Annotated in this window: 54 protein-coding genes (2 of these 54 cut by a window edge); 18 read left to right on the top strand and 36 right to left on the bottom strand. The window is 53.2% G+C overall.

Annotated features, from left to right (window positions below):
* Positions 1–260 carry the 3' portion of a glycosyltransferase family 2 protein gene (locus ABD949_RS15535; protein ID WP_345244769.1) on the top strand. The gene continues 733 nt to the left of window position 1, outside the view, so only the last 260 of its 993 coding nucleotides appear in the window; its start codon lies beyond the left edge, outside the window; it ends in the stop codon at positions 258–260.
* 3 nt (positions 261–263) lie between these two features.
* Here the strand turns inward: ABD949_RS15535 and ABD949_RS15530 are convergent, their stop codons facing one another.
* Genes ABD949_RS15530 through ABD949_RS15510 form a run of 5 tightly spaced genes read right to left on the bottom strand, consistent with a single transcriptional unit; the run spans position 264 to position 5,100 of the window.
* A complete protein-coding gene (locus tag ABD949_RS15530; protein WP_345244911.1) occupies positions 264–1,238 on the bottom strand; it encodes an AAA family ATPase in 975 nt (324 codons plus the stop codon).
* A 25-nt stretch (positions 1,239–1,263) separates the two neighbouring features.
* The gene (locus ABD949_RS15525) at positions 1,264–2,451 is read right to left on the bottom strand and encodes a DUF4350 domain-containing protein (protein ID WP_345244768.1); all 1,188 of its coding nucleotides are present in this window, start codon (positions 2,449–2,451) and stop codon (positions 1,264–1,266) included.
* Between the two features lie 40 nt (positions 2,452–2,491).
* Complete coding sequence (locus ABD949_RS15520; RefSeq protein WP_345244767.1) at positions 2,492–3,250, bottom strand: DUF4129 domain-containing protein; 759 nt, start codon at positions 3,248–3,250, stop codon at positions 2,492–2,494.
* Entirely contained in the window at positions 3,234–4,118 is an 885-nt protein-coding gene (locus ABD949_RS15515; protein ID WP_345244766.1) for a hypothetical protein, read from the bottom strand. Before ABD949_RS15515 ends, ABD949_RS15520 begins: the two co-directional genes overlap by 17 nt.
* A 37-nt stretch (positions 4,119–4,155) precedes the next feature.
* Positions 4,156–5,100 carry a stage II sporulation protein M gene (locus ABD949_RS15510; RefSeq protein WP_345244765.1) on the bottom strand — a complete coding sequence of 315 codons (945 nt, stop codon included), beginning with the start codon at positions 5,098–5,100 and terminating at the stop codon, positions 4,156–4,158.
* Positions 5,101–5,227: 127 nt separating this feature from the next.
* Here ABD949_RS15510 and ABD949_RS15505 point away from each other — a divergent pair, with 127 nt between their 5' ends.
* On the top strand, positions 5,228–5,926 hold the full coding sequence (locus ABD949_RS15505) for an RDD family protein (protein ID WP_345244764.1): 699 nt from the start codon (positions 5,228–5,230) through the stop codon (positions 5,924–5,926).
* Positions 5,927–6,039: 113 nt separating this feature from the next.
* Positions 6,040–7,242, top strand: a complete 1,203-nt coding sequence (locus tag ABD949_RS15500) for a M20 metallopeptidase family protein (RefSeq protein ID WP_345244763.1) — start codon at positions 6,040–6,042, stop codon at positions 7,240–7,242.
* A gap of 60 nt (positions 7,243–7,302) precedes the next feature.
* Here the strand turns inward: ABD949_RS15500 and ABD949_RS15495 are convergent, their stop codons facing one another.
* The 6 genes from ABD949_RS15495 to ABD949_RS15470 all read right to left on the bottom strand — a co-directional run bounded on the left by ABD949_RS15495 (position 7,303) and on the right by ABD949_RS15470 (position 12,876).
* Positions 7,303–9,417 carry a peptidylprolyl isomerase gene (locus ABD949_RS15495; protein ID WP_345244762.1) on the bottom strand — a complete coding sequence of 705 codons (2,115 nt, stop codon included), beginning with the start codon at positions 9,415–9,417 and terminating at the stop codon, positions 7,303–7,305.
* A 130-nt stretch (positions 9,418–9,547) separates the two neighbouring features.
* The gene (locus tag ABD949_RS15490; RefSeq protein WP_345244761.1) at positions 9,548–10,312 is read right to left on the bottom strand and encodes a DUF3291 domain-containing protein; all 765 of its coding nucleotides are present in this window, start codon (positions 10,310–10,312) and stop codon (positions 9,548–9,550) included.
* A gap of 189 nt (positions 10,313–10,501) precedes the next feature.
* On the bottom strand, positions 10,502–11,050 hold the full coding sequence (locus ABD949_RS15485) for a sll1863 family stress response protein (protein ID WP_345244760.1): 549 nt from the start codon (positions 11,048–11,050) through the stop codon (positions 10,502–10,504).
* A 55-nt stretch (positions 11,051–11,105) separates the two neighbouring features.
* Positions 11,106–11,738, bottom strand: a complete 633-nt coding sequence (locus ABD949_RS15480; RefSeq protein WP_345244759.1) for a thioredoxin family protein — start codon at positions 11,736–11,738, stop codon at positions 11,106–11,108.
* A 49-nt stretch (positions 11,739–11,787) separates the two neighbouring features.
* Positions 11,788–12,270 carry a TlpA disulfide reductase family protein gene (locus ABD949_RS15475; RefSeq protein ID WP_345244758.1) on the bottom strand — a complete coding sequence of 161 codons (483 nt, stop codon included), beginning with the start codon at positions 12,268–12,270 and terminating at the stop codon, positions 11,788–11,790.
* 180 nt (positions 12,271–12,450) lie between these two features.
* On the bottom strand, positions 12,451–12,876 hold the full coding sequence (locus ABD949_RS15470) for a hypothetical protein (RefSeq protein WP_345244757.1): 426 nt from the start codon (positions 12,874–12,876) through the stop codon (positions 12,451–12,453).
* 401 nt (positions 12,877–13,277) lie between these two features.
* Here ABD949_RS15470 and ABD949_RS15465 point away from each other — a divergent pair, with 401 nt between their 5' ends.
* Genes ABD949_RS15465 through ABD949_RS15450 form a run of 4 tightly spaced genes read left to right on the top strand, consistent with a single transcriptional unit; the run spans position 13,278 to position 19,510 of the window.
* Positions 13,278–13,895, top strand: a complete 618-nt coding sequence (locus ABD949_RS15465) for a TetR/AcrR family transcriptional regulator (protein WP_345244756.1) — start codon at positions 13,278–13,280, stop codon at positions 13,893–13,895.
* Between the two features lie 47 nt (positions 13,896–13,942).
* The gene (locus tag ABD949_RS15460; protein WP_345244755.1) at positions 13,943–15,310 is read left to right on the top strand and encodes a TolC family protein; all 1,368 of its coding nucleotides are present in this window, start codon (positions 13,943–13,945) and stop codon (positions 15,308–15,310) included.
* Between the two features lie 30 nt (positions 15,311–15,340).
* The gene (locus tag ABD949_RS15455) at positions 15,341–16,420 is read left to right on the top strand and encodes an efflux RND transporter periplasmic adaptor subunit (RefSeq protein ID WP_345244754.1); all 1,080 of its coding nucleotides are present in this window, start codon (positions 15,341–15,343) and stop codon (positions 16,418–16,420) included.
* A 12-nt stretch (positions 16,421–16,432) separates the two neighbouring features.
* Complete coding sequence (locus tag ABD949_RS15450) at positions 16,433–19,510, top strand: efflux RND transporter permease subunit (protein WP_345244753.1); 3,078 nt, start codon at positions 16,433–16,435, stop codon at positions 19,508–19,510.
* A 72-nt stretch (positions 19,511–19,582) separates the two neighbouring features.
* Here the strand turns inward: ABD949_RS15450 and ABD949_RS15445 are convergent, their stop codons facing one another.
* From ABD949_RS15445 to ABD949_RS15425, 5 genes are all read right to left on the bottom strand, one after another.
* Positions 19,583–19,918, bottom strand: a complete 336-nt coding sequence (locus ABD949_RS15445) for a DUF5615 family PIN-like protein (RefSeq protein WP_345244752.1) — start codon at positions 19,916–19,918, stop codon at positions 19,583–19,585.
* Positions 19,918–20,145 (bottom strand): DUF433 domain-containing protein, encoded by a 228-nt coding sequence (locus tag ABD949_RS15440; RefSeq protein ID WP_345244751.1) that lies wholly within the window; start codon positions 20,143–20,145, stop codon positions 19,918–19,920. The genes ABD949_RS15445 and ABD949_RS15440 overlap by 1 nt, the downstream gene beginning before the upstream one ends.
* Positions 20,146–20,241: 96 nt before the next feature.
* Entirely contained in the window at positions 20,242–21,543 is a 1,302-nt protein-coding gene (locus ABD949_RS15435) for a hypothetical protein (RefSeq protein ID WP_345244750.1), read from the bottom strand.
* Positions 21,544–21,650: 107 nt separating this feature from the next.
* Positions 21,651–22,826 carry an AIR synthase related protein gene (locus ABD949_RS15430; RefSeq protein ID WP_345244749.1) on the bottom strand — a complete coding sequence of 392 codons (1,176 nt, stop codon included), beginning with the start codon at positions 22,824–22,826 and terminating at the stop codon, positions 21,651–21,653.
* Positions 22,827–22,910: 84 nt separating this feature from the next.
* Positions 22,911–23,909, bottom strand: a complete 999-nt coding sequence (locus ABD949_RS15425) for a Gfo/Idh/MocA family protein (protein WP_345244748.1) — start codon at positions 23,907–23,909, stop codon at positions 22,911–22,913.
* Positions 23,910–24,035: 126 nt separating this feature from the next.
* Between ABD949_RS15425 and ABD949_RS15420 the strand changes: the two genes are divergently transcribed.
* Positions 24,036–24,866: a DUF481 domain-containing protein gene (locus tag ABD949_RS15420; RefSeq protein ID WP_345244747.1), complete on the top strand. Its 831-nt coding sequence runs from the start codon at positions 24,036–24,038 to the stop codon at positions 24,864–24,866.
* 1 nt (position 24,867) lies between these two features.
* Here ABD949_RS15420 and ABD949_RS15415 read toward each other — a convergent pair whose 3' ends face one another.
* The 3 genes from ABD949_RS15415 to ABD949_RS15405 form a co-directional block, all read right to left on the bottom strand.
* Positions 24,868–25,608, bottom strand: coding sequence for a LysM peptidoglycan-binding domain-containing protein (locus ABD949_RS15415; protein ID WP_345244746.1), 741 nt, complete (start codon positions 25,606–25,608; stop codon positions 24,868–24,870).
* 87 nt (positions 25,609–25,695) lie between these two features.
* Complete coding sequence (gene purE / locus ABD949_RS15410; RefSeq protein ID WP_345244745.1) at positions 25,696–26,187, bottom strand: 5-(carboxyamino)imidazole ribonucleotide mutase; 492 nt, start codon at positions 26,185–26,187, stop codon at positions 25,696–25,698.
* Positions 26,188–26,306: 119 nt separating this feature from the next.
* Positions 26,307–27,455, bottom strand: coding sequence for a M12 family metallopeptidase (locus ABD949_RS15405; RefSeq protein WP_345244744.1), 1,149 nt, complete (start codon positions 27,453–27,455; stop codon positions 26,307–26,309).
* A gap of 169 nt (positions 27,456–27,624) precedes the next feature.
* On the opposite strand from ABD949_RS15405, the gene ABD949_RS15400 reads away from it, so the two are divergent.
* Genes ABD949_RS15400 through ABD949_RS15385 form a run of 4 tightly spaced genes read left to right on the top strand, consistent with a single transcriptional unit; the run spans position 27,625 to position 33,522 of the window.
* Positions 27,625–29,154: an aldehyde dehydrogenase (NADP(+)) gene (locus ABD949_RS15400; protein WP_345244743.1), complete on the top strand. Its 1,530-nt coding sequence runs from the start codon at positions 27,625–27,627 to the stop codon at positions 29,152–29,154.
* 7 nt (positions 29,155–29,161) lie between these two features.
* Positions 29,162–29,677 carry a SixA phosphatase family protein gene (locus ABD949_RS15395; RefSeq protein WP_345244742.1) on the top strand — a complete coding sequence of 172 codons (516 nt, stop codon included), beginning with the start codon at positions 29,162–29,164 and terminating at the stop codon, positions 29,675–29,677.
* A gap of 52 nt (positions 29,678–29,729) precedes the next feature.
* Entirely contained in the window at positions 29,730–30,212 is a 483-nt protein-coding gene (locus ABD949_RS15390) for an FAD-binding oxidoreductase (RefSeq protein WP_345244741.1), read from the top strand.
* Between the two features lie 58 nt (positions 30,213–30,270).
* The gene (locus ABD949_RS15385) at positions 30,271–33,522 is read left to right on the top strand and encodes a M4 family metallopeptidase (RefSeq protein ID WP_345244740.1); all 3,252 of its coding nucleotides are present in this window, start codon (positions 30,271–30,273) and stop codon (positions 33,520–33,522) included.
* Positions 33,523–33,543: 21 nt separating this feature from the next.
* Here ABD949_RS15385 and ABD949_RS15380 read toward each other — a convergent pair whose 3' ends face one another.
* The 4 genes from ABD949_RS15380 to ABD949_RS15365 all read right to left on the bottom strand — a co-directional run bounded on the left by ABD949_RS15380 (position 33,544) and on the right by ABD949_RS15365 (position 36,743).
* A complete protein-coding gene (locus tag ABD949_RS15380) occupies positions 33,544–34,164 on the bottom strand; it encodes an energy transducer TonB (RefSeq protein WP_345244739.1) in 621 nt (206 codons plus the stop codon).
* Positions 34,165–34,250: 86 nt separating this feature from the next.
* Positions 34,251–35,738: a M56 family metallopeptidase gene (locus ABD949_RS15375; protein WP_345244738.1), complete on the bottom strand. Its 1,488-nt coding sequence runs from the start codon at positions 35,736–35,738 to the stop codon at positions 34,251–34,253.
* Complete coding sequence (locus tag ABD949_RS15370) at positions 35,735–36,118, bottom strand: BlaI/MecI/CopY family transcriptional regulator (protein WP_345244737.1); 384 nt, start codon at positions 36,116–36,118, stop codon at positions 35,735–35,737. Before ABD949_RS15370 ends, ABD949_RS15375 begins: the two co-directional genes overlap by 4 nt.
* Positions 36,119–36,245: 127 nt before the next feature.
* Entirely contained in the window at positions 36,246–36,743 is a 498-nt protein-coding gene (locus ABD949_RS15365) for a hypothetical protein (RefSeq protein ID WP_345244736.1), read from the bottom strand.
* Positions 36,744–36,912: 169 nt separating this feature from the next.
* Here ABD949_RS15365 and ABD949_RS15360 point away from each other — a divergent pair, with 169 nt between their 5' ends.
* Both ABD949_RS15360 and ABD949_RS15355 read left to right on the top strand, forming a co-directional pair.
* Positions 36,913–37,209 (top strand): SCP2 sterol-binding domain-containing protein, encoded by a 297-nt coding sequence (locus ABD949_RS15360; protein ID WP_345244735.1) that lies wholly within the window; start codon positions 36,913–36,915, stop codon positions 37,207–37,209.
* Positions 37,210–37,327: 118 nt separating this feature from the next.
* Positions 37,328–38,773, top strand: a complete 1,446-nt coding sequence (locus ABD949_RS15355; protein WP_345244734.1) for a Gfo/Idh/MocA family oxidoreductase — start codon at positions 37,328–37,330, stop codon at positions 38,771–38,773.
* 29 nt (positions 38,774–38,802) lie between these two features.
* Here the strand turns inward: ABD949_RS15355 and ABD949_RS15350 are convergent, their stop codons facing one another.
* The 3 genes from ABD949_RS15350 to ABD949_RS15340 form a co-directional block, all read right to left on the bottom strand.
* A complete protein-coding gene (locus ABD949_RS15350; protein ID WP_345244733.1) occupies positions 38,803–40,338 on the bottom strand; it encodes a sulfatase family protein in 1,536 nt (511 codons plus the stop codon).
* 76 nt (positions 40,339–40,414) lie between these two features.
* A complete protein-coding gene (locus ABD949_RS15345) occupies positions 40,415–41,770 on the bottom strand; it encodes an NAD-dependent succinate-semialdehyde dehydrogenase (RefSeq protein ID WP_345244732.1) in 1,356 nt (451 codons plus the stop codon).
* 9 nt (positions 41,771–41,779) lie between these two features.
* On the bottom strand, positions 41,780–42,268 hold the full coding sequence (locus ABD949_RS15340) for a MarR family winged helix-turn-helix transcriptional regulator (RefSeq protein WP_345244731.1): 489 nt from the start codon (positions 42,266–42,268) through the stop codon (positions 41,780–41,782).
* 229 nt (positions 42,269–42,497) lie between these two features.
* Here ABD949_RS15340 and ABD949_RS15335 point away from each other — a divergent pair, with 229 nt between their 5' ends.
* Positions 42,498–42,749, top strand: a complete 252-nt coding sequence (locus tag ABD949_RS15335; RefSeq protein ID WP_425576758.1) for an acyl carrier protein — start codon at positions 42,498–42,500, stop codon at positions 42,747–42,749.
* 31 nt (positions 42,750–42,780) lie between these two features.
* On the opposite strand, the gene ABD949_RS15330 is transcribed toward ABD949_RS15335, so the two are convergent.
* From ABD949_RS15330 to nirB, 10 genes are all read right to left on the bottom strand, one after another.
* Positions 42,781–43,497: a 2-phosphosulfolactate phosphatase gene (locus ABD949_RS15330; protein ID WP_345244730.1), complete on the bottom strand. Its 717-nt coding sequence runs from the start codon at positions 43,495–43,497 to the stop codon at positions 42,781–42,783.
* On the bottom strand, positions 43,494–44,588 hold the full coding sequence (gene gcvT / locus ABD949_RS15325; protein ID WP_345244729.1) for a glycine cleavage system aminomethyltransferase GcvT: 1,095 nt from the start codon (positions 44,586–44,588) through the stop codon (positions 43,494–43,496). Before gcvT ends, ABD949_RS15330 begins: the two co-directional genes overlap by 4 nt.
* Before the next feature lie 43 nt (positions 44,589–44,631).
* On the bottom strand, positions 44,632–45,276 hold the full coding sequence (locus ABD949_RS15320) for a deoxyribose-phosphate aldolase (protein WP_345244728.1): 645 nt from the start codon (positions 45,274–45,276) through the stop codon (positions 44,632–44,634).
* 63 nt (positions 45,277–45,339) lie between these two features.
* Positions 45,340–45,516 carry a hypothetical protein gene (locus ABD949_RS15315; protein WP_345244727.1) on the bottom strand — a complete coding sequence of 59 codons (177 nt, stop codon included), beginning with the start codon at positions 45,514–45,516 and terminating at the stop codon, positions 45,340–45,342.
* A complete protein-coding gene (locus ABD949_RS15310) occupies positions 45,513–46,919 on the bottom strand; it encodes a purine-cytosine permease family protein (RefSeq protein WP_345244726.1) in 1,407 nt (468 codons plus the stop codon). The genes ABD949_RS15315 and ABD949_RS15310 overlap by 4 nt, the downstream gene beginning before the upstream one ends.
* 120 nt (positions 46,920–47,039) lie before the next feature.
* Complete coding sequence (locus ABD949_RS15305; protein WP_345244725.1) at positions 47,040–48,641, bottom strand: sensor histidine kinase; 1,602 nt, start codon at positions 48,639–48,641, stop codon at positions 47,040–47,042.
* A 163-nt stretch (positions 48,642–48,804) separates the two neighbouring features.
* Complete coding sequence (locus ABD949_RS15300; RefSeq protein WP_345244724.1) at positions 48,805–49,485, bottom strand: response regulator; 681 nt, start codon at positions 49,483–49,485, stop codon at positions 48,805–48,807.
* Positions 49,486–49,491: 6 nt separating this feature from the next.
* The gene (locus ABD949_RS15295; RefSeq protein WP_345244723.1) at positions 49,492–50,952 is read right to left on the bottom strand and encodes an ATP-binding protein; all 1,461 of its coding nucleotides are present in this window, start codon (positions 50,950–50,952) and stop codon (positions 49,492–49,494) included.
* A 4-nt stretch (positions 50,953–50,956) separates the two neighbouring features.
* On the bottom strand, positions 50,957–51,322 hold the full coding sequence (gene nirD, locus ABD949_RS15290) for a nitrite reductase small subunit NirD (RefSeq protein ID WP_345244722.1): 366 nt from the start codon (positions 51,320–51,322) through the stop codon (positions 50,957–50,959).
* Between the two features lie 75 nt (positions 51,323–51,397).
* Entirely contained in the window at positions 51,398–53,920 is a 2,523-nt protein-coding gene (gene nirB / locus ABD949_RS15285; protein ID WP_345244721.1) for a nitrite reductase large subunit NirB, read from the bottom strand.
* 280 nt (positions 53,921–54,200) lie between these two features.
* On the opposite strand from nirB, the gene cobA reads away from it, so the two are divergent.
* The 3 genes from cobA to ABD949_RS15270 form a co-directional block, all read left to right on the top strand.
* On the top strand, positions 54,201–54,959 hold the full coding sequence (cobA, locus tag ABD949_RS15280) for a uroporphyrinogen-III C-methyltransferase (RefSeq protein WP_345244720.1): 759 nt from the start codon (positions 54,201–54,203) through the stop codon (positions 54,957–54,959).
* A 274-nt stretch (positions 54,960–55,233) separates the two neighbouring features.
* A complete protein-coding gene (locus ABD949_RS15275) occupies positions 55,234–56,784 on the top strand; it encodes an alginate export family protein (RefSeq protein ID WP_345244719.1) in 1,551 nt (516 codons plus the stop codon).
* Between the two features lie 33 nt (positions 56,785–56,817).
* Positions 56,818–57,074, top strand: the start of a protein-coding gene (locus tag ABD949_RS15270) for a NarK family nitrate/nitrite MFS transporter (RefSeq protein WP_345244718.1). The gene runs 1,048 nt beyond the window's last position; only the first 257 of its 1,305 coding nucleotides appear in the window; its start codon is at positions 56,818–56,820; its stop codon lies beyond the right edge, outside the window.

The following is a 57,074-nucleotide window of genomic DNA, read 5'->3' as shown; positions in this document are numbered from 1 at the left end:
TTTACCTCATCGCTACCATTATCAAGCGCTTTGTATACGGACACGTGCCTGAAGGCTTCACGGCCCTGCTGTTCATCATTATCTGGTTCAGCGGGGTTCAGCTGGTAGCGCTGGGTATCATTGGCGAATACGTACTGCGGATATTCTTCCAGGTGAAGGGGCGTCCGCTGTTCGTCATCAAAGACGAGATTATAAATGGCCAGTATACCGCCAGTTCCAGAGATCCCTACCTGACAAAAAAAGCCCCCCAGGCTTTATAAGCGCTACCTGGGTACCTCCAGCCGGTGAACAAGCTGATTAATTACTTCATCGGCGGTGCCGCCCTCCATTTCGCGTTCCGGTGTGAGCAGCACCCGGTGCCGAAGCACAGGGGCGGCCAGTTCCTGCACATCTTCGGGTGTAATAAAGTCCCGGCCCCGTAAGGTGGCCAGCGCTTTGGCACTGTTGAGCAACGCCACCGACGCCCTGGGCGAAGCACCCAGATACAGCGCTTTGTTGGCGCGGGTGCTTCGGACAAGCTGCGCGATGTAGTCGAATAGCTTGTCTTCGACGTGAACCTGATGCACTTTGCCGCGCAACGCCTGTAACTGGTCAGCGGAAACTACTGCCTGAACGGCCTCAACTGCATCGCTCAGGTTCTGGCGGGCGTGGTGACCTTTCAGAATAGCCACTTCTTCGGTTTCTTCGGGATAGCCGATGAGGACCTTGAACAAAAAGCGGTCGAGCTGGGCTTCGGGCAGGCGGTAGGTACCTTCCTGCTCAATTGGGTTCTGCGTGGCCAGTACCAGAAACGGCTCGGTCATGGGGTAGGTGGTGCCGTCGTAGGTGATCTGCCGCTCTTCCATCACTTCAAACAGGGCCGCCTGCGTTTTGGCGGGAGCCCGGTTGATCTCGTCAATGAGCACGATATTGGCGAAAATGGGTCCCGGCTTAAATTCAAAATCAGAGTGTTTCGGGTTGAAGACCGACGTGCCCAGCACATCCGACGGCATCAGGTCGGGCGTAAACTGGATACGGCTGAAATCAACAGAAAGTGTTTTGGCCATCAGTTTGGCCGTCAAGGTTTTGGCAACACCGGGTACCCCTTCCAGCAGTACATGGCCGTCGGCGAGCAGCGCCGTCAGCAGCAGGTCAATAGTCTGGTGCTGACCAACAATCACTTTACCCACTTCGGCCCGAATTGCATCAATGGCGGTTTTCAGGTCATTCAGATCAAGGCGTGTTTCAAAAGGAGTCATCGTCGGATAAACGCTGGAGCAGCGTTCAGGCATTTACGTGTTGATAAAAAGCTTCTATGTCCTGATTCACATTCAGGAGTTCGTATTCCGACAGCAGCGTACTACGCCGGGCCGCATCGATCCGGCGGACGAGGACCGTTACGTCCTCGGCAGGTACGCCACTTTTTTGGGCCAGCGTTTCGGCAAAGTTCTTATCCAGCACAGTCGTATTCAGACCGAACTGCTCGCGCACATACGCCAGAAAATACTGAATTTTTTTACGAGCCAGGTTGTCGTGGTCATTCTGCTGAAAGTACAGCCGGCCGATGGTCTGCACAAACTCCAGTGAGGTATTGCGGGGCGGTTCGACCACCGGAATAATACGCTGGGTGCGTTTACCCGCAAAGATGGCGTATAATACCAAGCCGAACAACACCAGATAGTAGGCCCAGATAAGTGCCGGCTGCGTGAAAACATAGCGAAAAAGGGACTGCTGGCTTTCGTCAAAACGCCCCTGCTTGATGAACTCGTCCCAGTACGTAGGGCAGGGAGGCAGGTAGGAGAGGGCTTTAAAGGCGTAATCAGACGTGGCCGGGTCCAGCACATAATAATTCGTAAACGCCAGGGGCAGGTTATGAATATAAAAGCTACCCTGGCCGTGGCTGATCCGGATGAAAACTGGCTCCCGGCGGGCATTCCGGCCAAGTACCGTAATCCTTTCCGGTTTTATCAGCGTAAGGTAGTTGCGGCCGTCATCGTCGCGAAATCGATAACCGCCGGGTTTTCGAAGGTGAGCATTTGTGAAGTTGTTGACCAGTGTTGTGTCAATTAATTTTGGTGCTTTTTCGGCAGTTTTAAAGCCAAGCGTCTTCCCCAAAGAATCCGTAATCACATAGGCGGAGATGAAAACGTTGTTCCCCCGGCTTACGTACCGGAGTAGCAGCTGTATTTCGGATTTAGTAGGCAGAAAGCGACCACAGATAAAGACATAGTTACTTTGCTTCGGCAGTTTACCTTCCGTCAGGTGGTTGTAGATGGGCACACGCAGGCTCGGTACAGACGGTTGCTGCATCAGACCGGGCAAAAGCTCATACAACGCCCTTGCCCCAAACGGAATCCTGTCCTTATTCATGTAGGACTCCTTCCAGTCGATGGGCTTCGGTCGGTAATACTCGAAAAGGCTATAGCTAATTACTGTTACCAGCAGAATCAGCAGGTATTTGTTTGGTTTCACGTTTTGAATAGGTTCATGTCAGGACCGTTGCCCGGCGTTTTCAGCGGTGCAGTAGCTGCGTCTGCAACTGTTCGTTAAAGCCCCTGAATTCTGCCTGCACTTGCTGAAACATCCGCTGGTCAACGGGAAAATCACCGTACCAGGCATAGTCAAAAGCCGTGGTAAGTGCCTCAAAATTGTCCTTCAACGGGGTCGTACTTAATTCGTATACGTATTGCCGGTTGGTTTTATCCGGTTGCCAGTTGATCAATCCCTGGTCGGTCAGGGACTTTAGCGTTTGCAGATACAGAAGCCGGATAGCCAGCCGGTAATTTCCCCGGTTGACGACATCGTCCAATGCTTCAGCGAAGTTGATCTCATGAATATTTTCGCTGACCTGTTCATACGGTAATGGTGGCTGCCCGGCTTTCCTGGGAAAAAGGAAGCCCAGAACCTCGGCTTTGATAAGCAGATAGATGCTATACGCAACAATCACGGCCAGCAACACATATTGCCAGAAACTCCGGTAAGCCGTACTGCGCATGAATTCAGCTATTTGTTCCTGCAACCAGTACCAAAACTTCAGCAGCGGGTTTTCGGGCGGGCGGGTGTTCCGGCGGTATTGGTATTCACGGTCGTTCCGGTAATCCTGAAGCTTCTCCGCAGCCGGGTAGCGCATCCGTACCGGCTGCTGGTCATCCCGGCCGGGATAAGTTGCCTCTTTGGCTGTCTTGTCTGGTTGAGCCCTGACCGGACTGCCAACCCAGAGAATACCCACCAGCAGCCAGCCGGTCAGCCAACGCTTAGTAATCGCCTTCATCCTGAGCGGTGGGTCGGGTGGGAGATGTACCGATGGTGTCAATAGCCGCCAGCAAGCCGGTACCTTCGTGGCGTTCGACCAGATTGAAATACTGAAAGCCAATGGCCAGCGCTATCAGGCCCGACAAAAAGGTAACCCCGATTGTGCTGATGGCATTGGTTAAAACCATAACTACCGATGGCATTTCGGGCAGCAACTCCATCGCGGTAAACATTTGGATCAGTATCGTGGGTATTGTAAAGCCAAGTCCCAGGATGATGACAATAAGCGCCACAATTACGATCAGACCGAATGTGGACCACCACTTATTGGCGATGAGCTGAAAACAGCGGGTTATGACGTTTCCCGGACCGGCCTTCTCAAACACGGTTACCGGCAGAGCCAGAGACAGAACGACCCCAATGTATATGCCAGGAACAAGCATCAAAAAGATGCCGATTAACACTAGCCAGAACGAAAGAAAGGCAATCCACAGCGACCGGCCAAGCACCGAAAGAACCTCATGCCAGACAGCACCAGCGTTGATAAACGTGCTGCCGGACTGGCTGTAGAGTTTAAAATGGCTGTAGACAACCAGGCTGGCGATCAAATTGGCTGTAAGTTTAAGAATGTTCGTCAGAAGGATTACCAGAAGCGGCCCATTGTAGATAATCCCCATCTGATCGTTTCCGGACGGTATGCTCTGTCCTAATGGGTTTTGCTTTGTCAGCAGGTTCGACTGAAGAACCCCCTCTGCGATACCCGCCAGCAACGCTGCCGGACCCGCAATGTAGAGCAGCGCCAGTGTCAGGCTCCGGAAGTTTTGCGTCGCGTAAGCAAAAGTGGCGTTTATCTTTTCACCAAAGTCACGTTCTTGAAAGAGGAGCATACGGTAAACGGTTAAAAGAGGAGTAAGGTCGAAACAGTTACTGTGGGCGGATGGTGTGGAGCCGGATCGGATAAATGATAAAATACCAGACAATGAAAGCGGCCGATGTTAAAATAATAGTCAGACTAACCGCCGGATGAAGGGTCAGGCGGGTTACAAAACTCTCCAGAAAACCGGCCATGATAAAAATTGGGACCAGCCCCACACAGATTTTCAATCCCTGTCTGGTACCCCGTATAAACGACTCAAGCCGGGAGTAGGTACCGGGAAACAACAGGCTGTTGCCCAGCGTGAGGCCGGCACAGCCGGCAATGATAATGGCCGAAATTTCCAGCGTGCCATGAATCCAGATCTTCAGTACCGACTCCAGCAGCAGGCCGCGCTCGTAGAAAAAATACTGGAACGCCCCCAGCATGACGCCATTGGAAAATAACGCATAAATTGTTCCGAATGATGCCAGCAGTCCCATTACAAAGGTCTGAAAAGATACCTGAATGTTGTTCAGGGTAATACGGAGAAACATGGTTGCCTGATCACTACTGGCATATACGCCCAGCGGATCGCCTTTTTCGATGTTCTCCTGCGTCATGTTGACGTACGCATCACCCATGATCAGACGGACAAACGTAGTGTCATTGGCTGCTGATAGCCAGCCAAGCAGGCAGGCTGCCAGAAAAATAACAAACGAGACGGCCAGCAGCCGATGCGACTGCCTGAAGAGCAAGGGCAGTTCGTACCGCCAGAAGGTAATAAAGCGGCTGGCGTCTTCACGCTTACTCTGCATCAGGCCCCGGTGCATCTGCGCAGTCAGCCCGTTGAGGTAACGGGTTACACTGGACTCAGGATAAAAGGTGCGGGCGTATGACAGATCATCCGTTAGCTCAATAAACCGCTCCGTTAGTTCGTCCGGGTCTCTGGTCGGGTTCTCCTCAATCGCTTTCCACTTCGGGGTATTTCGTTTAATAAAGACCGGTTCACGCATAAAAGCTGCTCCAAAATTTATCGCCACGGAGAAACGCGCTATGTTATCAAATATAGCTAAGTTCGCTTTGCCAATTTTGATTTAAAACGGGTCTTTTCCCAATTTGCCATCAGATTTTTTGCGGGATATGTCAGTTGCCATTCATACCTCCCAGAACGTACTGCTCGAATACGAACCCGCCAGCGTTGGGGAGCGCATTATGGCTACGCTCATCGACTACCTGATATTTATCGGCTGGGTGTTAGTGGTCATTTTTTTGCCGGTAAGCATCTTCAACGTGAATATGAGCACATTTTATGTAGTCCTGGTTACGTTGCCCATCCTGTTTTACGACCTGATTTGCGAGTGGCAGCTCAACGGGCAGTCGCTGGGGAAAATTGCCATGGATATCCGGGTAGTGATGCTCGACGGTTCACAGCCGGGTCTGGGGGGGTACCTGATCCGCTGGCTGCTCCGCCTGATTGATACCCGGATGTTTGGCGGACTGGTAGCCATTATTGCCATTGCTGCCAATGGAAAAGGGCAGCGACTTGGGGATATGGCGGCCAGAACTACCGTTGTTAAAACAAAGCCTAAAGTAGCACTGGAGGATATCACCTACCAGGTGCTACCCGAAACCTATGCGGTACGGTTCCCCGAAGTGCGTTTTCTCACCGACCGGGATATTCAGATTGTGCGGGAGGCAGTGCGCCGGGGTAACAACGAGGTGGCCGAACGAACGGCCCAGCGTATTAAAGACGTAACCGGTATTCAGACCGACCTGTCTGCCCGCGATTTCCTGAAAAACGTCATTGATGATTACCAGGCATTGGCTGCCAGGGAGTAAGATCTCCGCCAGTCTCCAACTGGTTATTACCGTTTCTGCAAACGAAAAGGGCGACCGCAGAAAGAGTCCCGCGAAAAACCAGCTATTTTTGCCGGGTAAATAAATCAGCAGGGATGCTGGTACGAACTATGAGCCTACAGGAAACTATACAATCACTGGCCCGGCAGTACGCCCCGGATATAGTGGCGAACCGCCGGCACCTCCACGCCAATCCCGAATTGTCATTTCACGAACACAACACCGCCCGCTTTGTGGCCGATGAACTTAAGGCCATCGGTTTGCAGCCGCAGGAGGGCGTTGCCAATACTGGCGTCGTAGTGATCATCGAAGGGCGGAATCCGCAGAGCCGGGTAGTTGGTCTACGGGCTGATATGGACGCCCTGCCGATTCACGAAGCAAATGAGGTGCCTTATAAATCAAAGATAGCGGGCGTGATGCATGCCTGCGGACACGATGTACATACCTCGTCGCTGCTGGGTACCGCCCGCATCCTGAACGGGCTACGCGACCAGTTTGAAGGGACCGTAAAGCTGGTATTCCAGCCGGCCGAGGAGAAAGCGCCCGGTGGCGCTTCCCTGATGATTAAAGAGGGTGTACTGGAGAACCCGGCGCCGGCCAGTATGCTGGGCCAGCACGTAGCGCCGAATGTGCCGGTGGGTAAAATTGGTTTCCGGGAAGGGATGTACATGGCCAGTACTGATGAGCTATACCTGACCGTCAGAGGCAAAGGCGGGCACGGTGCTATGCCCGATCAGTTGATCGATCCGGTCCTCATAGCATCGCACATCATTGTCTCCCTGCAACAGATCATCAGCCGGAACCGGAAGCCGGCCAATCCGTCGGTATTGTCGTTCGGGCGGTTTATTGCGGATGGCGTAACCAATGTGATTCCCAATGAGGTTACGATTCAGGGTACCTTCCGCTGCATGGACGAAGAATGGCGCGAAGACGGACTCCGCCGAATGAAGAAAATGGCTGAGGGTATTGCCGACGCGATGGGGGGAAGTTGCGAATTTGAGGTGGTGCGGGGCTATCCGTTCCTGAAGAACCACCCTGAACTAACCCGCCGGATGCGGGACGCTACCGTAGCCTATATGGGGGCCGATAACGTCATTGATCTGGACCTCTGGATGGCCGGTGAAGATTTTGCCTTCTATTCGCAGGTGGTCGACTCGTGCTTCTACCGGCTTGGTACCCGCAACGAAGCGCGGGGTATTATTTCCGGTGTGCATACGCCTACGTTTGACATTGACGAATCGGCGCTGGAGACAGGGGCCGGGCTGATGGCCTGGCTGGCGGTTAACGAGCTGATGTAAACCTGGCAACAAAAAAGCTCCCGATTTGTCGGGAGCTTTTTTGTTGTATGATATGGGCTATTAATAAAATTTAGCCCGGCGATCTTCAATTTTGGCGGCCTCTTTAATGGCTTCGTTGATATAGAAACCAGTGCGTGAGGCTACATTTTGCTGAATCTGGTTTTTGTATTGTGCGTAGTCGGCAATTGGCGGAGCCGGCGTTATCTGCTGAGGTTCTACAACCAATACGCCACTCTCACCGGCAAACGGCTTTGACCGCTTACCCGCTTTCAGGCCAAAGGCACGGCCTAACGCGGTTGGGTCAACACCCGCGCTGCGCAGGAACCCAGTCGCCAGGTTCACATTTTCGGCTGTTTCAACAATGGCACCAGCACCGTATTTCTGAGCGATGCTTTCCAAGCTACCATTGGCGTTACCTAGTTTAGCCATGATCTGCTCGGCTTTCAGCTGATTACGAACCTTGGCTGTCAGTTCGGCGCGGTAATCGTCGACTGTTATGTCGTCCTTGTTTGTTTTGCCAATCATAACAGCCACAACGTACTGATCACCTACTTCAAACGGCTCGGATACGTCGCCAACAGACGTTTTGTCGTCAAACGCCCAGCGAATTACCTGACGGGCGTCGGTCAGGGCGTTGATGTTGTTGGCCGTTTCCGGAATCCGCTCGGCAGTAGCGGCAATCAGGTTACGGTCTTCTTTCACCTTCTTGTCGAAGTCGTCGCGGGTGCTGGTTTCGGCGGCAAACTGGTCGGCCCTGCGAAGTGCTTCATCCCGGGTGATCTGACTTGGCGTAATGGTTTTACCGATAGCCGCTACGCGGTACAGGGTGTTTGTTTTAGGTTCCGTTACTTTCAGGATGTGGTAACCAAACTGGGTCTCTACAATCCGGGGAATAACGCCCGTACCGTCGAAGTTAAACACGGCATCTTCAAACGGCTTCACCATCTGGCCATTGTTCTTGAAGTATCCCAGGTCACCGCCGTTCTGCGCTGATCCGTCGGCACTATTAGCTGCGGCCAGGGCTTCAAAGCTGGCACCACCAACAATTTGCGTTAGCAGAGCTTCTGCCTGGCGCCGGGCCTGGGCTTTAGCCGAGTCGGTCTGGGCCGCCGGACGAATCAGAATGTGGCTGGCCCGAACGGTGTAGTTGGTATCGCGTTTGGTGCCGCCATACTTATAAATGAAATACGTATTGCCTTCTTTGTAAGGCCCGTAGATACCACCCGGCGAGAAGGTCGGGATGGCGTTGCGGAGTTGCTCGGGCATTTCGCCAGCAGTCATGTACAGGGGCAGGGGAACATCGCTGTTCAGGCGGGCAAACGATGAGTCGTTCGGTGCAGCGCCCAGGCCGCGGGCCAGCGACTTGATCTGGTTGTACAGGGTTACGCTATCTTCTTTAGAAGGATTCACCGCGAACGTAACATACTGAATGCTCCGGGTATCGGCACCGGGATACTCGTCTTTGTGCTTGTTCAGGTACTCCTGCAGTTGCGCGTCGGTGACCTTCACCGTTGTGTCATTGATGGTATAGTAAGGAACGAAGAGGAATTTTACGTCGGCCTTAGTGTTCTGAGCCTCGTATTCCTTTTTAGCTTCGGCCGTGGTGGTAAATACCGACAAGCGCATCAGGTTTACATATTTTTCCTGCAAACGACCCGATGCCAGGTTCTTTTCAAAGTTGGCCCAGGCCAATCTCTGCTGGGGAGGCAGATTGTTGAGCCCTTTCAGGTAGTTAACCACGAGGTTCTTGTCGAAAACGCCTGTCTGTGGATTGGTAAACGCCTGACGAACTTCCGGGCTGATGTTGGTACCCTGTACCATATCCACGAGTTCTTCGCTGGTTACCGTCAGGCCCAGCTTTTCAAACTCCTCCCGGTAGGCAATGTCAAAGATGAACTGATTCCAGGCCTGCTCTCTGATCTGAGCCATATCCTGCTCAGCCGGAGCCCGGCCGGTTTGCTGCTCGTACTGAGCCCGCAGCTCGTCTACTTTAAGGTTAAAGTCCTGATAGTCGATAGATTGTCCATCAATTTCACCTACTTTCTGGCTATTGCCGCCGAATAAAGTATTTTGGCCGCCCAGCAAATCTCCTCCTACGATGAACAGAATCAAACTTACCGCGATAACAGCTACCGCTACACCCGATCGCTCTCTGATTTTGTTAATTAACGACATGTCGGTTTTACACGAAATTTAGCCCGCAAAATAACAATTTTTCCTGCTGGATTACAAGCGGTAACCAGAAGCTAAGCATTATTTAATATACCTGAAGCGGGCTGTAGGGCTCATGAAAGCAAGCCGGGAGCTATTTTGAGTCTGGTGCCGAAACGGCTGACTGTTCAGTCAGAGTGGTCCCGGTAGGGAAGGTAGCGGCCTTTACCAGCTGGTCAATGGTTGTAAAAATGGATCCTTCGGCGCTCCGCACGCTGAAGCGGGCAAACAACTCTTCAGTATACCACCGGCGCTGGCGGGTAGCCTTGACAATCTCTTTGTGACCGCTCTGGCGGTAAGCAAACTGGTCGATAGCGGCTGCATTGCGCCAGACGCTGACGGTACACTGCTGTACCAGGGGTTTTTCGCCAACGCCAATGGAGAATAGCAGGTTCGGCTGCTCGCCTAATCGGCTGCGGGCCTGTGGTACGTGTCGCCAGAAGTCAAGTAAGGCACCGGTTCGGATGGTAGCGCGGGTCAGTACCGCCACCGGCAGATTGGGGGTAATTACCTGGGCTTGCTCAGGTGCAAATGGGTTTTCACCGCTCCATTGACCATGTGATTTGATTGGCTCCATCCAGAGCGTACCGGTTTGTGCGGCCTTTCGGCTATACTGCTGCCACCGGTCAGCCTGAAAGAACGACCGGGCTGCCTGTTCGTTGTCCCAAACGGCCAGAAAGACATAGGTGGAAAAATCGGGGATCAGACCAAAGCCGCGCCCACTGCCCATCATCTTCTGAAACCGAAGCCCTCCGGCACTAAACGGTTTCATCATCCATCGCCCAATATTGGCAAACGCATGATACTGCTGGCCCGAATGATACCGAAGAATGGTAAATGTAACTACAGAAGCTTTCATTATGGTTATTTACAAGAGTAACCAGGCTGATGGTACCTTAGTTTTAGCTGATTCCTGTTATTTCCTCGTACCTATGCTGCCGTTACCGAATAATACCTTAGTGTGGAAAACCCGCTACAAAAACGGCACGAAAAAGCCCCACCATCATATGATAGTGAGGCTCTCTGCAAAATGGCTGTTTAAAATTCCTTAGCGATTGGGGTTGCCATCACCATCTAATTTTTCACCGGCGCGGTCCAGGGCATTACCAATGCTTTGACCGGCCCGCTTAAAACCACGTTTCACGTCCTGCCAAGCATCTGCCGTTGCATTCTTGGCTTTATTCAGATCATCTCTCAGTTCACGACGCTCATCCTCCAAACCAGCGAGTTTCTCTTTGGACTCTGCTTTAGCCTCGCGGCCTTCGCGCTTTATCTTAGCTTGTAATTCGTCAATTTCACGATCCAGTTCACCCATCCGACGGTTGATACCGTTGACGGCTTCGTCACGCTCCCGGCGGAAATCAGCAGCTGTGTTCTCAGCGCCTTGTTCCATCCGGTCACCAGCCCGGTCAGCTTCGGTGCGGGCCTCATCTGTGGCATCTTTAGCATCAGCTTCGATCGCATCACCTGTTTGCTCCAGCGCATCATCTGTACGGGCATCATTCTTATTATTATCGCAGGCTTGCATAAACGTCAGCGTACCTGCCAGAATGGCTATACCCATGAACTGCTTGAAAACAACTTGTACCTTTTTCATAACGTAGTAGTAAAACAATTGGTTTGTACCAGCTACTGTTCAAATTCTGTGCCAATTACATATTCTTCCATTTGATGGCACAGCCAATGGCTTTGGTGGTCGTAACCGCAACCGGTCTGCCCGCGAGCAAATTGTTCACGGCTTCTTCCACATACCGGCGCTGCACACCGGAGGCATCCTGGGGGTTGTCGTCAATGGCCCCGATATACTCCACCGTGAAGCGGTCGCCCGAGCGCTTCAGCACATAAACGTGTGGGGTCCGGGACGCCCCAAAGGCTTTGGCAACTGACTGACTTTCGTCCAGCAGGTAGGGATACGAAAAGTTTTTCTCGCTGGCGCGGGTTTTCATCTGCTCATAAGAGTCCTCCTCATAAGCCGACGGATCATTGGGCATTATGGCAACAACGGGAAACCCCTGCGATGAGTACCTACGGTTCAACTCCTGAACCCGATCCTCGTAGGCTTTTGAAAACGGACAATGGTTGCTGGAGAAGACCACGATGAGGCCCTTCTGCCCCTGGTAATTAGCCGGACCGATCATCCGGCCATCCACGTTTTTCAGGCTAAAGCTGGCAATCGCTTCACCTACGGAATAGCCTTTTGGTGACTGAGCGCGGGTCTGATGGCTCGTTGACGCAATCAATACCGCCAGTATAGCAATCAAACCCACTATATATGTATTTCTCATGAGTTTGCGTTTGTTCTTGGTTAATAAATGTAAGAAAAAAGATGGAACATTAATCGAATTCTGACACTTCGTCATATAAAGCTTCGTACGTGAACTCCTGCTCAAAGAATTTTTTCTTCCGGGTTAGCGGATTAATCATCAGCGTAGCGGGAATAGCGCCCGTCCAGCTGTCGTCGATACGATCGATCCAACTGTTGTAATTCGTATCGTCCAGCAGCCATACCGGAACGGTTATCTCTTTGCGGAGCAGAAACGGCTGCACCCGGTTTACCAGATCTTTAGCGAAATCCATACTCACCAGCAGCACCTTCACGTTTTGCAGTTGAACGTCTTGCGACAACTGCTCAAAATGCTGCAGCTCCGATACGCAGGGTTTACACCAGGTAGCCCAGAAATTGATGACATAGGTGGTATCGGTGGGACGGTTCAGTAATTGCTGCAAAGTGTCAAACTTGACTACCTGTACAGATTGGGCAGTGGTGGGGGTGGTTAGCCCGAAACCGAGCAATACAATGGCTACAGCCAGCTTCATAAGATTTTAACGGTCAGGGAGATCATATCTTGTTGAAACACAATCAGCCGAAACCCACGCAGGAGTTTCGGCTGATCCGGTAATTTTCCCCTGTTGTCAGTTAGACAACGCTAAACCCCTAAGGTTTAGGTGGCTTCAGGAGATATTTATGAGAGGAAGGTGGTTGGAAACAGTGCGGCCTTACGCAGCCTGTTCCAGAACCGCATAGTCGGTTTCGACGGTAATTTCCAGGTTGGTTAGTGTCTGGTTCAAAAAGGCTGTTACGCCGTTGGTCAGGCCGAAGCCGTTTTCGTCGACCAGAAGCAGGTCATACGGGTACAAAGCCAGGAATGATTTGATCAGCACCTCGGCACCGCCCAGAATTGACCGCGCATCAATAGTAGCCTTGCCGGCAATACCCGCGGCCTGCACCCATTGGCTGAGTCGCTGATCGGCCAGTTGTTTAGCTTCTTTAAACGAAGCTTTGGCTAGCGGAGCGTCCGGCATAATGTCATAAGGCTGGACAATCGTAACGTTTACAGGCTCCCCAATCTGACGCGACAACCACTCTTTCAGCGCACGGGCCGACTCTATAGAACAATCTGTTGGATATAATACCGTCTTCATATTCGCTTTCAATGATGGTGTGAAATTAGCGGGTCTGCTGCGACTGCCGCATGAGCGCCGTCAGGACGGAGGCTGATTCTGCTCATGAGGTACGTCTGGCAAGGCCTGATGCTGTAAAATTGAGCAGGAAAGAGCTGTTTTCCGAGCGGAATTTAATCTATTGAGCAAAACTTCCGGTTGAACTGCCAAATCAGCGCGATGAAGTGTAAAGGTTACCTCTGCCTGAATCATATCAGGACCTATTGACAAATAAAGCTTACTGATCAATAATTAGACTGGAAGTTATCAGTACAGTTTAACCTCTATTCTTACCGGCTAATCCTTTAAATAATACGTTTTGGTAAACAACGCTTGCTTTATAAACACTGTTTAGTAAGTTTGTGCTGTTGATCAACATTGCTATGGGAATTACAGAACGGAAAGAGCGGGAGAGAGCCGAAATGCGTAAAATGATTTTAGAGGCTGCGCGGCACCTGTTTCTGGCAAACGGGTACGAGAAGGTCAGTATACGCAACATTGCCGATGCTATTGAATACAGTCCGGCCACCATATACCTATATTATAAAGACAAGAACGATTTACTATATGCGCTGCATCAAGAGGCTTTTGGAAAACTGATAGAGAAGTTTAAACCCGTATTCACCGTTGATGACCCGTTTGAGCGGCTGGTCAGGATGGGGCAACAGTACATCCATTATGCATTTGAAAATCCGGAGATGTTCGACCTGATGTTTATCATGACCGCGCCATTGGAGACACTGGAATGTCGTGAAGATGTCTGGGACGAGGGCAGGATCGCATTCAATATGTTGGTGCAGGTAGTCCAGCAGTGTATTGATGCCGGGGTATTTAAGCACCAGGATGCAGAGCGGGCTTCTCTGATGATCTGGAGCATGGTACATGGATTGTCGGCGCTGTTTCTGCGCAAGCGTATGATGATCTTTAGCGAAGAACGGCGCGGAAAACTGATGCAGGAGGCTTTTGAGCTTTTTTCAGATACCATTCGAAAAGGTCTTTAAAAAATTTTGCTATCCACTAAACACTGTTCACTAAATTAACTTTGGTTATGAGTTTGAAAACAAATACCCTGCTATGGTTAATTACGGCGGTGCCTATTTTGAGCATCGCCCAACCGTCTCCAATCCTGAACACGTACATTCAGGAAGGACTGCAAAGCAATCTGGCGCTGAAGCAGGAATCCCTCGAACTGAGTCGGGTAACAGAGTCGCTGAATCAGGCGAAGGCGCTGTTTTATCCTAAAGTGGCATTTAACCCCACCTATTCGCTGGCGGCCGGTGGACGTCGGCTCCAGTTTCCGGTGGGCGATATGCTGAATCCTGTATATGCAACGCTGAATCAGATTACCGGGGCGGAGCGGTTCCCGACCAATATCCCGAACGTCAACGAACTGCTGGCCCCGAACAACTTCCACGACACAAAGCTGAGTGTACAGTACGCCGTCTTTAACACCGACATTCACTACAATTACCTGATTCAGAAAGACCTGATTTCCGGACAGGAAGCGCGAAAGCGGGTAGTTGAGAACGAACTCCGCTATACCATTGCATCGGCGTACTACCAATACCTGCAAACGCTGGACGCGATTCGGATTTACGAAAATTCGCGCAACGTGCTGCGGGAACTGACCCGGTTAAATGAGAAGCTGGTTACCAATAATGTCGCGACCAAAGATGTAGTGACCGCTGCCCGCTACGAAGTCAGTAAGCTCGACCAGCAGATGGCCGTGGCTGAAAAGAACCGTGAATCGGCCAAAGCTTATTTCAATTTCCTGCTCAACCGCGAACTAACCGCCGATATTCTCGTGGACACTACCCTGAGCCGTACCGCAGCGCTGGCCGACGGTTTTCCGGTGGCCGACCTGCAGCAAACGGCGGTACGGAACCGGCAGGAACTGGTTCAACTGAGCAGTTCGCTGCGGGCCGCTCAGAATGCGGTTAAGCTGAATACGGCTAGTGCCCGGATTCCCAATATATACATCGGTGGTAATACCGGCTTTCAGGGTTTTGGCTACACGTTTCGCAATCAGGCCTATGTGGTAGGGCAAATAGGCCTGCAGTGGGACTTGTTCCGGGGTTACGAAAAGCGTTCGAAAATCCAGCAGGCAAAGATTCAGACCGATCTGCTGCAAACCAAAATCTCCGAAGTCCAGAAGCAGATTCAGCTACAGGTGGTGCAGGCTTACTATGATCTGGATGCTGCTAAAGAGAGCCTGAGCGCTACCCAGAGCAGTGTTGTGAATGCCGAGCAGACCTTCCGGCTGATCGACAGCAAATACCGCAACGGCCAGGCCCTGCTAGTGGAGTACCTGAAAGCGCAGAACGACCGGCTGACCAGTCAACTCCAGCAATCGCTTTCGCGCTACGATGTGCTGGTGAAGAAGGCGGCACTGGACCGGGTAACGGCTATTCAATAATGAAAAATAGATAACGAAAACTGTACGATCATGAAAATTATACCCCTATTCACATCATTGTTGCTTGCCACAGCGCTATGGGCGTGTGGGACCAAGGCTGAGGAATCTGCCAACACGACAACCACTGCTATTCAATCGGAAGATGCGGGCCCCGTGGACGCGGCCGTGCCGGTGAAGCTGGCTCCTGTTTCGTCGGTAGTGCGGTCGGAGCCGGTTATAGTATCCGGCCTGGTCTCCTCTTCTGAGGAAGCGCGTTTGTCTTTCAAGATTGGCGGAATTATTAATAAAATATACGTCAGTGAAGGACAATTTGTGCGGAAGGGGCAGGTGCTGGCAACACTCGACCTAACGGAAATTAACGCGCAGGTAGGGCAGGCGCAGTTTGCTACCGAAAAGGCGGATCGCGACCTGGCCCGGGTAAAAGCTCTTTACGCCGATACAGCTGCTACCCTGGAGCAGTTGCAAAACGCCACTACTGGCAACAATGTAGCGAAGCAGAACCTGACCATTGCGCAGTTTAACCGCAGCTACGCGCAGATACACTCCACCGTCGACGGCACTGTTACCCGTAAGCTGATGAACGAAGGCGAACTGGCGTCAGCCGGCTCCCCGGTATTCATGATCTCGTCAAACCGGAAATCCGACTGGGTTGTTCGCGTGGGCGTATCCGACAAAGACTGGGCCCGGCTGAAGCCCGGTGACCGGGCCAGTGTCAACCTTGACGCCTACCCCGATCAAACGTTTAGTGGTATCGTCAGTAAATTGGCTCAGGCTGCTGATCCGATGAACAAGCTCTATGAGATAGAAGTCCGCATTAATCCGGGGGCCGCCCGGTTTGCGCCCGGCCTGTTCGCCAAAGTAAAGCTGCAACCCGCCCAAAGCCGCTCCTACACGGTAGTGCCTATTGAAGCTATTGTGGAGGGTAACGGCAAAGACGCCTTCGTGTACGTACTGGCCGATGACAAAAAGCACGTTCGCAAATTACCCATACAGATTGGCTTCATCGACGGGGCTACCGTCCTCGTCACCGGTGGTATAGATGGTAAGACGTCGGTTGTTACGGCCGGCTCCGCGTACCTCACCGAAAACTCAACTGTCGTTCTACACTAACCGGTACCTGTCATGAACTTATCCGAATTTTCCGTCAAGAACTGGCAGTTTATGCTGGTGATGTTCGTTGCGGTGGTAGCGCTGGGCGTGAATTCGCTGCTGAACATGCCCCGTGGCGAAGACCCTGAATTCACCGCGCCGTCGTTCGCCGTTGTCATCGTTTATCCGGGTACCGACGCTATGGATATGGAAGAGCTCGTAGTAGACCCGGCCGAGAAGAAGTTCAACGAACTGGACAACATCAAGCACGTCATCTCGAATGTAGACGACGGCCTGGCGGTGCTCCGCATTGAATACGATTATGACCAGGATCCGGACGAGAAATACCAGGAAATTGTGCGCGAAGTGAACGCGCTCCGAGCCGAACTGCCCCAGGATATTTTCGATATCAAGATCCAGAAATTCAGCCCGACCGATGTCAACATTGTGCAGGTAGCTTTGGTCTCTGAAGTGGCCTCGAACAAAGAGCTAGGCGATTATGCCGACGGCTTGAAGAAGCGGCTGGAGAAGATTACAAGCCTGAAAAACGCCCGGGACTGGGGCTACCCGGCTAGTGTTGTTCGAATTTCGCTGAATCTGGAGAAGATGGCGCACGAAGGAATCCCCGCCAATCGGGTGCTTGTGGCCTTACAGGCCGAAAACCTGAATATTCCGGGCGGTAGTATTCAGGCAGGTAACCGGAAATTCAACGTTAAAACCAGCGGTGATTACCAGTCACTGGACGAGATCCGGAATACCATCGTGTACACCAATGGCCAGAAGATTATTTACCTGCGCGACATTGCCGATGTGGATTACAATTACGAAGAAGAGACCTACATTACCCGGCTGAATGGGCACCGGGCCGTATTGGTGACGGCCGGGCAGAAGATGGGTGAGAATATTGACAAGGTAGGCCAGCAGCTTAATCCGGTGATTGAGGAGTTCAGCAAGACGCTGCCGCCCCACATTAAGCTGGTGAAAAATTTTGATCAGGCTGCCAGCGTGAGCAAGCGATTGGATCGATTTGCCAAAGACTTCGGTATTGCCATTCTGCTGGTATCGCTAACGCTGCTGCCGCTGGGTTTCCGGGCCGCGCTGGTGGTGATGATTTCTATACCGTTGTCGCTGGCGATAGGTCTGGGCCTGCTTGATGCGCTAGGTTTTAGCATCAATCAGTTGAGTATTGTGGGTCTGATTGTCGCACTGGGTATTCTGGTCGATGACTCGATTGTAGTGGTTGAGAATATTGAACGCTATCTGCGCGAGGGGTATTCGAAGCGCGAGGCCGCCATCCGGGCCACTAAGCAGATTACCCTGGCGGTAATTGGTTGTACGGTTACGCTGGTGCTGGCGTTTTTGCCCTTGATGTTCCTACCGGAAGCGTCCGGCGATTTCATCCGCTCCCTGCCGACGGCCGTGGTAACAACTATTCTGGCTTCGCTGCTGGTGTCGCTGACCATCGTACCGTTCCTATCGAGCCGTCTGCTGAAAGAATCACATAACCCGGAGGGGAATATTTTCCTGCGCGCTATGAAAAAGGTTATCAGCGGTTCCTACACCCGCCTGCTGCACTGGGCGCTGCGGCACCCGGCCCTTACGCTGGTTGTCGCCTTGGGTATCTTCGCCGGTGCCCTGTCGCTGATTCCGAAAGTGGGCTTCGCTCTGTTCCCGGCCTCGGAGAAACCGCAGTTCCTGATCAATATTGAAACCCCCGACGGGACCAGTTTGCAGGAGACCAACCGGGTAGCGCGGTACGTGGAGAGCGTATTGGGCCGCGAGCCAGAGATCCGGTATTTTACGACCAATGTGGGTAAGGGTAACCCTCGGATTTACTACAACGTGATCCAGCGCAGCGAATCGACCAACTTCTCTCAATTCTTTGTGCAGTTGGAAGATATGCCGCCAGCGCATAAGCGGGAGTTGATCGACAAGTTTCGCGACAAGTTCAAATCGTATCCGAACGCCAAAATCGAAGTAAAAGATTTTGAGCAGGGGCCCGACCAGGAAGCACCGGTTGCCATTCGGATATTTGGTGAGAACCTGGATACCTTACGGACGATGGCTGCTCGTGTGGAGACGGTATTAAAAAGTACGCCCGGTCTGATCTACGTTAATAACCCGCTGGCCAACCGCAAAACAGATCTGCGCATTAAAATCAATAAAGAAAAAGCCGGGCTGCTCGGTATGTCCGTGGCCGACATCAACCGGACCATTCGCCTGGCCATTGCGGGGTTGAATGTTGGTACGTTTAAGGATCAGAACGGCGATGATTACGCCATCAACGTGACCATACCCAAAGGCAAAGTTGCCGAACAGCAGGTTTTGAACAGCCTGTACATTAACACGCTTACCGGCGGAGCCGTGCCGCTCCGCCAGATTGCCGACTTGCAGTTTGAAACCAGTACTAACCAGATCCGGCATTACGACAAAGATCGCTATGTAACGGTAACCGGCTTTGTCAGGAGCGGGTATCTGGTCGACAACGTCTACAACGACGTACTGAAGAAACTGAGCGTGATGAAGTTTCCGCAGGGCTTCTCGTACAAGGCAGCCGGTGAACTGGAGAGTCGGGAGAAGTCGTTCGGCGGGCTGGGTACCATCATTTTGATCACGGCCTTCGGTTTTCTGGCGGTGCTGGTTCTGGAGTTTGGTACGTTCAAGAGCTCGCTGATTGTCCTGTCGGTGATTCCCTTGGGTATTATCGGGGCTATTGCCGCGCTGTTGCTGTCGGGCAATCCATTCTCGTTCGTCGCCATCATCGGCCTGATCGCCCTGATCGGTATAGAGGTGAAGAACTCGATTCTGCTGGTCGATTTCACCAACCAGCTCCGGGCCGAAGGGGTACCGCTGCTGGAAGCCATTCAGGAAGCCGGTGAGATTCGTTTTGTGCCCATTGTGCTGACCTCGCTGACGGCTATTGGGGGACTGATTCCGCTGGCAGTAGAAGGTAACCCGCTGTATTCTCCGCTCGCGCTGGTGCTCATTGGCGGTTTGATTAGCTCAACGCTGCTGTCGCGCATTGTGACACCGGTGTTGTATAAGCTGCTGCCGCCGAAGGTTGAGTTGAAGCCGGTAGCGGCTGGGGAAGAAGAGTTGGCGTTGGTGTAACGAAAAAATTATCAAAAGCCTCCTTCTTCTGGGCTCAAGTATGCTTTGAGAGGGAGGCTTTTGATAATAAAATTAAAAAATCTCGAGCAATCCGTACTCATTTGAATCATTAAGGCGATCGATCTCGGCAAGGTGCTTCATCAGAACTTCAGCGATAGCTCGTGTTGATTGGTTGCCCATACGTAGCAGCACAACCTTGGGTGGAAAGCTGTACTGAGCCGCAAAATGATAAAAATCTTCGTCGTTAGTAATAATCAGGTAATGGTTTGCGCGTGCCCAATCCCAAATCTGTTTGTCTTCTATGGGAATTGGTAATCCGGTGCGGGAGACGTGCAGGCAATCGGGAAACATTCCGCTCAACTTTTTCACTAAACGGTATGAGAGATTTGCGTCCAGCAAGATTCGCATCAGGCAGAAATAAGCTTGGTTCGTCGCTCTGTATCTGCGGCAAAAGCCAGGGCGGCCCGTATGGCTTCAACAGAAAGCTCAGGAAAGTCTTCAATGATTTCTTCGTAGGTCATTCCTGAAGCCAGCCAGTTGAGGATGTCCTGAACCGCAATACGCGTATTTTTGATACAAGGTTTACCAAAACGAATATTCGGATTTAACGTGATATATTCCTGATAGCCCGGCATATGGCTTTGCACTGAAATGTTTACTTACAACAAAAATACACTAATTCTGTTATTGTTGCCTTAGCTGTGAAGATGGCGGTTTAAATCAAGTAAGCCTCACTGTACCAGAAGCTTCTGCGAGAGTTGCGCATCTTCACCAATGACCTGAAGGGTATATACACCAGCAGGCAGAGAAAATAGTGGAGTGAGTTGAATCGTACCGTCGCCTTGAGGCAGTATCTGAAACGGAATGTCATTGCCGATTGGCGACAAAAGGCGGTACCTGGCTTCGGAAATGTGGCGTACCATAAATCGAACGACATTACCTTGAATCGGGTTGCCGAGAATGTCCAGCGAAGGGCTGCTGTAATCCATGGTTACCGAAACGGCTTTGGACTGTTCGGTTTTCTGGTCGACGTCAACTTGTTTTAGTCGATAATAGCTAATGCCGGCCAGCGGTCGCTGGTCAACAAACAAATAGGTGTTGCGCTGGTCTGTGTTGCCCTTCGCCTTTACTTCTCCGATTGGCACAAAGCTGCTGAGATTTTCATGACTACGTTCCACCACAAAGTGAGACGCATCTTTTTCCCAGGCCGTTGTCCACGAAAGGTTTACCTGTTCGCCCTGCTGTTTAGCCTGGAAGGTGAGCAGCTTAACGGGCAGTACGCCGGCAATATCCCGAATGAGGAAGTTGTCAAACCGTACTGTACCAACGCCATTGTCAAACACAATTCTGAAATCAGTTAGACGCTGAGAGGAAGTAATGATAGCTTGGTTATCAAACACTTTCGTATTACCCACCCAGAGGTCGTACGTGTTAATCGGTTGTTGCTCCAATTGGTCCAGAGGAGTGCGGTAATAGAGTGAACTACTGTTTTTATTTACGATAAACGTGATCCGATGTATACCAGAAAAAACGAGCGGGCTGACAGTTCCGCCACCGGAAGGATAGGGATTCATGGAAAAGTTACCCGGGGTTGTTGGTGAGAAGTTTATACCAAAACGGGCGTAGGTTTCACCATTCGTAGGATTTTGAACACCGTTGCTAAAGTCTGAACCTACGTAAAACTTGATAGCGTTGCCAGAACCTATACTTGGATTATGGGATACCAGATGGAAGTCGAATTGAACATACAGGGATGTTGGTTCAGGTGTAAAATCAAAAATTCTGGTAGCATATCCCCGGGCCGTGTTGTCGATAGGACGGTTAATTTCCAATGTGCCTTCATTAATACCAACAGTTAGGCTGCTTGATGTAGAACCGCCTATTGAGGTGAATTGGCCAATAGTTGGTGTTGCACTGGTATAACTGGCAGTGTTACTACTGGAAGAAAAATCCTGTTGAAAATAAGTGTTCTGCCCGTAAATGAGGTTGGTTAAACAGTAAAGATATGCAAGGAGGTAGAGCCGTATTGCCATATGATCAGCTTGTTTGCAGCCGTAAGTGATTGATAATCTTTTACCGTTGCAATTTCAAATGATAATATGTGCCTATCGTTAAAGGCTAGTTATAAAGCTTTTAAAACCTAATTAAATTTGAAACTTCCTTCATTTGAGCTGATTGTCACCTGCTTACCAATAAAAGTCTCCACACGGCCTATAATCCGGCCTTCAACCCCAAACTGACCGGCAATATCAATCACCCGCTGGGCCTGTTCTTCGGAAAGGTAGATTTCCAGCCGGTGCCCCATGTTAAAGACCTTGTACATTTCGGACCAACTGGTACCGCTCTCCTCCTGAATGAGCCGGAACAGGGGCGGAATCGGGAACAGATTGTCTTTGATGACGTGCAGGTTGTCAATAAAGTGCAGCACTTTGGTCTGGGCCCCACCGCTGCAATGAACCATGCCGTGGATGTGCGGACGCAGCTCTGCTAGCAGCGCTTTGGCAATAGGCGCGTAAGTACGGGTAGGGGAGAGAATGAGCTTACCGACATCCACAGATGTTCCCTCCGCCAACTCCGTCAGCTGTTTAGAGCCGCTGTAAATCAGGCTGCGGTCAACGGCGGGGTCGAAGCTTTCGGGATATTTTCCGGCAAGGTAGTGGGCCAGCACGTCGTGGCGTGCAGAAGTGAGACCATTACTGCCCATCCCCCCATTGTAACTCGTCTCATAGGTAGCCTGACCGAACGAAGCTAACCCGACAATTACGTCTCCGGCCTGAATACGGTCATTGCTGATGACATCGGCACGACGCATCCGGGCAATCACCGTACTATCCACAATTACAGTCCGGACCAGATCACCCACATCGGCAGTTTCGCCCCCGGTGCTGTAAATGTCAATGCCGTGCTGACGCAGCATGTCCAGCACCTCTTCCGTGCCGTTGATGATTTCGGCAATGACCTCGCCCGGTATCAGATTCTTGTTACGGCCAATGGTAGACGACAGCAGCATGGGACCGGTAGCGCCCACACAAATCAGATCATCGGTATTCATCACTACCGCATCCTGTGCAATGCCGCGCCAGACCGATAAGTCGCCTGTTTCGCGCCAGTAGAGATAGGCCAGCGAAGACTTAGTGCCAGCCCCGTCGGCGTGCATAATGGTACAGTACTCCGGATCACTGGCGAGAACATCGGGTACAATTTTGCAGAATGCTTTCGGAAAAAGGCCTTTATCAAGATTGGCAATTGCGTTGTGAACGTCTTCCTTAGAGGCAGAAACGCCCCGTTGGGCGTAGCGGTCAGTTGCTTGATTCATCAGTGGCAGTAGGCGGTTTGCAGTGGGCAAAGGTACAGCTTTTCGGGTTTCTGATGGTAGCAGTAGCGACTCCTGCGATACGGATCAGTGCTTCAAGGTATTATCCAGATCATCTTCGTTGTACCAGAGGCCAACCTCCTGCCGGACTGCATCCAGTAGTTCGATGAGGTTGAGGCTGTCGTCGAGGGTCCAGAGCGGACTTTCGGTGTGGCCTTCGCGCAGGCATTGCATCACGTGGTGTGCTTCATAATCGTACCCCCAGGTGGAGCGTTCGAAGGAAAATACCTGTTTGTCGCCCTCGTGCGGCTCCAGCGTTACAGCCTGACTCTCGTGCCAGCGGCCGTGGATGTAGATGTTGCCGGTCTCACCATAGATAAAGGCATGGGTGCGGGTTATGGTTACGAAGCTGCTGTTGAGCACTGCCATCTGGTTGCCGGCGTAGGTCAGCACCATGCCGCATTGCTCATCTACGCCCGTTGGGCTCATAGTAACAGAGGCCTTGATGGTTTGTGGTTTACCCAGGATCAGGTACGACAAAAAAAGCGGATAAATACCGATGTCGAGCAGGGAGCCCCCGCCGAGATCTTTGTTGAATCCCCGCTTATCGGGCAGAAAGGGTGCCTGGAAGCCGAAGTCGGCACGGACACCCAGCACCTTACCGATGGCACCGGCTTCGATCAACTCCAGGGCTTTCTGAACGCTGGGAATAAACCGGCTCCAGAGGGCTTCCATCAGGAATACGTTGTTAATCCGTGCCGTCTGTACCATTTCCTGTACCTGCCGGGCATTCATAGCGAAAGGTTTTTCGCAGAGTACGGGTAAGCCACTATTCAGGCAGAGAAGCGTATGAGCGTGATGGCCGACGTGGGGTGTTGCAATGTACACAACATCCAGCCCCTCGCAGGTGAGCAGGTCTTCATAGCGACCGAAATGATGCGGTACGTTGTACTGCGTGGCAAAATCGGCTGCCCGTTCGGCCGAGGCCGAGGCTACGGCGTACAGTTCGGCGTCTGGTAAGGTGAGCAGGTCGGTGGCAAATTTATGGGCGATACGGCCCAGGCCCAGAATACCCCAGCGGGTCATAAGCGAAAAGTGGTTTAGATAAGGAAAGGCTCAAATCTAGGAAGGAATAGGTGAGTTTGCCGTATTTTGCCATTTTAATGTTAGCCTTAGTGCGTAATCTGACCGCTATTTCCACCATCATACCTCATGCGATTTCAGCTTCTTTTCTTCATAGTCAGCTTCTTCTTCTCACAAAGTGCCTATGCTCAGGTAACCGAACAAACCGATCCGTTACGTCCCTCGCAGCCGGATACAACTAAAGCCGCCCGGGATACAACCGTAACCGCAGCCGACACCGCCAAGCAGGTAAAGCCGGAGGACACGCCAATATTCCGGTACAGGCTTACCGCCGACGGTACGGCTACCAGCGGCAACGTCAACCGAATTCTACTGCAAGTAGCGTCTGCCGTTGATTACGAACTAAGCCGCCAGTTTAAGCTTTCAACCACTCCGTCGTTTGTGTACGGGCGACAGAATGCCGTGCTGAATGAGCGGGAGTTCTTTGCTGATTTCCGGACTACGTTCCGGCACGAAGAGCGACTTTATTACCTGGCCTTCGGGTCTGCGGAGCGCAGTAACCTGCGCAAAATCCTGTTGCGATACACCATTGCCGGTGGCCTTGGGTACAAGCTCATCAACCGCAAGCGGGCCTACCTGTCGCTAACCAATGTGATCCTGTGGGAAAATACCGACTTTCAGGAACGAAGTGATGTGGATGTATGGCGCAACTCCGCCCGCTTGTTCGGGCAGTACACGTTTGGACAAGACCGATGGACGCTATCCCATACCATCTTCTACCAGCCGGCCCTGGGGCAGCCAAACCTGCGCTGGAACGGCAGTGTTACCTTACAGGTGAAAGTCACCAACGCCCTGAGCCTGCGAAGCACACTGTTTAATACCTACGAAAGCGTGGTGGCACCCGGCCGGCAGCGGAACGACCTGCGGTGGACGGCGGGTGTCGCGTACGAGAAGAAATAAGTTATTGTTTATCTGGGAAGGGAATAATGAGCTTCTCCCCCCGCTGGGCAAAATTCCGGTCTTTCTTGTTGGCTTTCATCAACTGATTGACCGTTACGCCGTACTTCTGGGCTACTACCCGGAGCACATCACCGGGGCCGACGGTATGAACCGCTTTCACCTTTACATTCAGCTTCGTGATGCCTGCCTTAACGTCGCTTTCCGAGACGCCCGGATTCATTGCCTTCAGCGTGTTGACTGACATACTGTAGCGGGTAGCCACACCGAACAGCGTTTCGCCGGCCGCCACCGTATGGGAGTAGGAGGTACCGCCGGCTTTTACCGTTACGGGTTTTACTACCGCTGGTTTCTCTTCTTCTTTAGGCTTTTCCCCCACCGGCTTCGCGGCCTCAGTGCTTGCCGTGGGGGCTGGTTTTACCTCCTTTTTTTCGTCCGTTGGAGTTACCGCTTCTGCGGGGGGAGTCTCCTGCGACAGATCAACCGGTGCGGGGTCAGCGGAGGCCGATGAGACTTCTTCCGGGGCCAGCAGCTCCGGTTCAGTCTGCATCGCTATCGGCTGCTGGCCGGTGGTATCAATCTGCACATTTGTCAGGGCTTCTGAGCCGCCGGTGTCATCCCGTATGTATTCGTACCCAATATACAACAAGGCCAGTATCATCAGCACCAGCACGGCGAGGGTGATTGCCGGCAGGTTCGATGTTCCGGTGGGGCGGCTGTTGCCTCTTGACTGTTCGGTATGCATAGGAAAGATGTTAACAGTATGCTGATTGATTGTAAAACGTTGAGAGTTGATTACTAAGTAAAAACTAACAAAATATTACGCAAAAAATTAGATTGCGGACGACTGATGCAGTTCCCGGCTCATTTCGTCCACCTTTACTTTAAGCGCTTCTTTGTAGCTGGTCAGTTTTCCCCCCACTATCGGATCGAATGCTCCGATGATCTGCGCGGCCAGGATACCAGCATTGCGGGCACCGTTGAGGGCTACCGTGGCCACGGGTACCCCGGAAGGCATTTGCAAAATCGAAAGAACAGAATCCCAGCCGTCGATGGAGTTAGAGGATTTGACGGGTACGCCGATTACCGGCAGCGTCGTCAGTGAGGCTACCATCCCTGGCAGGTGGGCGGCACCGCCGGCTCCGGCCACGATCACTTTCAGCCCCCGGTCGCGGGCGGTTTTGGCGTACTCCACCATTTTTTCGGGAGTCCGGTGGGCCGATACGATGTCCATCTCGTAGGCTACGCCCAGTTCAGTCAGCATGTCGGCGGCCTCCTGCATGACCTTGCGGTCGGAGAGGCTACCCATAATAATACCTACCATTCGCAGAAACAAAATCCTTGTTTTGCGAAATAACGGAGTTTCAGGCAGAGTTAAGCAGGAAACCGGTTAAATTTTATTGCTGTTGATTTTCCTGGCCGGGTCTATAGAAGGTTTAAAACTTACCACAACATAACGGCCGTCTGTCCGCTTTGAGCGTAGTAGAGCCGTATGCGCAGCACATATTTGCGACCTTTGAACAGCTTTATTTTAATGTAAGCATTGTAATCTTCACCGCTGTCGTCGTCGCCGGTTACGTAGGAGAGTTCACCGCCGATTTCCTCAAACAGGACCATAACCGTATCGGATTCGCCGAACGTTCGCATCTCATACCGGCGGGTGGCTGTGGGCTGAATCACAAAATTACGCTGTTCCTGAGGAGCCAGGTTTAACTCCACAGACTGGAAGGGTTTCAGTTCTGTGTAATCTGCCGGCGTCAGCACCGGGTAGAAGGTTTTCATCCAGACCGTATCCCGCTCCGATAACCCCCCGGCCGGCGTAAGACCATTGCGGTATTGGGCCGGTTCCTGAATCAGGCCGGGGCCAAACGGGTAATGCATAACCGAATCAGGATCCCAGTTAGAACCCTGGACCGTATCGGGACTGATTTTTCGGATGATGTTGTGAAAGGTTGTTTGCCTCGACCAGTTATTAGGGGGCTGAGCCAGCGCCGTATAGACCGCTTCTTCATTCCATACAATACCGGCGTAGGGGTTCTGGTGCTCGTGCGGAAAGCCGAGCGTGTGCCCGATCTCATGGATTGCCGTGTCGATCTCGGAAGGCCGGCGGGTCAAATCCCAGCCAAAGTTCATGGTTCGTTCATTAACGCCCTGGTCCAGAATATCTCGGCCGATATACGACCAGGCTCCGTCACCCCGCATAAATCCAATGCGGATTTCTGCCTCTTCGCGGGTAGCTACCTCGGTGAACTCCAGACCGGTGCCAACGTCTTTCCAAAGCTGGAACGCCCGGCGAACGACGTTTTTTTCGGCTTCGGTGGTGGTCCAGGTGCGCCAGGAGGTTGTTCCATTGGCCAGCCTGACAGTGGTGCCGTCTGTGGGTTTATCAAAAAAATAATAATGCAAAACGGTGCCATTTACCCACTTTTTCTCGGTAGCAACAATAAGTTCGGCGCGGTCCGGAATCACATCTGGTCCAAATACCCGTTCAGGGATTTCAGGCAGACTACAATAGCTGAACGATTGGTCCTCTAATTCCTGGGAGGAAGAGGATGCTTCCTCCGGGGAGGTAGCTTTTTTGCGCTTGGCCATGGTTGGGCATAGTGTTAAAGGTGAAGCAGCTAATGGATATATTGAAAGTTACTGAATAAACGAGAACGTAATCAAATCAAATTATTAATCGGCATGCGTAGTAATCCCGCTGGATTCATGACTTTAAAGGAATGAATAAATTGATTGGGCGTTACTTTTGTGCATGCATATGACCAACACACAACCTTTCCACGCCGTTAATCCGGCCACCGGCGAATCGTTGCCGGGCGACTTCTACGAAGCAACTGAAGATCAGGTAAATGAAGCCTGTGAACGAGCCGCAGAGGCCTTCCAGGTATATCGTAAACAATCCGGCCCCGAAAAGGCTTTTTTTCTGGAGCGCATCGCTACGGAGATCGAAGCCTTAGGCGATGAATTGCTGCAACGGGCCAACGCCGAAACTGGACTCCCGCTGGCCCGGCTGACCGGTGAGCGGGGCCGCACAACCGGGCAACTCCGGCTGTTTGCCGAATACCTCCGCGAGGGCTCCTGGGTAAACGCCCGCATTGACACCGCGCTGCCCGACCGGCAGCCGCAGCCCCGTCCGGACTTGCGGCAGATGCTGCGACCGCTGGGTCCCGTTGGTATCTTCGGGGCCAGTAACTTTCCGCTGGCATTTTCGGTAGCGGGGGGCGACACGGCTTCGGCGCTGGCGGCTGGGTGTACGGTTGTCGTTAAAGCGCATCCGGCGCATCCCGGCACATCCGATCTGGTCGGGCAGGCCATCCGGCGGGCGGTCGAAGCCTGCGGTCTGCCCGAAGGCGTTTTCTCTATAGTGCAAGGAAGAGGTACCGCCGTAGGTATGGCCATTGTGCAGCATCCCGACATCAAAGCCATTGGGTTTACCGGCTCCTTCCGGGGCGGTAAGGCCATCTACGATGCTGCTGCGCGACGCGAAGAGCCGATTCCGGTGTACGCCGAAATGGGTAGTACCAATCCGGTGTTCTTCCTGCCGGGGGCGCTGAAGAACAGCACTAAACTAGCCCAAGCGTATGTAGGATCAATAACGCTGGGCGTTGGTCAGTTCTGTACCAATCCCGGTGTCGCCATCATGGCTCCCTCTGACGACGCAGCTACGTTTACACAGGCTGCCCGTCAGGCGATCGGTGAGGTAGCGCCGGCTCCCATGCTGACCCAGGCCATTCACCAGACGTACGTCAAGGGTATTACCCAGTTGGCTGGTCTGCCCGGGGTAGAGGTTATCGGGCAACAGGGTGGGGAAACGTACGCCCACGGAACGGCCGCGCTGCTCACCGCCAAAGCTAGTACGCTCCTGCAATACCCCGAACTGGCCGAAGAAGTATTTGGCCCCGGCAGTGTGCTGGTTGAAGCCGACAGCCGCGAACAACTTTTGTCTATTGCCCGCAGCCTGAATGGGCACCTGACGGCTACAGTTCACGGCACCGACGAGGAACTGGTGGAGTACGCTGATTTGATCAACATACTGGAGCAGAAAGTAGGCCGGCTGCTCATCAATGGTTTTCCGACCGGTGTAGAAGTAAGCCATGCCATGCAACATGGTGGCCCTTATCCGGCTACAACCGATGGGCGTTCCACTTCGGTGGGGACCAATGCCATTCTGCGTTTTGCCCGGCCGGTTTGCTACCAGGGCTTTCCGCAGGCGTTGCTGCCCGACGAGCTGAAAGATAACAACCCGCAGAATATCTGGCGGCTGGTAAATGGTGAATGGACCAAATAATTCCCTTATGCTAAAACAAATGCTTTGGCTGGTCTGGCTCGGTGGTAGCCTGAGCCTGACCGGCTGCTCGACCACCACCGTCTACATCGTTCGCCATGCCGAGCGGGCCAACGACTCCGATACGACCAGCCTGTCAGCTGCCGGCCACCAACGCGCTCAAACGCTGGCCAACCGGTTGGCCAGCAGTGGTATTGATAGCATTTTTACCACGCCTTACCTTCGGACTCGCCAGACGGCCGCTCCACTGGCCCAGCGGCTCAGCATTGAGCCGGCAACATACCCTACTCAACCAACCCAGACGGTAGTAGACCGGCTTAAACGCATCCGATCAAAGGAGGTGCTGGTGGTCGGGCACAGCAATACCGTGCTGGAAATTGTTCGGGGCCTGGGGGCCCAGCCGGTCAAGACCAAAATCGAGCATAACGAATTCAGTAATCTGTTTGTCGTGACCCTTCACCGGCGACCGTTCGCTAACTCGGTTGACGTTTCAGAACTGACTTACGGCGGTTCAGTACCCCGATAGTTTGATTCGCCGGGAGGCCGGTATAGCTTCGTTGCATAAACGTAACCCGTCTATGCAACGAAGCTTTTTTACTTTACTGACTCTACTGCTGCTGGGCATCGGCCAGACCTTTGCTCAGGGACCGAAGACTGTATATTCTTCGCTAAAAGGAAAATTAAGTAATACGCCCCTACTCTACAAAGGGCGGCAGATTGTGGTGGGCTCCGGTGGTGGATTTACCGGCGAGTCAGTTTCCTATTACTTGCTCGACAACGGTACGCTCTTCGCTAAGCGCAGCACCGACTCTACTTTTCACGTTGTGAGCAAGCAGACGATTGCCAATACGCAACGGACCTTCCGGCTGCTGGAGAACGGCTGCAAAATTAAATCTGCCAAATTCGACCATCCGGGTAACCGCTACTACTTCGTCTCCTGGAAAAAAGGAAAACAGGAGCATGCGGTGAAATGGGGCGACCCCAAACATACCGTCCCAGCCAGCTACAATCAGTTTTATAAGTCTTTTATGGCCATGATTCCGGCTTCGGCGCGGCTGTAACAAGCCACGCCAGCACTACCTACAGGCTTTTGCCAAACCATACACCACACGCCACACCATGAAAAAAGTTTACCTCTTCGCCCTAACTTTGCTGGCTGTGCCGGCATTAGCCCAAACGCCCGACGGCTTCGCCCGGAAGCAAAAAACAGCACGCCCAACGCCCAGTCTGGCTCAACGGCTGGGTGCCGAAGAATCTCCTATACCTGTTCGCCGTGCGGGCCGTACGTCGCTGGCCGCTACGGGTACGTCCCGCATTTCGGTAGAGCCACTCCGCCTGCGCGTGGTTCGGGATACCGCTACGGGTCTGCCTGTCTACATCGAAAACCGTCAGCCTAAGGTAGCCCCGACAAATCCGCGTGGCCGGCAAAGTGCGGCCGCTGCCGCCTATCAGTTTCTAAGCCAGGTAAGCAGTCTTCTGAAACTGGACCATCCCGAAGATAATTTCCAGGTGACGCATACCGAAACCGACCAGGTAGGGCAGACCCACATCCGCATGAAGCAGACCTACGCGGGCGTGCCGGTCTACGGCGGTGAGATCATGCTCCACTTGACCAACGGTGCCGTAACGCTCCTCAACGGCCGCTATCATGCCGTACAGCGTATAGCCACCCGCCCCCGGCTGAAGGTAAGCGAAGCGGCCGAGTATGCCTTTCGTGATGTGCGAAAGCAGTCGGTAGTGCGGTCGTTTGGCGATAATATCCTGCAAATGAAACCATCGGAAGGTGAACTGTTTGTGTACCCGGTTAGCGACACCAAAACGACGCTGGCCTGGCAGGTAACTGTCCGGCCGAATCTGTTGGAGCGCTGGGAGTACATAATTGACGCACAGACGGGTGAGGTGCTGGATAAGTATAACCATACCTGTGGGGTCGAAGGAACCGTAAAGGCATCCGGTCGTGACCTCAACGGGGTGATGCAGTCATTCAGCACGTACCAGCAGGGTGGATCCTATTACCTGATTGACGCAACGCAGACCATGTTTAACAACAAAACATCGGTTATGCCGAATGAGCCTGTCGGGGCTATCTGGACCATCGATGCCGGTAATACCTACGGTGATAATGTAAAAATCCGGCAGGTGATGTCGACCAATAATACCACCTGGAATGCTACCGCCGTATCCGCACACGCTAACGCTGGATTGGCCTATGAGTATTACCTCAGGGCGTTTAACCGGAATTCGCTGAACGGCAAGGGCGGCAACGTTATCTCGGTGATCAATATGGCCGATGACGATGGAAAAGGAATGGATAACGCCTTCTGGAACGGTAAGTTCATGGCCTACGGGAACGGCCGCGTGGGATTTAAGCCACTGGCCGGCAGCCTTGACGTAGCCGGACACGAAATGACCCATGGCGTGGTAGAGAACACCGCTAATCTGGAATATAAGGGCCAGTCTGGTGCCATTAACGAATCAATGGCGGATGTTTTCGGGGTGTTGATCGACCGTGACGACTGGACCCTCGGCGAGGAGGTTGTGAAGACGAGCGTATTTCCGTCCGGTGCACTCCGCAGCCTGTCCAATCCAAACCAGGGGGGTAAAGGAACACGCGGCTACCAGCCCAAAACCATGTCGGAGTACGTCAGCACCACCGAGGATAACGGGGGTGTGCATACCAACAGCGGCATTCCCAACTATGCTTTTTACCTGTTTGCGTCTAAGGTAGGCAAAGACAAAGCCGAAAAAGTGTACTATCGGGCCTTAAGCACATACCTGACCCGTACCTCCAAATTTATTGATCTCCGGCTGGCGGTGATTCGGGCCGCCGGCGATCTGTACGGAACCAGCAGCGCCGAAGTCAACGCGGCTAAAAGTGCTTTTGATACGGTAGGAATTCTGGAAAGCTCCGGAACCCCTACCGAAAAAACGCCGGATGTGCCCGTTGCTCAGGGGCAGGATCTGTTGCTACTTTACGGCTCACAGGATAACAAGCTTTATTCCACCATCATCACCACCGGCACACCAAAGTTCGATCTGAAAACGGCATCAGGGTTACTGCACCGCCCGAGCGTAAGCGATGACGGGAAGTATGCCTACTATGTTACTCCTGACAAAAAAATCCGGGCGGTGAACCTGACAGGTAGTCCGGCTGAAACCACTATCTCCGATGAAACGATCTGGGATAACGTTGCCATCTCCAAAGACGGTACCAAACTGGGAGCGCTGACGGCCGAGAAAGACGGCTCTATCTGGGTATACAGTTACGCCAAAAAGAAGTGGAAGAAGTTTCAGCTTTACAATCCTACCTATACCGATGGGGTGGCTACCGGCGATGTGCAGTACGCCGATTCGTTTGAGTGGGATTTTTCGGGTGAGTACATCGTGTATGATGCCTATAACGAACTGGTCAATGCCGATGGGGAGGCTATTGGTTACTGGGATGTAGGCTTCATCCATGTCTGGGACGGCAGCAGGGATGATTTTGCCGAGGGAGAAATTGACAAGCTGTTTACCAACCTGGAAGAGGGCGAGAGTGTCGGTAACCCGTCTTTCTCGAAAAACTCACCCGATATTATCGCCTTTGACTATTATAATGCCAGCGAAGACAGCTATTACCTGCTGGCCGCCGACCTGAACAAAGGTAACGTAACAGTTGTATACGAAAATAATACCCTGGGCTTCCCGAGCTACTCCCGGCAGGACAATAGATTGGTATTTAGTACCGAAGACGGCAATGGCCGGGAAGATGTAGCCGCAATCAATCTGGCAGCGGATAAAATCAAACCCTCCGGCAATGCCACAACCCTTTATACCAATGCCAAATGGCCGGTCTGGTATACGCAGGGAACGCGCAGTCTGCCGACCAAAGAAAAGCAGACCATCACCTTCAGTAGCATTTCCGAAAAACCATCGGGAGCGGAGTTTACGCTAAGTGCGTCGGCTTCGTCGGGGCTGCCGGTTAGCTTTGCCGTGGTCTCCGGACCGGCTACCATTACCGGCAACAAGGTGAAAGTTACCGGGCAGGGCAGCGTTACCATCCGGGCGTATCAGGAGGGCAATACGAAGTACTATTCTGCTACGCCCATCGACCGCACGTTTGCCATTCTGACCGTAACGGGCACAGAACCAGTCTGGAGTGATGATGTAAAGGTATATCCAATACCGGCTACTACCGTAGTGAACGTGGAGGTACCTACCGGCGAAACCATTACCGAACTTACGCTGGTCAACCTAACGGGTGGAACAATCCAGCAGCAACGTCCCGGTAGCGGGAAGGCTTCGGTTGATGTCAGCGCTCTGCCTAAAGGAGTTTATATACTGAATATGCAGACACCGAAAGGTATGGTAAGCAGACGCGTCATGAAGTAGGGGCCAGCAGATGGCTTACCTCTACTTTTTCGTGGTAATTACTACAACGCCATCGCGTGCTTTTTCACCATAAACAGCCTTTGCGCTTTCACCTCTGAATATCTCCATTTTCTCGATCCGGTTTGGATTGAGAGTCTTCAGATCGAAGCCCTGAGTCATCTCTTTGCCGTCGACAATAACAAGGGATGGTGGCGTAGAGAGCTGTCCGGATGGTCTGTCGTGACCCAGGCTAAAAGCTATAGGCAGGTTGTACTTTACGTTTACCGGACGACCCCTCTGGGTACCAGGCTCCCATTTTGGCATGTTGCTAACTACCCGCACCGCTTCTTCGTCGGTACCATAGCCCAGCCCTTTTAGAACTGTCACGTCGCTGATACTACCATCCATGTTGACTACAAAACTGACAAAGACCTTGCCTTCAACACCATTCTGACGTGCTTCAGCGGGGTAGCGTATAGTTTGGCTTAAATACGGTACCAAATTCTGCATTCCTCCGGGAAACCTGGGCGTTTTTTCAACCACAGTAAATATCTCCCTTTCCTGTGCCAGGGTTTGTGAAGCAGTAAACAGCAACGCTACCACCTGGAGCATAAAGGTAATCCAGCGTAGGGCATGGTAATTTGGCATATACGTATTTGACATGGTTACGAGAGGTTGTTACCAACGCAACGCAGCCGCGTAAACGCGGCTGCGTATTCTCTTCTAAATTAGCAAAATAGCCTTTACTATTACTTCTTCGTGGTAATAATAATTACCCCATCCTGCCCCTTCTCGCCATATATAGCTTTAGCTTTATCGCCTTTCAGGACATCAATTGACTTAATGGTATTGGGGTCAAGCTTATCTTTTATGTCAGTTCCTTTGGGCAATTCTTTGCCATCAAGGATATACAGTGGCGGAACCGGAGGTGGTGGGGGAGCCAGCGGGGCTTCGGCCGGTGGGGGCGGGGGAGGTACGAGTTTTTCGCCGTTTGGACCGTCGCCGAGTTGAAACGAGATCGGCAGATTATAGCGCACATTAACCGCTTTGCCGTCCTGCCTGCCCGGTTGCCAACGAGGCATGTCATACACAACCCGCATAGCTTCGGCGTCAAGCTCTTTACTTACGCCCTTCAGCACGTTAACATCGTGAGTACTACCATCAGCCGCAATAACGAAGGAGACAAATACCTTCCCCTGGGTTCCGGCCTGAACGGCTGTTTCAGGGTAGCGAATGTTCTTTCCCAGGTACGCGCCTAATTCCGCCATTCCACCCGGGAATTGGGGCTGGTCCTCAACAACGGTAAAAACTTCACCTTTTAGCCCTATCCTGGACAGCGCTGACAGGCCCCCTGCTGTGGCCTTATCGTCTGACTTTCTTTCAACCAGCTTGGCCACATCGGCTTCTTTCTGCGTACACATGACCAGGAGCGCGGCTGCTGGTATGACCAGGGCATAGCGGATCAGCGCCCATCGGCTGGTGGTGCGGGATTTGAGCATAACAATACGTTGTTTAAGTTGCGATGAATTGAAAAAGCTGTTGGTAAGTCCGACAGGGTGTACCCCAAAGGCGTAGTCCACTAGGAACATTGCATACTGGTCTTTGTCTGCCGCCTGCTGATCCGCCAGATACTCATGTACCTGCTGAATGGCCTGCTTATAGAGCGTTACGACCGGATTGATCCAGAAAAAAGCCTGAACAATTTCGATCAGCAGCACGTCGGCACTGTGGCGCTGGCGGATGTGAACCAGTTCGTGCCGGCGAATCAGTTCCGAATGGGTATCAGCCGGGTTCAGCACCAGGTACCGGAAAAAAGAGAAGGTTGGGGCCTGAGCGACCTCGGGTGTCACCAGCGTGTAGTCTTCCTGCGGCTGCTGCGCCGAGCGCCTGATCAGGCGCAACAGCCTGATGACCTGAACACCCAGCCGGATTAGCAGCCCCATTGCTACTAGCCCATACAGAGCGAAAAGAATAGTCTGCCAGTCTGGTCCTGCCGCTTGTACCCGTTGGGTGACCGTAATGGACGGTAGCGAAACGGCAGTCACCGGCACACGGAGTGCTTCTACCGTCTGCGCCGGTACGGTTATCCACGGCAGCACCAGCGAAAGACCGATAGAGGCCAGCAGATACCAGCGGTTCAACTGGAAGAAGGTATGCCGGCGTAGTCCCAGCCAGTAGCAGGCATAAAACAGGAGCAGAAACAGATTGGCCCGGAGGAAATAGTCGATGATGGTCATGGCTTCTGAGGGTCGTGACCCTTCCGGTTAAGGAGATTGATAATCTCGTCGGTTTCGGTCAGACTCAGCTTGCGGTCCTTTACAAAGAAAGACACCAGTTTCTGGAGCGAATTGTCGAAATAGTTCGTCATCAGCTGGTCCATCTCGAAGCGCTTGTACTGTTCCTCCGTGATTAGGGGGTAGTATTCGTGCGTCTTTCCATACGCCGTATACCCGACCAGGCCCTTTTTCTCCAGAATCCGGATAATGGTCGAAACAGTGTTGTAGGCTGGTTTCGGTTCCGGCAGTTCGGCTAGCACATCTTTGACAAAGGCCTTTTCCAGTTGCCAGAGCACCCGCATGATTTCTTCTTCTGCTTTGGTTAATTCCCGTAGTTGCATAGGTAATAAGAGTGATCAGGTAAAGCTGAAATAAAGGTACTACTAATCGTTTAGTTTTACAACTAATGATTTAGGTATTTTGTTGAAATTTTTTTCTCACCTGGTCAGCAGGGGGCCAGCCAGCGTTTTATCGCATATATTTCAACTGCGTACCGTACAGAATGGTGAAGATGATGCTGAAGAAAACACCGGTCGAGGAAGCAAACCCTACCAGGCCGCCGATCAGGAGAATCGGTAACAGAAAGCCGGCAATAACCCCGCCCAGGTAGGCGTAATACCCAACCCGGCGCAGGTTAAACATCAGAATGGCTCCGAGCAGCGTCAGCAGGTTATAAACCAGCTTGGAAATTGCCGACTTCCGGAGGTTCTCAGGGCTCAGGCTACCCTGAACTGTGCCCATAATGCGTTCGACAAACTCAGCTCCCTCCCGGCCCTGCATCCGATCTGCGGCTTCGTCGAGTGCTTCCTGCGCGATGCTGGATGCCGTATCGGCGGTGGCATAGGTAACAATGCTGTCGTATATACCCCAGGCGCAACTGAGGAAGGTAAGCACGCAGAGGATGGTCAGAAACTGCGGACGAGCCGGGGCCGATTCGTAGATGGGCGGGGTAGGCGTTGGTTCCATGGGTGTTTGTTTTTGCCTGTAATCTAAGGGGTTCCATTGGCCAAAGCAACAAAGTATCCAACAGCGGTTCAGGATCGCCGTTGGGTCGTAAATGGATTGGCCGCCAATTTCTTGAAAACCTTACTTTTCCTCGATAGTTTTACCGGTTTACAAACTAAAACCACAGACAATGACTTTACAGGAACTGACTGAGCAGATCCGGTCCCGCGTAGGCAATGCCGACAACCTGAATGCTACCGCTAAACTGGCTACCGACCAGGGCGTCATCTATATCGACGGTAACCAGTCGCCGGCGGTCGTCACCAACGAAGATAAAGATGCCGACTGCCTGATCCAAGTTAGCATCGGTGACCTCATCAAAATGGGCTCCGGCGACCTCAACCCTATGATGGCTTTCATGTCCGGCAAACTCAAAGTAAAAGGCGACATGGGTGTGGCAATGAAGATGGCGCAGGTGATGTCGTGATATAAAGAGTGAAAGAGTGAATGAGGGAAAGAGTGGAATAAGAGCAGGAACATGTAAATTAGCATACATATCGCTCTTTCATTCTTTCGCTCATTCACTCTTTTACTCCTAAACTCTAATGAACCCGACCCCCAAAACCTCCCGTCGAAGCTTTATTCAGGCCAGCGCCCTGGCAGCTGCCGGTTCGTTCTTTATTGTGCCCCGGCATGTGCTGGGCAAAGGGTATATTGCCCCCAGTGATAAGCTCAATATGGCGGCTGTGGGCTGCGGGGGCAAAGCGGATGTCAACATCCGGCAGGCGTACAACGGGGGGACCGATAATATGGTGGCCCTCTGCGACGTCGATGATCGGCAGTCGAAGAAGTACCGCGAGCAGTTTTCGAATGCTCCTTATTTTAAAGACTATCGCCAGATGTTTGACCAGGCAGGTAAGACGTTCGATGCGGTCATTATCAGCACCCCCGACCATATGCACGCACCCATTGCCATGGCCGCTATGCAGCTGGGCAAGCACGTGTACGTGGAGAAACCGCTGACGCACGACATCTACGAAGCCCGGATGCTGACCGAAGCCGCCCGCAAGTACCGCGTGGTGACGCAGATGGGCAATCAGGGCAGCAGCGGTGACGCCACCCGCCAGATTGAAACCTGGATTCAGAAAGGGTTAATTGGCAAAGTGCATACCGTCAACTGCTGGACCGACCGTCCGGTATGGCCGCAGGGTGTTCGCTCGCCTAAAGACCGGGGCGAGTCGCAGCCGATACCACCGGAGGTAGACTGGAAACTGTGGCTGGGCACTGCTCCCTACCGCGACTACCACGAAGCCTACATGCCGTTCCGCTGGCGCGGGTACTGGGATTTCGGTACCGGGGCGCTGGGTGATATGGGCTGCCATTTTATGGACGTACCTTTCCGGGCGCTAAAATTGAAATATCCGACCTCCGTCGAGAGCAGTGTCGGTTCGGTGTACGCCGACTTTTTCAAGCAGGCTTTCTTTGACGATGTGTGTCCGCCCTCCTCGGCCATTCACCTGACGTTTCCCTCCGACGACCGGAAGATCAAAGAAATCAAGTTTTCGTGGTATGATGGTGGTATCCGACCCCAACTACCCGATGGTGTTGATTACAACCAGGTATTCACCGACCAGAACGGCGGAGTCATGTTCATTGGCACCAAGGGCTTGGTCGTGGGTGAGTTGTTCGGCAATAACCCCCGCTTGCTGCCTGCCGATAAGTTTGCCGGTAAAACCCTGCCTGCGCCCGAGAAGCCGCTGGTCGAGGGCAAAACCGATGGACACCAGCAGCAGTGGGTCAAAGCCTGCAAAGAGGGCTATGGCGCCTACACCAGTTCACCCTTCGATCAGGCCGGGCCGCTCACCGAAACCGTATTGATGGGTAACCTGGCTACCCGCAGCTATATGTACCGTGAGTCAAAAGCGGGTGGCGGCTTTACGTTCCCCGGTCGGAAAAAACTCTTGTGGGATGGCGAGAATATGCGCATTACTAACTTCGACTACGCCAATCAGTTTGTTAAACGCCAGTACAATGGCGGCTATCAGTTGTAAACTAGAAAAGAGCATACTACCGCAAACACCTATTGCCCTGTAACCTTCGTTTGACTTTGGCGGATTCGGGTGAGTAAGCCGGTGAGTTCGGCCACTTTTTCGGGGTGTTGCTGGTACAGATTGGTCGTTTCGGCGATGTCGGTAGCGAGGTTATAGAGTTGCCCGATTGGTCCGCCTGCCTCTGGTTTACCGGTTGCCGGCTGTGTAAAGCCACCTGAGCCCAGGCCCTGAATCAGTTTCCAGTCACCTTTACGGATGGCGTAATAGCCGGCGGAAGAGCTATGAACAACCGCCGGCTGATCGGCCACGTGGCTGGCCTTTCCCAACAATACGGGCAGAAGACTGTAGCTGTCTTCGGTGGTAAACCGATCGTCTTTGTTACCCAGCATCTCCTGGCAGGTGGCCATCAGATTGGTCAGTGTAGTGATAGCCGCGCTGACGGTACCCGCCTTTACCCGGCCTGGCCAACGGACGATAAACGGAATGCGGTGTCCGGCCTCGTATGCGTCGCCTTTCATGCCCCTGAAAGGGCCGGCCGCCCGGTGGTTGAATTGGTTGACCAGGTTTTTTGGCCAGTACGGACCGTTGTCACTCGCAAAGATGACGATGGTATTATTGGCCAGCCCCGATTGTTCTAGTGTTTGTAGTACTTCCCCAATGGCCGCATCAACCTGCTGGACAAAATCACCGTATTCACCGGCTCTGGATTTACCGGTGTATGCGTTGGTCGGCATCCAGGGGGTGTGCGGAGCCGCCAGGGGAAGGTACAGGAAGAAAGGCTTACGGCGGCTTTGTTTTTTCAGAAAAGCCTGCGCTTTGGCCACAAACGTGGGCAGTACGCCATGAAAATCGAAGGACGGTGCCATTTTGCCTTCCCGCCAGAACGGACCTGAATAATCCGCTGCCGGCTTTTGGCCTTTTGTATAGGCCATTGGCAGTTCAACCAGCTTATGATTTTCGAGGTAACAGTAGGGCGGCATATCGAGCGAGGCCGGCAGGATGTACGAATACGTAAACCCAATGCTATTTGGTCCCTGGGTAGGATTACGGGAAAAATCGATATGATCAGGGTTCAATTCTGATTGAATGCCGTAGCCGTCCGTCGTTACGAGCGATTCGTGTTCTTTTTGCAGAGTCCAGTCTAATCCTAAATGCCATTTGCCGATAACAGCTGTGTTATAGCCGCTACTGGCTAATAAAGACGCTATGCTCGGGCGATCCGCTTCAATCAGGGTCCGGCTATATCCCCGCAACACCCCAACGGGCAACCGGCTGCGCCAGGGATACCGGCCGGTCAGCAAGCCGTAGCGGGTAGGGGTACAGACAGACGACGGTGAATGAGCATCCGTAAAGCGCATGCCCTGCGACGCCAGCTTATCAATATTAGGGGTAGTAATGCCTCCTGCCGGGTTATAAACGGACACATCACCATAACCCAGATCATCAGCCAGAATATAGATGATATTTGGCGGGGTCGGGTTTTGACCGACAGTGTTGACAGGCTTCTCTGCCCATGTCATGCAGAGGCAGCCAAAGCCTACTAAACAGAGAATTAGGTTTCGCATAAGGTTAATGGTGCCCACTCGTCGATCATCTTTTTACTTTTAATTCTCTACTGCCGGGTATCCCGTCTTAGTGCCTTTACTCCATCCAAACCGTTTTGATATTCACAAATTCCTTAATACCCGCTTCGGAGAGTTCGCGGCCGAAGCCGGAGACTTTAATGCCGCCGAAGGGTACACGCGGATCGGAGCGCATGAGGGAGTTGACAAATACCGAACCGGCCTGAATCTGCCGGGCCAGCCGGTCGGCTTTCTCGGGGTCCTGCGTCCAGAGAGCCGAGCCTAAGCCGTAGTTGGACTGGTTGGCGAGCTTAATAGCGTCGGGTTCGTCTCTGGCTTCGATGATGACCGCCAGCGGGCCGAAGGTCTCTTCGTCAAAAGCCGTCATGCCGGGTTTTACCTTGTCGAGTAGCATGGGTTGAACGTTGCAGTTATCTCGCTCACCGCCATGTAATAGCCTGGCACCTTGCCGGACAGATTCGGCGCACTGGCGCTCGATTTCGTCGGCGAGGTCTGGGCGGGCCACAGGTCCCATGGTGGTGTTTTCCTGCATAGGATCCCCCTGGCGGATGTCGCGGATGTGCTGCAGTACGCGGTCGGTAAACTCTTTTTTGACGGATTTTTCTACGATAAAGCGCTTGGCGGCAATGCAACTTTGACCAGCATTCTGCATACGGGAGCGGGTAGCCGTTTCGGCAGCTTTGGCCAGATCGGCATCGGCCAGCACCACCAGCGCATCGCTGCCGCCCAGTTCCAGCACCGACTTTTTGATCTGGCTACCGGCGGTAGCCGCCACGGAGGCTCCGGCTTTTTCGCTGCCGGTGAGGGTAACGGCCTTGACACGCTTGTCCTTCAGAATACCCTCTACGTTTTTCGACTCCACCAGCAGCGACTGAAACACACCCTCCGGAAAACCGCAGTTCGTAAAGAGTTCTTCAATGGCCAGGGCGCAGCCGCTGACGTTGGCCGCGTGTTTCAGCAGACCGACGTTCCCGGCAATCAGCCCCGGAATGGCAAACCGGAATACCTGCCAGAACGGGAAATTCCAGGGCATAATGGCCAGCACCGGTCCCAGCGGCTGGTAGGCAATAAAGCTCCTGCGGGCTTCGGTCTTAATCGACTGGTCGGCCAGAAACGTCTCTGCATTATCAATATAGTAGTTGCATCCTGTTGCGCATTTCTCCACCTCCGACATGGCTTCTTTCAGGGTTTTGCCCATCTCGGCCGTCATCAGTTCGCCGTAGCGCTGCTTGTTATCGGTGAGGTGGGCGGCTACTTTCCGGAAGTACTCAATACGCTCCCGAACCGATAGCGCTGACCAGTCGGCAAAGGCTTTATCGGCCTGTTTCAGCTTGCGCTCAACGGCATTGGGGCTGTCGGTGCGGTAGGTTTTGATCGGCTTCTGCGTGTACGGATTAATGGAGTGGAGTGGCATGGCGGTATCTTATGAGCAGGTTTCTTTGTCCAGTTCATCGACCAGCAGGCTTAGCGTACCGAGCATCTGATCGATCTGGCGGGGACCGGCAATGGCGTCGAACTTCTCCTGCAGGTTCTGCATACAACTCACCACCGCCCGGAAGAGTTCGTGGCCCCGTTCGTTGATGAGGATGCGGCTGGAGCGGGAGTCCTTTTCGTTTCGGACCAGGTAGATATAGCCGTCGTCCTCCAGCAGCCGCACGATCTTACTCATGGCCTGCTTGGTGACGCCCGCCCGCCGGGCGAGTTCGTTGTTGGTCGTGCCGTTCTCGTCGATGTTGGCCAGAAAAACAAGGTAGCTGGTTTTAAAATCGCAGAAGCCCAGCATGTGCAGTTCGGCTTCGAGGTAACTATCCATATACCGCTTCAGTCGCCAGGTCAGCCGGCCAATGGCCAGTTCGCGGGCTGAGCAGAAATGAGTTATATCAATGATTTTATTGTCGGTTTCCGGGGTCATATCCCGAAAAGTACCAATTTTAGCGTAGATAAAGAAAATTTTGCTCCTGACAGGCCCTGTTTTGACCATTTAATCAAAAGAGCCTTAACGAATGTTAAAAATTTCGTTTATGATGATGATACCATACAACAAATTTGGTATATTGCTGTTAGTTTAGTAAGTGTGCCTGTTTCGCAGGCTTCCCCACTCGAATACCAATTCCCTGAGTTCAACCCATAAAGTTCAGTACATGATGAAAGAGAAAGTAGTCTCTATCTTAAAAGGCTTTGGTGTTGACGAAGCGGCCATTCACCACAGCAATGTTCATTTGACCCGCGACCTTGGGCTTGACAGCCTTGATACCGTTGATCTGATTGTGCAGTTGGAGCGGACATTCGGCATCCGTATTCCCGACGAAGATTATAAGAAATTAAGAACTCTGGAAGGTGTGTACACCTACCTCCGCGAAGAGCAGCATATCGACGTCGCCATGGCGGCATAACAGAAGAGCCGGCTGCAAGCCGGCTCTTCTGTTATGCTTCGATACACACCAGGGCATTCCCCCTCAGTACCGGCACCACATCAAATAGATCATGCTGCAGACAATAGGTGATGTCCTTATGGATACCCAGTCGCTGCAATCGCCGGATGTGCGACGAATTAGCCAAGAAGTGCGGTAAATTATTCTTCCCCTGGTTGTACATTCGCCACGCCATGATGGCGCTATCCTCCATCATTGAATACTCTTCTTTCAGCCGCTCAATCAACGCTCCGGCAAACAGGGTATCTTCCAGGTTCGGCCGGCCTTTCCAGCCCGCACACAGCACCAGCACATCGTACGACTGCGACCGCAGATACCGGGCAATGGCTTCTAGATTCAGAAACGACCCCACCATTACCTTCACTGCGTTACGCGAACGGGTAATGGCCAGCGTACCGTTGGTAGTGGTCATAGCAATTTTGGCTCCACGTAGCCGCTCGTCCATGTAGCTGAACGGCGAGTTGTTCAGCTCGAAACCTTCGACCATTTTAGCGTTGCGCTCGGCGGCTCCGTAATACCCGCGCTCCTGCCATTGCCGGCATTCTTCGATGGTAGCGACGGGAACAATGCAATCGACACCGTGGGCGAAGGCCGTAACCATACACGAGGTTGCTCGGAATACATCCGCTACGACGACAATCGAATTTTCAAGGGTATCCTTATGCAGGTGGAGTAAGTCTGGCGTTAAGCAGACATCAATATTTTTCATTTTTTAACAAACGGCAGTTTTACGATTTGGCCTTTGAGCAGCCGGTCGCGGACTTTGATGGTAATTTCAGTTCCGGGCTTGCTGTATTCGGTGGGAACGTACCCCATGCCGATGCCTTTGCTGAGGGTGGGCGACTGCGTGCCGGAGGTCACTTCACCAATGGTCTCACCTTCGGCGTTGCAGATTTCGTAGTGGCTGCGGGGAATACCGCGATCCAGGAGTTCAAAGGCTACCAGCTTGCGCTTCACGCCCTGCTCTTTCTGCTGTTTGAAGGTATCGGCACTGATGAAGTCCTTGGTAAACTTAGTGACCCAGCCTAAACCAGCTTCTATGGGTGAGGTTGTGTCGGTGATGTCGTTGCCGTAGAGGCAGTAGCCCATTTCGAGCCGGAGGGTATCGCGGGCACCAAGACCGATAGGTTTGATGCCATAGGGCGCACCGGCTTCCATGATAGCGTTCCAGACTCCTTCGGCCTGCTCATTGGCGACGTATATTTCAAAGCCCCCCGCGCCGGTATAACCGGTTGCCGAGACAATGGCGTTGGCGGCTCCGGCGAAGTTTGTTTTCTCGAAGGTATAGTACGACATGGAGTCCAGCTTGGCGTTGGTCAGGGGTTGCAGCGCCTGGGCGGCCAATGGTCCCTGAACGGCAAACAGACACATACCGTCGGAGATGTTGATCAGTTCTACATCGTCGTTCTCCCGCTTGTGCTGGTTGATCCAGTTCCAGTCTTTTTCGATGTTCGAGGCATTGACCACCAGCATAAACTCCACCGGGCTGATCTGATAAATCAGCAGGTCATCCACAACACCACCCTGCTCGTTAGGCAGGTAGCTATACTGCACTTTACCGTCGAAGAGGAGGGCTGCGTCATTAGCTGACACACGCTGGATGAGGCTACAGGCATCAGTACCTTTGACGATGAACTCGCCCATGTGCGACACATCGAAAATGCCGACAGCGTTGCGGACGGTCTGGTGTTCGTCGATATCGGAGGTATAGCGAACCGGCATCTCATAGCCGGCAAACGGCATGATCTTCGCACCCAGTTGCTGATGAATGTGATGAAGCGGGAGTCTTTTCAGCGACATGAAATCATAGTTTCGGCAAAAATAAGCAAAATGCCTGTTTTTCTCATGCCTGAATCGGGTGACTCAGCGCCAGCCGCTCTACACCGGCGGCTACCAGTTGGTCCATGTCGCTGACGGAGGCTCCATCGGCGACTATCTTTACGCCGACGGATGAGGGGGCTAACCGGCGGAACTGCAGCGCCTGGTCTAGGGAAAAATCGGCGGGGATGGCGCCGGTGGCGTTTTTGAGGAAATCGGCACCGGTATCGGCCGCCAGCTTAATCATCGTCGCCAACTGGTCAGTATCCAACAACGCCGATTCTAGCACGACGGTAAAAAAGGCTTCCTGCGCGTGGATGAGCGCAACCAGTTTGGCAAACTCAATTTTCAGCCAGACGGAAGCCGGAGAGAACAGAGCAGACGTATTTAGCACTACTTCAATGTCACGGGCCCCGTCTTGCAGCGCCCATTCAATTTCGGTCTGCTTGGCTTCTGTGCGCTGGTAGCCGTAGGGGTAGCCGATTACGGTAGCCAGCGCGGCCGGGTGGTCGGCACCCATCTCACGACGGAACTTCTTAACCCAGAAAGGAGACACCGTCAGGCCGGCTAGTCCGAGTTGCGTTACTTCGTCGAAAGCGTCGTATTGCTCATTGAGGGTTACGCCGGGGTGCAGTACCGTGCGTTCGATGTACGAGAATAAGTGGTTCAAGGAGACAGCTGTATACGGTTCTGTTTTACCAGAAAACCGTTGGGCAGCGTATAAGTTGAAAAACTAATCCACTTTCTTTTCCAGAATCCAGAACGGTGCCGTGACGAACCACAGCAGCATGCCAGCCAGCATCAGCAGCTTGTGGTCGGCCAGGGACAGGACACCATAGAATACCAGAAAAGCCGGTACTACCGTCAGCGCCAGACCAATATAGGAGAGCGGTTTCAGGATCGTTTTCATGCGATAACTTCGGGGGTTGGGGCTTTCTGGAACATTTTACTTAATCCCACGTACAGGATGGCACCGATGATCCAGCCGGGGGCAGCCATAAAGAAAAAGAAGTCGGCGTTGGTCATCAGGTACAATACGTAGCTGATCAGCACGGCGATCAGCCAGGCACCGGCGGCTACCCAGTTGAACGAAATGCCGGTCTGCTCGGCATAGTTGGTCATCAGCCCGAACCGGCGCAGTACGTAGACATCCATAATAATGATGGCTCCGACCGGGGCGGCTACCAGGGCGTAAAACGCCAGCATCTGGTCGAGTTTGGAGGCTACACCGGGGAAGCACGCCATAATGGTCGCCATGATACCGACCCAGAAGGTGATTTTCCAGCGCTTCAGGTGGGGCGCAATACCCTTCATGGCCAGGCCCGCCCGGTACAGCGTCGGGTTGGCGGTAGTCCAGCCGGCAATCACCACGCAGGCGGCACCGGCCAGACCGGCACTGGCGTAGGCGATTCCACCCGGCGAGGGGTTGTTGTTGCCCTGCTGAATGGCTAGGGCGCACAGCACACCCGAGGCCAGCCACGCCATCCCGTGACCAACAAACATACCCACCGCCGAGGCAATGCCGTAGGTCGGCTTTTTGGCGTAGCGGTAAATCGACATATCGGCTAGTCCGATGTGCATAGCAATATTGCAGAGCCAGGCAAAGAACATGACGTGCCAGACGGTATAGTGGGTCTGCCCCGGCTGCGGCACACCCGTCCAGATCTTATCATTGGCTACGGCCCAGAAATCGCCCCACGATGTTACACCCAGTTGGGGCAGCACGGCCACGGCGGCCGCCAGAAACACCAGTGGCATCCAGGGCGCACAGACCGCCGAAAAAGCCGCTACCCGGTCGTAACCATAGATGGTCACGACGGTAATTACCGCGCCAATGCCCAGCACGGCAATGATCCAGGCAAAACTGGTGGGGTACAGATCAGTAAGGCCGGGCATGGGAAGCCGGAAGGCCAAACCGATGGCCGTAGCCGATACGGCAATCATACTGGCGGCCAGTACCGTGTATTGAAGCCCATTAATGGCGTTGTAGATGCTGACCAGCCGGTAGCCGCAGATTTTTTCGAGCTGATAATAGATGGTCAGGCGGGTTTTTACGGCCACGGGCGCACACACCAGCGTCCAGCTCAGCGTAGCCAGGATATTACCCAGCAGCAGGCCGATCATGATGGCGGATGCCGACACGCCATGCAGCACAAACAGGGGGCCGATGACAAACTCGGTACCGGCGATGTGCTCGCCGGCCATCATGCTCACAAAGCTGCGGAAGTTTTTGGTTTTATTCTCCGGCACTGGTTCGCGCTCGTATTCGTCAATCGAATCGAGCTGCTCGGTCAGCGTACGTTGATCTTTCATAAATCAGGCGTAAGTATTGGGCTACAGGGGTTACGGGCCGCTTTTTGTATAAAGCAAGGGTAGGGTGATTTCTCCGCATCTGCGGGAAAAATAAAGGAAATTACGCCATTCCATCTGCGACTACGCGGGCAGGTAAATCCGGAAGGTAGTGCCTGCTCCCGGTTCGGTATCGACGCCAATGGCTCCGTTGTGGTTTTCGGCCACCCGGCGGCAGATAGCCAGCCCAACGCCGGTGCCGTCGTACTGGCCCCGGCTGTGCAATTGTTGAAAGACCTGAAAAATCCGCTCTTTATATTGAATCGGGAAACCGATTCCGTTGTCCTGAACGGAGATCTCCCACCAGATGGGAGGAGTAGCCGGGAGGTTCACGAGAGGAAAGGCTAAATCAGCCGGATAGACGCCGGCGGGTAATCGTTGGCAGGTCACCCGGATAACAGGTGTAACATCGGCCCGGCGGAATTTAAGCGCGTTGACCAGTAAGTTCTGCCAGAGCTGAGCTAACTGCATCGGGTCGCCGGGTAGTTGGGGTAACGAACCAATTTTTACCTGGGCTTTGGTTTCGTGAATCATTACGTCCAGATCGGTCAGCACGCCCTGAATGAGAACGTTCAGGTCGACCGGCTGAAAGGTAGTCTGGGCGTTGGTAGCCTGTGAATACGTGAGCAGATCCTGCACCAAATGGTTCATGCGGCTGGTAGAGATCCGCAGCCGGCGCAGCAGATCAAGGCCCTGTTCACCAAGGCCCTGGCTGTGTTGATTGGCCAGCAGATCACTCAGCGTAGTAATCTTCCGCAGTGGTTCTTTCAGATCGTGAGAGCTGATATAAGCGAATTGCTGCAGGTACTCGTTGGATCGCTTCAGTTCGTTGTTCACCTGCTGCAGGTGCCGGGTACGTTCCTGAACCAGTTGTTCCAGCTTTTGCGATTCGGCTTTCTGGTCGTGGATGTCGGTGCAGGTACCAAACCATTTCAGGATGTTGCCGGCCTCGTCACGCAACGGCATGGCACGGGCCAGAAACCAGCGGTACTCGCCATCGTACCGGCGCATCCGGTATTCAATCTGGTAGAGGGCACCGGTATCCAACGAATGTTTCCAAACCTGCCAGGCGCGTTCGGAATCGTCGGGGTGCAGCACCAGCGACCAGCCTTTGTCCTTGGTTTCTTCGTAGGTAAGACCGGTGAAGTCGTACCAGCGCTTGTTGTAAAAATCGTGGTAGCCGTCGGGTTGGGTAGCCCAGACCATCTGGGGCATGAAGTCGGTAACGAAGGTGAACTCCTTGAGCAGGTCGAGCAGTTCGCTGTTCTTTTGACCGGCGAGCTCTTCGGCTTCTTTCTGGGCGGTAATGTCCAGGGCGGTCCCGATAAAGCGTACGGGTTGCCGCTGCTCATCCACAAAGACTTTGCCGGTTACTTTCAGCCACCGGATTTCGCCGGCCGCGTTTTTGCAAAGCCGGAAAATGGCGTTGTAGTCGGTTTCTTTACGGGTGTTGAGCGCCGTTTCGGTCAGGGCCGCCACCTGGCTCCGGTCTTCCGGATGAACGCTTCGGAGGTACTGTTCTACCGTGATGGGCGTGCCGGCAGGTATATCAAAGATGTCGTAACATTTTCGGGACCAGACGCCTTCCCGCGTAACCGGATCAAAATCCCAGGTACCAATGTTACCGGCTTCCAGCGCAATCTCTAGTCGTTGACGTTCTTCATTCAGCACCCCCTGCGCAAACATGAACCTTCCTGCATGGTTTAGAAAAGGCGAATTTGGTAAAAGTCTCCGATAATTAAGGACCGTTTGATAACGTATAAGCTGGGGGTGGTTGATTAGTTGATTGGTTAATTAGTTCGTTAGTAGAGACGAGCAAACCAATGAACCAGTTTACTAATTAACCAAATCAACCCCTACTGTCCTTCAACGCCAGCCGGATCAGTTCCAGCGTATTCTTGACGCCGGCTTTGCGGATGATGCTGGCCCGCTGATTGGCTACGGTATTGGGGCTGATGTCGAAGCGCCTGGCGATTTCGGGACTGCTCAGGCCTTCAATGATGCAGTTTAGGATCTGCGCTTCGCGGGAGGTGATTTTTTGCCAGACCGAGCCCGGCTTTATTGTGTCGGTATGGGGGCCGGCTGCTTCGGCCTGGATTGCGGCTTTTGGGGCAACCAGGTGCTTAATGATAATGGAGGAGGCAGAGGGCGGGTAATATAACTCGCCGGTAACGACGGTGCGTACCGCCCGCAGAATTTCATCTTCGGTGGTGTCCTTCAGTAAATAGCCGGCGGCTCCGTTCTGAACGGCTTTCAGGACATAATCCGGATTGTGGTGCATGCTGAAGATCAGGATGCGAACCCTGGGGTACTCTTTGGCCACGACTTTGGTTACGTCGATACCCGACATGCGGGGCATGGTAATATCCAGCAGGAGGACATCTGGCCTGAGCGTTGGAATCAGCGCAATGGCCTCGTCGCCATCCGTCGCTTCGCCGACAATCTGAATGTCATTCTCATCTTCCAGCAAGGTTCGAATGCCCTTCCTGACCACCGAGTGGTCATCCGCAATAAGCAGTCGTATTGCCATAATAAACTAGGTCAGTGTGTCAGATAAAGCAAGTGTTACCGAAATCCGGGTACCTTTTCCGGGCTTCGATGTAATGGTAAACTCCCCGTTCATCAGTTGTGTCCGGGTGCGCATATTCTCCAGGCCGTTGACGTTGGCCGTCGGCTTTCCGTTGCGGTGTTTCCTGGCGGTGAACCCTTTGCCGTCGTCTTCTACCGTTAGTTGGATACGTTGAGGCTCCTGCTCCAGTTTTATCTGTATGATCTGAGCTTCGGCATACTTAACCGCATTGTTCAGGGCTTCCTGCGCAATGCGGTACAGGCCAATTTCAACCACCGGACTGAACCGCTTTTCGTCGCCATCTTTGGTAAACACAACCGCAGTTCCGGCTAGCTGCGTTGTCTGGTCCGCCAGCAGTTGTAGGGCCGCATCCAGCCCGAAGTCACTCAGAACCGAGGGCATCAGGTTGTGCGATACCTGCCGGGTCGCCTGAATTGTGTCCTGAATCAGGTCGCATAGTTCCTCAAACCGAACCTGTTGTTTCTCATCGGCAAACGGAGATCGCTTGATCTTGCCCGCGTGCAGTTTCAGGCCGGTCAGCATCTGGCCAATACCATCGTGCAGTTCGCGGGCAAACCGTTTTCGCTCTTCTTCCTGCCCTTCCAGCAGGGCTGCCGACCGCACCAGGTCTTCGGCACGTTGTAACTGATGCTTTTCTTGAGTCAGGCGCAAGACGCCCGCCTGCGTTTCAACCAACTGCTGATTGGCCACGGCCAGGCTGCGGTTGGTCGTCTCCAGTTGCTCGTTGGCCCGCCGGAGCGCTTCTTCCGATGCCGCCAGCCGCCGGATCACCTGCCTGGTGTGGCTGACTACCGGCCGGAAAATAAATAGACCTTCAATAAATACCGTCAGCAGCGTTGCCAAGCCTAGTATCCACTCGACCCGTTCGAGGTATTTGACCCGCGTAAAGCTTTCGGCTTCGAACCGGAATACAATGTCGTTCATCTGGCGCAGGTACAGGGGCTCATCCCGGAGAATGACGCCAAGTGTCGCCCGCTGCTGTTCCGGACTACTGGCCGGATTGTTAATGCGGTCGAGACTCGTGTACAGGGACTGGAACACCGGGTCAATACGGGCAAACATGCTGTCGATCTGAGTACTCTTCCGGACCGCATACGGCTGTTCCATGAACAAGGTGCCGTTGCGTAACTGCACATGGCTGTTGCTCCACGTCGTTAGCAACGACCGAAAGAACGGTGTATCCGCCGACACTATACCTTCACTCTTCAGCAGGGCCAGTTTGGTCAGGCGCTGGCTCAGCATCCGTTGCCGGCCGGCAACGTTGACCACCCGCGCATCGTCATAATGGTTGTTAATCGTATGCTTGATAAACAGGAGCCCACTAATGGTCAACAGCGCAATAATCGTGAGAGCAATCACGTAAAAGCGTGTTAATCGGCGGGCTACCTGCTGGTCGAGCTGCTGCATACGTTTATTCTTCCAAGCCTACATACACCAATCCCACGCGTACCTCGACCGGATAGGTGTTAATCTGGTATCCTTCGTCGCTGAGGCAGCGGCCGTCGGTCAAGGAAAACGTCTTTTTGTGAAACGGACAGGCCACTTTCGGCTCGTCGCCCTGGCTGCCGACAAGGCCCCGCGCCAGCGCCATCTGCTGTCGGTGCGGGCATTCGTTGTCGGTGGCGTACCACTCGCCCCGGCGGGTAAAGTTGAAAATAGCAATCTGCCGGCCTTCAATCAGCACACAGGCACCACCGTTGACTGGAATATCGTCTACGTGACAAGCCAGATACCAGGTCAGTTCTTCATCGGCATTTTTTATGGCTACAGCTTCCATGTTATACTGGTTCAATGTTTAAAGGTTAATCATACCTGTGAAATCAATCCGAAATCCACAATCCCAAATCAATGTTCACTTCCACTCTTTGGCGCGTTTCTGGAACCGCAACGACTCAAACTGCACCGTGGGGTCTTTGACCTCAGGAGCATTCACAAAGTGCGTAAACCGTCGGCGGAGCTCCGGATTCTCCACCACTTCTTTCCACTCACACTGATACGCATCCACCAGCCCCTGCATTTCACGTTCCAGCTCGGCGGCTATCCCCAGTACATCATCCACCACCACGGCTTTCAGGTAGGTAATACCGCCTTCCATTTTGTTGAGCCAGGTTGCCGTGCGAGTCAGTGGGTCGGCCGTTTTGATGTAGAACATCAGGAACCGGTCAATCAGCCTGATGCAGGTCTCCTTATCGACATCGCTGGCGAGCAGCAGCGCGTGTTGGGGTTTGGCCCCACCATTGCCGCAGACGTACAGGTTCCAGCCTTTTTCGGTAGCGATGATGCCGAAATCCTTGCTCTGCGCTTCGGCGCACTCGCGGACGCAACCCGATACCGCCGACTTCAGCTTGTGCGGAGCCCGCAGGCCTTTGTATCGCTCTTCTACCTCTACGGCAAACGATACCGAATCCTGAACCCCAAACCGGCACCAGGTAGAGCCTACGCAGCTTTTCACCGTGCGGAGGGCTTTGCCATAGGCATGACCGCTTTCAAATCCGGCGGCAACCAGCTCTTCCCAAATCTTAGGCAGGTCGTTGAGGTGGGCACCGAACAGGTCGATGCGCTGGCCACCGGTGATTTTGGTATACAGGCGGTATTTTTTTGCGACCTGACCGATGACAATCAGTTTTTCGGGTGTTATCTCACCGCCCGGTATACGCGGCACCACCGAATAGGTACCGCCTTTCTGGATATTGGCCAGGAAACGGTCGTTGGAGTCCTGAATGGTAGACCGGTCTTTTTCCAGTATATTCTCATTCCACAGACTCGCCAGCACCGAGGCTACTGCCGGCTTGCAGATTTCGCAGCCGTCACCTTTGCCGAAGTGGTCCAGCACGGCACCATAGGTTTTTAGCCCGTTCATTTTGACCAGATCGAGCAGTTCCTGGCGGGAGTAGTCGAAGTGTTCGCAAAGGACGTTGCGCACGTATTGCCCCTGTTGCTTCATCACCCCCTGAATCAGGTCTTTCACCATCGGCGTACAACCCCCGCAACCGGTACAGGCTTTGATGCTTTTCTTCACCTGGTCGACGGTCGTGTGGTTGTTATCCGTAATATCGGCGCAGAGCATGGCCTTGGTGATGGCCTCGCAGGAACAAATCAGCGCATCGTCGGGCAGGCTCATGACGCCGGCTGCACCCGATTCTTTACCTCCGCGAGAGCCCAGAATTAAATCTTCGGGGTCGGGCGGCAGCACGGTTTTGTTTTTGTAGGTCTGCAGCAGCATATTATACTGCTCGGCATCGCCCACCAGAATACCGCCTAACAGCTCTTTGCCATCGGGCGTTACGTTGATGCGCTTATATACACCTTTTGCTTTATTTTCGTAAACCACGGTGCGGCACTCCGACTCGTCGGCAAACGGATTACCAAAACTGGCCACATCGACGCCGATCAACTTCAGTTTGGTCGACATATCGTACGGCCGGAATTCCTTTTCTTCGCCTGTCAGCCGGGAGGCTACCACCTCGGCCATGTCGTAACCCGGAGCCACCAGCCCATAAATCATCTGGTGAGCCAGGGCACACTCGCCGATGGCGAAAATGGCCGGGTCGGAGGTTTGCAGGAAGTTGTTCACGACAATACCCCCGCGCGGGTGCGTTTCCAGACCGGCGCGTTTGGCAACTTCATCCCGCGGACGAATACCCGCCGATATAATCAGCATGTCGACGTCCAGGAACGAGCCATCGGCAAATTGCATCCCGCGTATGGTATCGTCGCCGACAATCTGCTGCGTACTTTTGGCCAGGTGAATAGTCAGACCCAGTGATTCGAGTTTCTGCTGCAGGATACCGGAGCCGGCATCGTCAATCTGCCGGGGCATAAGGCGCGGGGCAAACTCAATTACGTGGGCTTCCTGTAAGCCCAGGTCAAGCAGCGCTTTGGCCGCTTCCAGACCCAGCAGACCGCCACCGAGCACCGCACCCTTACGCGCATGTGGCGCGTACGATTGAATGAGCTCCAGGTCTTCGATGGTCCGGTACACAAACACGCCTTCTTTCTCGACCCCCGGAATCGTGGGCACAAACGCGCCGGAGCCGGTGGCCAGTACCAGATAGTCATACGGTACGATCAGGCCGTGGTGCGAGCGTACTTCTTTCCGCTCCCGGTCAATAGCTACCACCGGGTCGGAGAGATACAATTGGATGCCATTGTCGGCGTACCAATTCTCAGCTGCCATCGACAGGTCATCGGCCGATTTGCCGGCGAAAAATTCGCTTAAATGGACGCGGTCGTAGGCGGCTCGCGGCTCTTCGCCAAAGACGGTCAGCGAAAAGTGACGGCCATTTTTTTCTTTGGCTACTAACTTCTCGCAGAACTTGTAGCCCACCATGCCGTTGCCAATAACGACTACACGCTTGTTTGTGTCTGCTTTCATAGTCAATTGTAACTATTAAATTAGAAAAACCCTGTTCTTTTATTGAACTTTTCTAAGTCAGTACCCCCGTATGACTTATAAAGGAACAGGTCAAATTTAAAAGCTGTTTTTTTATAATCCTAGAGAATTATTTGCTTTTCGATAAAAATATAAACTTAATTTTTGGTAAAAGACTTGTTTTTCCAAATTACGACTTTAAATTTGAAGCAATAATCAGCATAGTTGTAAATAACTATGCGTAGTACAAAAGCAATATTCAACTATATAAAAGGAAAGAGCCATGCAGCCAAAGCTTACACTGGTGGGGGCCGGTCCCGGCGACGGCGAGTTGATCACCCTGAAAGGAATTAAGGCGCTCCGGCAGGCTAATGTGGTGCTGTACGACGAGCTGGCCAACGCCACGCTGCTGGAATACGCACCCGCCCAGGCCCTAAAAATCTATGTCGGGAAGAAAGCCGGTGAAGTCTATTTCACGCAGCACGAAATCAACCGGATGATTGTTCGCTTTGCCGTTAAGCACGGCCATGTCGTGCGACTCAAAGGCGGAGACTCCTTTGTGTTTGGGCGCGGTTACGAAGAAAGCGAGTACGCCCGGCAACACGATATTGCCTGCGAAGTAATACCCGGCGTGTCGAGCTGCATTGCGGTGCCGGCATCACAAAACATACCCGTTACGTGCCGGGGGGTTAGTGAAAGCTTCTGGGTCATTACCGGCACCACGCGTCACGGCGAACTGTCGGACGATCTGCAACTGGCAGCTCAGTCACAGTCGACGGTGGTGGTGCTGATGGGCATGAAAAAACTCGAAGAAATATGCGCGATGTACAACCGCTACGGTCGGGGACACCTGCCGATGGCGGTTATACAAAACGGAACCCGCGCCGATGAGAGGTGCGTGGTGGGGCAGGTCTGGGAAATGCCGGAACTGGTGACCGGACAGGGCGTGGGGGCGCCCGCCGTCATCATTATCGGCGAGGTAGTGGCCTTACATCCGGCGTATCTGTCGGAGTATGTGCGCAGTTTGCCGGTAGCCTGCTGACATAAAAAAGCCGATCCGGTGTGGGGGCACCTTATGGATCGGCTACAGGGTTTGTCTATGTTTAACACAAACGATTACAAAGAAAATGAAAAAAAGACGCTAAAGCAAGTTTGCTTCCTCACTCCGTCGGGTGATTAGTGGCCGTCGTCACCCCGTTCTCCACTCATAAAGCCTGTCTTATGCTGGCTTTTGCACTTCGTGTACCCGGACGGGTACACGAGCCTTCGTATTGCCTTTATCCATTCTTCACTTGTCTTAAACGGAACGTACGACCATGAAAATAGTCTACACGCGCCTTGCTGTTTCCAGCGTAATCCTGCTCGCTTTATCGGGGCCGCTCCGGGCCCAGCTATCACTGACCGGCCAGCTCCGTACCCGCACCGAACTGCGCGATGGTCTCGGCAATCTGGCTCCCAAAAGCAGTCCCGCTGCGGCCTTTACCTCGCAGCGTACCCGCCTGAACTTCGGCTATAAGTGGGACCGCGTTAACTTCAACGTAGCCATCCAGGATGTGCGCGTCTGGGGGCAGGATGCCTCTACCATTAACAGTGCCGACGGTAACCGGCTGATGGTTCACGAGGCCTGGGCTGAATTAGTCCTTGCCAACAGCGCCGATACTACCTTAAAATTCAAGCCTGTTCAGAACCTCTCCTTCAAAATAGGCCGCCAGGAGCTCGTATACGATGATGTCCGGCTGCTCGGTAACCTCGACTGGCTCCAGCAGGCCCGCCGGTTTGATGCCGCTTTGCTGAAAGCCCAACACCATGGCTGGGCACTCGACCTGGGCGTTGGCTTTAACCAGAATACCGATGCGTTTGGCACGGTAGGCACTTATTATACCCCGGCCAATACGCCCGCTTCGGCTTTATCCAGCATGAATGTAACGCTGGCGATTCCGGCCGGCTTTCTGCCCACCAATGGCAAAGGGGGAGCGCCGGTTGTCGCCAATGCCGTTGGCACCAACGGACAAAACCAGCAGTTCAAGGCGTTTCAGATGGCGTATCTGGCGCGTAAGTTTAATCAGACCAAATTTTCGGCCCTGGTCTTCAAAGACGACTTTCAACGGTATCGTATAGACAGCATTGGTAGCGCTACGGCTGGTTACGTATATGGCAGACGGTATGATGTGGCTGGGTTTAGTTCCCGCCTTACCTACGGGACCATGCTCATTGGGCAGTTCGGCAATGCGGCATCGGGCATCGGTAAAGTACAGTGGCAGGCGTTCGGCTATTTGCAGAGCGGCAGAGACCGCGATAGGCTGCGGATAAAGAATGCTTACCACTACGGGGCAAACGTCATGTTTCAGAAAGGACTGCTCAGCGCCGGACCCGGTTACGAGGTGCTTTCGGGCAATAATGAAGCCGGGCTGAAAGCCGGCGAAACCAGCCGTTTCGACCCGCTCTACGGTACGCCCCACAAGCATTGGGGGTACATGGATTACTTCTACGTCGGTACGGGTGCCCCAGCCGGTGGCCTGAAAGATGCTTTCCTGAAGTTTAAATACAGTGGCTCGCGACTGACGACCACCTTTGATGTACACTACTTTACCCTGGCGGCTACCACGTTCAACAAGATGCCGGATGCCCCCACCGGTGCTAAACTGGATGCGAAGCTGGGCGTAGAGTATGACTTTGTGGCTACCTACGGCCTCAACAAGTTCACGACCCTGGAGTTTGGCTATGCGCTCATGAACGGCACTAACACGCTGGAGTATACCAAGCAGGGCACCATGAACCAACGGGATAAAATCGGCACGTGGGCGTACCTGATGATTAACATCCGCCCCGATTTTCTCGCTGCCAATTCCCTTGTCGCTAAGAAGTAATGGCTAATCATAGAATCTTAACACGCTACAACTATGAACCTGATATCGCAACAACCACTAACAAAGCTCAATATCTTCCGGACCAAAGGCGTACAGATGCGTACGTTCCACCTCACCTGGCTGGCCTTTTTCTTCTGTTTCTTTGGCTGGTTCGGGCTGGCCCCGCTGATGAAAGTCATCAAGGATGACCTCGGCCTGACCAAGGAGCAAATCGGCAATGCCATCATCGCTTCTGTAGCGGCTACGGTCGTCGCCCGCATCCTGATTGGCCGCCTGTGCGATACCTGGGG

The organism is Nibrella saemangeumensis (genome assembly GCF_039541915.1).
Taxonomy (GTDB): Bacteria; Bacteroidota; Bacteroidia; order Cytophagales; family Spirosomataceae; genus Nibrella; species Nibrella saemangeumensis.
Note: the sequence above shows the minus strand (reverse complement) of the source record. Positions and strands in the feature narration are given on the sequence as shown.

Excerpts from the sequence above, each read along its gene's own strand:
- ABD949_RS15445 (WP_345244752.1), bottom strand. The coding sequence starts at position 19,918 with ATGCGAATCTTGCTGGACGCAAATCTCTCATACCGTTTAGTGAAAAAG.
- ABD949_RS15435 (WP_345244750.1), bottom strand. The coding sequence starts at position 21,543 with ATGGCAATACGGCTCTACCTCCTTGCATATCTTTACTGTTTAACCAAC.
- ABD949_RS15305 (WP_345244725.1), bottom strand. The coding sequence starts at position 48,641 with ATGTTTGCGCAGGGGGTGCTGAATGAAGAACGTCAACGACTAGAGATT.
- purE (WP_345244745.1), bottom strand. The coding sequence starts at position 26,187 with ATGGTAGGTATTATTATGGGTAGCCTCTCCGACCGCAAGGTCATGCAG.
- ABD949_RS15365 (WP_345244736.1), bottom strand. The coding sequence starts at position 36,743 with ATGGAACCAACGCCTACCCCGCCCATCTACGAATCGGCCCCGGCTCGT.
- ABD949_RS15475 (WP_345244758.1), bottom strand. The coding sequence starts at position 12,270 with ATGAAGCTGGCTGTAGCCATTGTATTGCTCGGTTTCGGGCTAACCACC.
- ABD949_RS15350 (WP_345244733.1), bottom strand. The coding sequence starts at position 40,338 with ATGCGAAACCTAATTCTCTGTTTAGTAGGCTTTGGCTGCCTCTGCATG.
- ABD949_RS15380 (WP_345244739.1), bottom strand. The coding sequence starts at position 34,164 with ATGTCAAATACGTATATGCCAAATTACCATGCCCTACGCTGGATTACC.
- ABD949_RS15275 (WP_345244719.1), top strand. The coding sequence starts at position 55,234 with ATGAAAATAGTCTACACGCGCCTTGCTGTTTCCAGCGTAATCCTGCTC.
- ABD949_RS15385 (WP_345244740.1), top strand. The coding sequence starts at position 30,271 with ATGAAAAAAGTTTACCTCTTCGCCCTAACTTTGCTGGCTGTGCCGGCA.
- ABD949_RS15455 (WP_345244754.1), top strand. The coding sequence starts at position 15,341 with ATGAAAATTATACCCCTATTCACATCATTGTTGCTTGCCACAGCGCTA.
- ABD949_RS15375 (WP_345244738.1), bottom strand. The coding sequence starts at position 35,738 with ATGACCATCATCGACTATTTCCTCCGGGCCAATCTGTTTCTGCTCCTG.
- ABD949_RS15405 (WP_345244744.1), bottom strand. The coding sequence starts at position 27,455 with ATGGCCAAGCGCAAAAAAGCTACCTCCCCGGAGGAAGCATCCTCTTCC.
- ABD949_RS15420 (WP_345244747.1), top strand. The coding sequence starts at position 24,036 with ATGCGATTTCAGCTTCTTTTCTTCATAGTCAGCTTCTTCTTCTCACAA.
- ABD949_RS15470 (WP_345244757.1), bottom strand. The coding sequence starts at position 12,876 with ATGAAGACGGTATTATATCCAACAGATTGTTCTATAGAGTCGGCCCGT.
- ABD949_RS15415 (WP_345244746.1), bottom strand. The coding sequence starts at position 25,608 with ATGCATACCGAACAGTCAAGAGGCAACAGCCGCCCCACCGGAACATCG.
- ABD949_RS15515 (WP_345244766.1), bottom strand. The coding sequence starts at position 4,118 with ATGCTCCTCTTTCAAGAACGTGACTTTGGTGAAAAGATAAACGCCACT.
- ABD949_RS15340 (WP_345244731.1), bottom strand. The coding sequence starts at position 42,268 with ATGACCCCGGAAACCGACAATAAAATCATTGATATAACTCATTTCTGC.
- ABD949_RS15295 (WP_345244723.1), bottom strand. The coding sequence starts at position 50,952 with ATGCAGCAGCTCGACCAGCAGGTAGCCCGCCGATTAACACGCTTTTAC.
- ABD949_RS15440 (WP_345244751.1), bottom strand. The coding sequence starts at position 20,145 with ATGCCGGGCTATCAGGAATATATCACGTTAAATCCGAATATTCGTTTT.
- gcvT (WP_345244729.1), bottom strand. The coding sequence starts at position 44,588 with ATGTCGCTGAAAAGACTCCCGCTTCATCACATTCATCAGCAACTGGGT.
- ABD949_RS15370 (WP_345244737.1), bottom strand. The coding sequence starts at position 36,118 with ATGCAACTACGGGAATTAACCAAAGCAGAAGAAGAAATCATGCGGGTG.
- ABD949_RS15510 (WP_345244765.1), bottom strand. The coding sequence starts at position 5,100 with ATGCGTGAACCGGTCTTTATTAAACGAAATACCCCGAAGTGGAAAGCG.
- ABD949_RS15300 (WP_345244724.1), bottom strand. The coding sequence starts at position 49,485 with ATGGCAATACGACTGCTTATTGCGGATGACCACTCGGTGGTCAGGAAG.
- ABD949_RS15310 (WP_345244726.1), bottom strand. The coding sequence starts at position 46,919 with ATGAAAGATCAACGTACGCTGACCGAGCAGCTCGATTCGATTGACGAA.
- ABD949_RS15520 (WP_345244767.1), bottom strand. The coding sequence starts at position 3,250 with ATGAAGGCGATTACTAAGCGTTGGCTGACCGGCTGGCTGCTGGTGGGT.
- ABD949_RS15400 (WP_345244743.1), top strand. The coding sequence starts at position 27,625 with ATGACCAACACACAACCTTTCCACGCCGTTAATCCGGCCACCGGCGAA.
- ABD949_RS15355 (WP_345244734.1), top strand. The coding sequence starts at position 37,328 with ATGAACCCGACCCCCAAAACCTCCCGTCGAAGCTTTATTCAGGCCAGC.
- ABD949_RS15335 (WP_425576758.1), top strand. The coding sequence starts at position 42,498 with ATGATGAAAGAGAAAGTAGTCTCTATCTTAAAAGGCTTTGGTGTTGAC.
- ABD949_RS15390 (WP_345244741.1), top strand. The coding sequence starts at position 29,730 with ATGCAACGAAGCTTTTTTACTTTACTGACTCTACTGCTGCTGGGCATC.
- ABD949_RS15425 (WP_345244748.1), bottom strand. The coding sequence starts at position 23,909 with ATGACCCGCTGGGGTATTCTGGGCCTGGGCCGTATCGCCCATAAATTT.
- ABD949_RS15430 (WP_345244749.1), bottom strand. The coding sequence starts at position 22,826 with ATGAATCAAGCAACTGACCGCTACGCCCAACGGGGCGTTTCTGCCTCT.
- ABD949_RS15330 (WP_345244730.1), bottom strand. The coding sequence starts at position 43,497 with ATGAAAAATATTGATGTCTGCTTAACGCCAGACTTACTCCACCTGCAT.
- ABD949_RS15395 (WP_345244742.1), top strand. The coding sequence starts at position 29,162 with ATGCTAAAACAAATGCTTTGGCTGGTCTGGCTCGGTGGTAGCCTGAGC.
- ABD949_RS15485 (WP_345244760.1), bottom strand. The coding sequence starts at position 11,050 with ATGAAAAAGGTACAAGTTGTTTTCAAGCAGTTCATGGGTATAGCCATT.
- ABD949_RS15450 (WP_345244753.1), top strand. The coding sequence starts at position 16,433 with ATGAACTTATCCGAATTTTCCGTCAAGAACTGGCAGTTTATGCTGGTG.
- ABD949_RS15480 (WP_345244759.1), bottom strand. The coding sequence starts at position 11,738 with ATGAGAAATACATATATAGTGGGTTTGATTGCTATACTGGCGGTATTG.
- ABD949_RS15315 (WP_345244727.1), bottom strand. The coding sequence starts at position 45,516 with ATGAAAACGATCCTGAAACCGCTCTCCTATATTGGTCTGGCGCTGACG.
- ABD949_RS15500 (WP_345244763.1), top strand. The coding sequence starts at position 6,040 with ATGCTGGTACGAACTATGAGCCTACAGGAAACTATACAATCACTGGCC.
- ABD949_RS15490 (WP_345244761.1), bottom strand. The coding sequence starts at position 10,312 with ATGAAAGCTTCTGTAGTTACATTTACCATTCTTCGGTATCATTCGGGC.
- ABD949_RS15460 (WP_345244755.1), top strand. The coding sequence starts at position 13,943 with ATGAGTTTGAAAACAAATACCCTGCTATGGTTAATTACGGCGGTGCCT.
- nirB (WP_345244721.1), bottom strand. The coding sequence starts at position 53,920 with ATGAAAGCAGACACAAACAAGCGTGTAGTCGTTATTGGCAACGGCATG.
- ABD949_RS15505 (WP_345244764.1), top strand. The coding sequence starts at position 5,228 with ATGTCAGTTGCCATTCATACCTCCCAGAACGTACTGCTCGAATACGAA.
- ABD949_RS15465 (WP_345244756.1), top strand. The coding sequence starts at position 13,278 with ATGGGAATTACAGAACGGAAAGAGCGGGAGAGAGCCGAAATGCGTAAA.
- ABD949_RS15495 (WP_345244762.1), bottom strand. The coding sequence starts at position 9,417 with ATGTCGTTAATTAACAAAATCAGAGAGCGATCGGGTGTAGCGGTAGCT.
- cobA (WP_345244720.1), top strand. The coding sequence starts at position 54,201 with ATGCAGCCAAAGCTTACACTGGTGGGGGCCGGTCCCGGCGACGGCGAG.
- nirD (WP_345244722.1), bottom strand. The coding sequence starts at position 51,322 with ATGGAAGCTGTAGCCATAAAAAATGCCGATGAAGAACTGACCTGGTAT.
- ABD949_RS15530 (WP_345244911.1), bottom strand. The coding sequence starts at position 1,238 with ATGACTCCTTTTGAAACACGCCTTGATCTGAATGACCTGAAAACCGCC.
- ABD949_RS15360 (WP_345244735.1), top strand. The coding sequence starts at position 36,913 with ATGACTTTACAGGAACTGACTGAGCAGATCCGGTCCCGCGTAGGCAAT.
- ABD949_RS15345 (WP_345244732.1), bottom strand. The coding sequence starts at position 41,770 with ATGCCACTCCACTCCATTAATCCGTACACGCAGAAGCCGATCAAAACC.